Source organism: Marinospirillum minutulum DSM 6287 (assembly GCF_000422325.1).
GTDB classification, from domain to species: Bacteria; Pseudomonadota; Gammaproteobacteria; order Pseudomonadales; family Halomonadaceae; genus Marinospirillum; species Marinospirillum minutulum.
Window position 1 is genome coordinate 309945 of record NZ_KE383818.1, and the last position, 56084, is coordinate 366028.

Below are 56084 nucleotides of genomic sequence, written 5' to 3' on the forward strand. Positions count from 1 at the left end.
GTGTTAATTACTAAAGCCATGGTGAATCTCCTTAAAAATTATAGTAAACCTAGTACTACCTGAGATGAAGCATTCGCTTGACCTAGTGCAGCAACACCGGCCTGCTGTAGTACCTGCTGTTTCGCTAGGTTAGAAGTTTCAACTGCAAAGTCAGCATCTTGTACACGGCTACGTGCAGCTTGTAGGTTTTCAGAGTAAGTCTGGTTACCAGAAATTACTGCTTCAAAACGGTTCATGACCGCACCGAAGGTAGCGCGAATTGCAGAAATGCCATCAATAGCAGCACGAGTGTTACCGATAGATGCCTGTGCAGCAGATTGCTTGCTAATATTTATGGCATTACCACTACCAGCAATTCCGCTTTGCACTATTGCTTTAATTGCAATTGTTGCTGTTGTGCCTAGGTTATTAACTAAGCCAGATTTTAAGCCTGCTTCTACTTGGTAGCCTTCACCATTTTGGTTACCAACCTGCATGGTTAGTACTTTAGCACCACTATCAAGTAGTTTTTGGCCATTAAATTCAGTGGTATCAACAATACGTGCAATTTCTTGGGTTAGCTGGTTTACTTCTTTCTGCAAGCCATCGCGTGCCGCAGAGTTGTATGTACCGTTAGCAGATTGGATAGACAGTTCGTTAATGCGCTGTAGGTTGCTAGTGATTTGATCCAGTGCGCCTTCAGCGGTTTGCGCCATCGAAATACCGTCACCGGCATTACGTGTAGCCATATTCAAGCCACGAATATCTTTGGTTTGAGACTGGGCTAGGTACAAGCCAGCCGCATCATCTTTGGCTGAGTTAATACGTAAGCCCGTTGATAGGCGGTTGAAGGTTTGTGACTGTGCATCCTGTGTTTTAGCTAGGTTGCGAGCGCCGTTTAGGGCAGCATTGTTAGTGTTAATTACTAAAGCCATGGTGAACTCCTTAACTGAAAAGTATGTCCGGGGACATTAGGTGTATCGGTACATAAAACAGAAACTTTAGGTTTTTTGAGCTAATAAACCCAAAGTTTCTTCTAGCCAAGTAGAAAGCCGCTTATTACAGACTTCATTCTCTTGACTTGATTTTTTATCAATAATTAGCCTTTTATTTGTTTTTTGATTTAAACGAAAGAAAAGTTCTGGATCAGTAATCAAAAAGCCAGTTAAATTTTCCTCTATCTCTTCCCAGTCTTGGAGGTTTGTTTCACTATCTACTAAAGCCCACTGCTCAATGTTTGTATTGTTAGATAAGTCTTTAATAGTATTGGATAAAGCATTTGGTTTCCCGAGGTGAATACAGATATCAGGATTAAGGCGAGCTACTTCTAGAGAGTTTACGGCTGCAGTTTCACCAGCTGAAAGGTATCCATAACTTTGTGTTTGCACTTTTTCTTTTAACTCATTGCTGTCTAGTTCTTTAAACAAGCTTTTACCTAGCAGGGTTTGCTTAGGAGTAGGGTCTGAGGTAAGTATTAAAACACGAGGGCGCTGGTGATGAAGGTGATGCCACTTGCCTGCTAGCAGAAAATCAGCATCTAAACCTGAGCCACGTAAAGATAAATTAGGGTTAAAAGCAGGGTCGTTAGTTAGTAGGTTAAACCAGTCTTTTTTAAATAGTTGGTTATCTGCTTGACTTATTTGATAGTTTTTATCACCTATTAAAGCGACACTACTTAAAGGAGTCCACACAAGCTTGTTACCAGCCAAACAATTTCTAATTTGTAAGTCATTGACTGCAAGCAGACTAGTGTAATTTGTATTAAAGCCGCCTTGCTCCAAAAGTTTTAAACGTTTAACAGCTAAGCAAGCTGGGTTGAGCACATTAAAGTTCTGCTCACACCAAGCTCTTGGTAATCCCGTTATTTCCTGTTCTAAAAAGAAATTTTCGTATAAATCGCCCACCAAGCCATTTTTACCTAAAATTTGCCCAGCACTTAATATACTAGCATTTGCAGAAACTAATCGTGGTGCAGCCATGGCAACATCAGGTCTTTGTAGTTGATCTAGCAATGCATTTAGCCACCCAGCTTGTATAAAACGTAAGCGGCTGACTGCAAAAACTAGAGTTTCTGATACGGATATATCGACTAACTGGCTCCATGCTGCTAATTCGCCTTGCCACTTATTTAAACTTACAAAGACTGGATAACTTCCTTTAGGTTCAAAAACTAACTGTTGATCAATTAACCAAGCTGCAAACTCACTCTCATTAACGGGTGCAGCAAGGTAAAGTTGTGTTTTTTCAAGAGCATCACTTTTAATATAAGAGCTTAAACACTTATGTAAGCTGCTATCTAAAGTAGGTGTTGCAATGAGTAAGTCTGTTTTTTCAGTTGAGGCATCTAAATTGTATTGAGTATTATAAACACCTTGGTAAAGACCAGGTAATACTTTTGCATGCTCATAACCACAGCGCACTAGGTGTTGCAGGCGTATTGTTGCACCAAGACCTTCATAGTTTTCACTTTCAATTAGTCGTTTAGTGTAAGGTGAGCGATTAACTAAAATGTAAGGTACATGCCCTATTGCTGGTAAAGTCATACGCTCAGCTAGACGGAAAACTAAATCTTCATTTTGACGGTAGGCAAAAGCTTGATAGCCATCTAGTGCTTGCCAAGCATCTTTTCTGAAAGCAATACAGCGGTTAACATAATCAGTTGACCTAAGTAAGTCTAGGTTGAAGTCGGGTTTAAAAGCAGGCTCTTTAGGGTGACTAGTACCTAATCTAGACTCTTCATTTTGTAAATCCTCTTCAGTCAGTTTTACTAATACTTCATCACCATAAATTGCAAGCCAGTCTGGGTTTAAGTTTGCATAATCAGCAATATTAAACAGTGCTTGTGGGTGTAATTCATCACCAGGCCAAAGTTGCATTACCCAATCTGAATCTACTGTTTCAATAACTTCGTTAATCTTTTTGAAAGGTGAGTCTGTCTGAATCCATTGAATATTATACTGTTCTTCAAGGCCTTCAATAGGGCATTTGGCGGTACTTAAAACTGAGATACCATAATGCTTGTAGATTTGAAGTTCAAAGCTGTCTAACGTATCTGCTAAAGCAGTAAACGAAGAGGGATCTACAACTAAAAGTAAATGAAAGGTAGGGTGAGTACTCCAAGTATTATACCGCTCGCCCATAAGTTGACCAGTTAGCTCATCTGGCTGAGTTTTAGCTCGCCAAGTTTGGAAGGTGTCTTTAACAATAAAGCGTGCGTCTTGTGATTGGGTGTCTAACTCATCATAAAAGTTATCATTTTCTAAAACCTTATTAGCTAGGCTTGGTTTGTCAATAATTTCTAATATTTTTGCTGTCGCTAGCTGAGTAGCATTAAGGTTTATGGTTGGGTCTACAAAAGCGGTATTATTACTAGAAATTTCAACTAACTGGCCTCTTTTATCGTCATCTTCTACTAATTCCGATAAGGTTTTATATAGTCCTTTCTCATTACACTGGGCAACACCATCTGTGGCAGAAAAAACTAAACCACCTAAAAAAACCTGACGAGTAACTAGTTCAATTGTTGCGCAGCCCATAGCCATACTTTCTACAGCAATACTAGAGCCGGGTGAAATAGTTATATCAGAAATTAGAATTACATTTTCTGGGCGGTCAAAAATATAAGCAAAACAGTCTGCAATACCTAGTTTTTTTGCAAGGTGGTTAGCTCTTTCTTCACCAAAGCTGGTGCCAGAGGGACGGTCTTTAACAATAAAAAATACAGGTTTATTGCTTTCTTTTTTTATTCTTGCAGCAGTTTCTATAAAGCTATCTAATATTTTTTCGTAGGTTAAAGGGTCTGATGTAGCGCTTTCTCTCACTGCATAGGTAGTGAAAAAACTAATGATTAGCGCATCATCTGGAATTTTTAGTTTTTCTTTTAGTTTACTTATATCATTAAAATCAATATCTCTGTATGCATCCCAGTTAACTAGTCCTGTTTGGTGACGCTCACCTTTACCTGTATTCATGTCATCTAGCGTTTCATTACATCTCGATGAAGTTAAGGTTAGGTGATCAGATAAAAAATGACGGATAGAGCTTAAGTTTCTTGCTATATAAGGGCTATGACATAAGTGTATAGAGGGAATGTTATTGTGTTTAGCCCATTGAATTAGAGATGCCTCATGAATCATATACTCTTGATTGACTAATAAGGCTTTAATATTATATTTCTCTTTTAGCTTATCTAAACCAAGATAAAGTTTGCAAATTTTTTCTGTACGATTCTTTGCACTATTAATTATTGGTTCAGCTAAGTTGTTGGGACAGTCATTTTCTTTAGAGTAATCCCTTAGTTTCTCCATACCTTCATCTAGTAATTTGTTAATGTTTTTTGACTCTGCTACTAGATGCTTAATCTCATCTTCACTTAGCTCATCTTCAATAGATACACATCCAACCTGGTTTTTTTTGGCAATTATTAGATGGTTATCAAGAAATAGTTTTGGGGTGATTATTTCTAGAGGATACTGTCTTAGTACAGAATCAAGAGTTGCTGACTGCCTGTCTAATAAAGTTGATATTATAGCATCTTTTTTGTTAGACATAATTAACGAATCCTTTTTCTGTTTTCATTAGAAATCTGGCTAATTGTTTGAAATATCTCAGATGTTATACATTCAAAAATAGGCGTATTATTGAATTTTATATTTTCTTTCTTGTAAGGTTCTAGCCAATTGTCAGCTATTTTTGCTTTTAAGTGGTCTGCTTTACTATCAAGGTACCAGTAGTAAAGGACTTCTTGTTGTTTCTTGTTTAATGAAGTTAATAGCCAAGTTCTTAGATCTGTACTAGCTATTTGAAATAGCCTTAAAATAAACTGAGAAGGGTAAAGTTCTTCAAAAAACTCTTCTAGTAAACCACTAATATCAGGTTGCTCTTCAGTTGATGAGTTTTCTTGATGGTAGTAGGGTGCTATTTTTTCTATCCAGACAGTTAAAAACTGCTGAAAATTTTCATCAACATCAAGCCAGCTCATTAAACGTAACCAAGCGTTTTTACCACAAAAAGTATGTGCTGCAACTATGTCAGCAAACTCTTCTGAGGAATAGTTAGGTATATTCATTATTCACCATCATATATTTTAAAATTAATTCTGCTTTTTGAAAATCTTCTAAAGTGTCTATATCCGTTGATTTTTTAGTATCCATTACGTAAGCATAAGTACCTTTGCTATAAATATCAGTTAACTTATCAATATATCCCTTTTCAAAAAGATAAATCGCACCATTTAGTCGATAATAGGGTTCTAACTCTTGCGTTCTTTTTAGGTTTTCAGGTTTGATAAAACCGTCCATTGAGCCGTCTGTGCCTAGGGTGTTGCAGAATTGGATTGGGTATTCTACTTTACATACTGAAACCACTGCTTTTGCTGACTTTTCTTCCATTAGCTGCATGGCTTCTTTTATATGCTGTGCGTTTCTTAAGGGAGAGGTAGGTTGAAAAATGGCTAGGGTGGAAACTTGCTGGTTGAATTCACTCTCAAACCAATCAACTAGATGAGTGATAACATCGTTGGTAGTTGCTTCATCTGAGGCAAGTTCTGCGGGGCGTAAAAAAGGTACTTTTGCACCTGCTGTTTTAGCAACTTCTGCTATTTTTTCATCGTCGGTGCTAACAAATACGTAATCAAACACTTGGCTTTCTAAAGCTGCTTCAATAGTCCAAGCAATCATTGGTTTGCCAGCTAGGTCTTTAATATTTTTGCCTGGCAGTCTTTTGCTCCCGCCTCGTGCTGGGATAATTGCGATTTTCATTTAAACAACCTTTCTATATCTTGCTGTGCTTTTTGATAGTCTTTCATCTGTCCTATATCAAGCCAGTAATCGTAGCTGGTATAAGTTCCGATGCGTTTGCCCGCTTGCTTGCCCTGTTCTAGTAGTGCTGGCATGTCGATGCGCTGATTGATTTTAACCTGAGCGATAATTTCTGGGTTTAGAACGTAAATTCCGGTGTTGATTTTATAGCGGTAGGTGGGCTTTTCTACCATATTGGTAATTAATTGCTGTTCTGTTTCTATTACACCAAAAGGAATGCGGTGTTCATCTTCACGCACACACATGGTTGCATCAAATTTCTGTGATAGATGGTGTTCAAGTAGTTTGGTGAAATCTACTTGAGTAAGCACATCACCATTCATCATAATTAGTGGCAGCTTTGGTAGGTTTTTAGGTAGTAAACCCAAAGCACCACCTGTGCCTAGTGGGTTTTGTTCGTGAATATAGGTAATGCTCACACCCCAGTTGCTACCATCACCAAAATGGCTGTGAATTAATTCAGGCATAAAGTGGGTTGAAATGTAGAAGTGATGGAAACCTTGTTTAATAAACTGATTAATCAGGTGTTCCAGCATTGGCTTGTCGCCAACACGCAGCATGGGTTTAGGGCAGTGGTCGGTTAAGGGCTGTAGCCGTGTGCCGAAGCCACCCGCCATAATAAATACAGGGTTATCACGTTTGGTGGGTTGCAATGCTTGGTGGAGTGTTTCTAAACCTGCTAGGTAGCCTGCTTCATCGAGCAAGGGCAAAGCAAGTAAATGATGCTTATCCATCAGCTTTAGGCGCTGTTCACGAGTGCTGGTTAATTCCGCCGTGATGGGTTTTTTATTCATCACCCTTGCAACGGAATCTTGCATTTCACAATTAACTAGCAAACCACGGCGAATATCACCATCGGTTACCGTGCCTAACAGTTTGTTTTGCTCATCGCATATTAAGCCTATACGCAGTGCTGCTTGGTCGATAACCCGCATGGCATCACGAATGGTGGCATCCGAGTTAATTACAACGCTTTTCCAGTCTTTCATGTATTGCTCTTGACTTCAGGGCTGTTAAGTAGTTGAGCATGTAAGTCTAGGGTAGGTAGGTTAAATGCACCCCAAGCGCTTCTGCCAGTTAGTGTCAGCACCTGCTCACGGATTGATGAGTATAAGATTGATGCGCCATTTATTTCTAAAATTCTTGGCTTATCTTTAATAAAGTTTGAGTTTGCCTCAAACAAACCAATCATTTCTATATTTATTGCATAGGGCAAAGGCTGATCGGCTTCTAGGTCAACTAGCTTAAATATTATTTGGTATTTTGCTTCATCATGGTTGTGGCGAAAAAGCTCAATCTTATATTGCACGCTTATTTCTAAATCAGTCGCAGTAGTAGGTTGATAATCGGTGTTCACTTCTACATTTAATTTAGTGAAAAAACTTTTAGTAAGCTTTAAATTGCACATGCAGTTAACTCGTTGGTTTGCTCATCAATTTTGGTGTAGCAACTGGGGTTATAGTCTGGTGAGTTAGTTTGATTTTCATACACATCAAACCATCTAACATCGCTATCTTTAGGTGCAAGGTGGACATGGAGTTGCATATCGAGGCTGTTGGCAATTTTGACCATGGATTCAACGGTAAAATTAGTGTTACCGCGCATGACTTTGGTTATATAAGCGGGAGAAGTTTCTAATTTATCAGCTAAATCTTTTTTAGTTATGTGTTTTTGTTGCATGATCTGGCTTACTTCTTCTGTGAAGTCTTGGCTGATTTTTGCAACCCAGTAATCATTGCCATTTTTTGCTTGTTCTAGCAGTTTAGAAAATCGACTATTCATTTCTATACTCTCCTCTCAAAGAGTTTTTGTTAAGCGACCAGCCGCTTTTGCTTTTATGTAAGCTTCACGAATTTGCTGTGCTTTTTGTTTATCAGCGTTGGAAATTTTATTACTGCGCTTGATAATGCCATGTGTGCAGATGATTATTTGGCCTTTATCGTAGAACCAAAAAACACGCAACCGACCCTTGATAAACTCCCATATTTCGCCATCAATTTGGTGTGAAATATCTGTGTTACGGCTAGGCCCATGTGCTGCAGTTCTTTCTAATAGCTGCAGCATTCCGTCACGGTTCTTGTGTAAATTAGCACCTAGGCCTTCAAAAAAGTCTAGCAACTCATTTTGTCTTTGATTGTTCAGTACCGAATAAAGCCTAAACTTTCCTTCGCAGAGTAATTCTATTTCCATCAACTTAACCTACAGGTTAACTTTAGCAGTTATTCAGCATTGCTAGCAAGCACATTGGTTGTCTGCCATGTCTAGTTTTTAAGTACGCGACTTGCCGCTGGAATAATTGTTTGCTTGGCTGGCACATTTCTCACAAGGGTTGTTCCTGCACCTATCACGGCTTGTTCGCCTATTTGAATGTTTTGTATCACACTTGCGCCTGTGCCGATATGCACTTGGTTGCCGGTAATTACGCCACCGCTTAGAGTAACGCCTGGGGCGATATGATTGTGAGCGCCTATTTTGCAGTCGTGTTCTACAACTGCACCGGTATTAATAATGCTATTTTTGCCAATGCTGGCATTGGTTTGTACTTGTGCACCCATCATTATTTGCACGCCTTCAGCTAATTCTAGGTAGTTAGATAAGTTAGCTTTGGGTGATATTACGCTGGCAAAGCGATAGCCCTTTGCGGAAAAAAACTCAAACAGTTTCCAGCGTAGGTTGTTGCCGGGTATAGAGCCAAGCCCATTGACCAACTCAACTTCTTCGGGTGAATAAGTGCTTAGCAATTGCTCGTCACTGGCAATAGGCTTCAAGCCAGCTAAAGGGCTGTTGGCTGGAATGGAGTCAGGTGCGACCACCGCAATTAGTGGTTGTTTTTGTTCCAGCAGAATTTCTGCCAGTACCGCAGCATGTCCACCCGCACCTAACATAACCAAAGGCTTAGCCATGAATTAGCTCGCCTTCTGCATAGTTTTGTGGGGCTGGCTTGCCTAATAGCGACCAATACTGGTAAGGCGATAAACCATCACCTGGGCGTTTGGTGGTTAGGTTTTCTTCTGTAAATACTTTACCTGCTTGAATACTTTTAGCAGCGACTAAGCTTTTACGGGCAATGACTTTATTTTTTATTTCTGAAGGCTGGGGGCTTTTAATGCCACTACCTAACGCAAGCTTAACATCACGTATGGCTTGCACCATAGCTTTTAGTTCATCGGGTTCCAGCGAGGCTTGATGGTCAGGGCCGGGCAGGGTTTTATCTAGGGTAAAGTGCTTTTCAATTAAACTTGCACCCATAGCCGTGGCGGCAATAGGAATGCTTATGCCTGCTGTGTGGTCTGAATAACCAACGGTTAAACCAAAAGCGCTGGCTAGGGTTTTCATGGCTTTTAAGTTAACTTCTGCTAAGGGTGCTGGGTATTCGGTGGTGCAATGTAAAAGCGTTACTTTGGCCTTAAGTGCTGTTTGCCCTGCTTCGCTAGCATAGGCTTGAGCAAAAGCTTCTTCGCTGGGTGGCGTGCTAAGCGGCTGGGTTAAACCAAAAGCGATAACCCCTAAAGCCGCTTCTACCTCTGCCAAGCTTGCCATGCCAGTCGAGACAATTAAATCGCAGCCGGTGAGTGCGTGTTGCAAAACAAAGGGCGCATTGGTTAATTCACCCGATGGAATCTTTAGGGTTTTAAGCCCTAGGTCTTTAACTAAAAACTCTAGGCTTTCTTGGTCAAAGGCGGTGGATAAAAATTCTATACCTAGCTTTTGGCAATAAGCCACTAACTCATGATGGGTTGCATAATCCAACTCCAAGCGGCTAAGCATGGCAAACTGAGATTCTGCAACGCCTGTATTACGGGTTTGGTATTCCGCTTGCTTAGCATCTTGGGTGACTAGGTTTTTAGCTTTAAAGGTTTGGAACTTAACTATGTCCGCACCGGCAGCATGGGCAGCATCCACCAATTTAAAGGCTAGCTCTTTGCTGCCGTTATGGTTAACACCGGCTTCGGCAATGATTTTAACGGTCATTAAGTGCTCTCTTGTAAATCATAAAAAGTTTTAACGACCGACAAATCGGCTGTTTTTAGCTGTTCTAAAATGGCTTCACTGGCCTTGCCTTTACCATAAGGATTCACCACTTGGCTTAGGTCACTTTTTAATGCTAGTTGCAAGGTTTCTATTATGGCGGCTGTATTTGAAGGACAAGAAAACACACTTTTAGCCGCTAGACGGCCCCGCTGGCGTTCACCTAAATTGACAGTCGGTACTTTAAAAGAAGGCACTTCAATTATGCCACTCGAAGAATTACCCACTACCGCCGCTGCATGTTTTACTCCACTTAAATAACGTTGCTGACCTAAAGAGGGTATTGCTAAAACTCGGCTGGGTTGTTGTTTAGCATAGGCTTCTAGCAAGGGAATAATTTCACGTCCACCATCGTCGGCATTTGGGTAGGTCAAAATTATTTGGTGCTGTGGAAACGCATCTAAAGCCTTTAATAGGTTTTCAAAAGATGCTTTGGCAGGTTCGCTGGCTAGGGTAACAGGGTGGTAAGTCACTAAAAAATAAGGTTGTTCTAGCTTGAAATTTAATAACGTAGATAGCTCAGCTAATGAAAGCATTTTGCTACGCTGTAAATGGTCTAAACCTACCGCACCCACATTAAAAACACGGCTGGGGTGTTCGCCTAATTGAATAATCCGATTGCGGTGGGTTTCAGTTGAAGTGAAGTGCAATAAACTGAGCTTAGTAATGGCATGGCGAATAGCATCATCGTAAGCACCTTCGGTAATTTCGCCACCATGAATATGCGCAATAGGAATGCGTAAAATCATGGCTGCTTGAGTAACCGCTAAGGCTTCAAAACGGTCACCTAACACAACCAATACATCTGGTTTCATTCGCTCTAAAGCATCGGCAAAACCTAACACACCTAAACCAATACTCTTGGCAGTACCAACGGCTGAATCGGAAGATAAAAGCATTTCTACTTTTTCTGTAATGGTAAAACCATCGGCTTCTATCTGCTGGTAAGTCATACCAAACTCAGGTGATAGGTGCATAGCTGAAACAAGCAGCTGCAACTCAACCTTAGGGTCTTGTTGTAAGTCTTTTAGTAGCCAATACAACAAACCGTATTCAGCTCGTGTACCTGTAAAAACAGCGATTTTTCTCATAACCTATTTTTGGCTTAATTCTATAAAGGGATAAGCATTAGTTGTACTTGAACTGCAAAGCACTGAATACAAGCGCATATCATTGGTAAGAACTCGGTAGCCTTTAACAAGCCGGACGAGTGATGCATCTGCAAGCCCGAAATAGACAAACTCTTTGCTTGCTGAATCTTTAGTTATAGTGGTATCAATCTCTTCAAACTGCTTAAAAAACTCTCTAGCTAGTAGCATCGCCCTTTCTTTTAACTCGCCATAAAAATCAATAAGATTAGATGTTTCAGTAGCTAGGTAGGGGGTGATATATATTTTATACTTATTAATAAAGCTAACCAGTAAATCATAATCGTCGAGTGTATAACTATTTAGCCTTTTAGATTTTCGGATATGCACACCATCATCTAAAGAGCCAATAATAAGTAAGAGCAATAAGTTAGTATCAATAATTAGTTTAGGATTAGCCATAATTAAGCCATTTCGTAATTTTTTAACCCTTTAAAACTACCGTCTTTTTCATCAATTAGAAAAGTTTTATAAACTTTACGGTTGCTCATCAAAAAAGCTAACTCTGTTAACCCTTCACCCGCCTGGAGTTTTGAGCTGTCTCTTTTTAAAAAGTAGCTAAAGGTAATGGCATAATGACCAGTATTTTCATCTAAAATTGCTTCTTCTAGCTGAATGTCTTCCGCACCTTTTTGAAGCTCACTCAATGCTTTTTTAGCTGACTCTATTGCATCTTTAAAATTAAGCATGGTTTTCTCCGAGCAGTTGAATCTATTTACGTTAAGACTAACAAAAATTATAGCGCTGGCGAGCTGGGCAAATTCACTAGCCTTGCTTCGGCTATTTCTGACTGGGTTTCAGCTGGTAGTAGGTTCCGCGGCCTTGGCTTTGGCGTTACAAAACGGATAAGCGATGCATTAATCCTTATGGTTGAACAACCACTCAAAAACACCTTGTTCACGCATACGCTCAATTTCATTTTGGTTGCAGTTTAGGTGTTGGTTCTGCCACTCTTGCACTACAAGGCTTGGGCAATTTTCTAATAAAATTTTGCTAATTTGTTCGTTGTTGCTTTGCTTAAGTGTTCTTTTAAGGTTTTAGCTTTCTTTAGCGTCTATTCACTGCCATCTTCGAGTTCTCCATTCTCATAGGCTTCTATAAGGGTTGGGCTTAGGTATGTTTTTTCGCTTAACAGTTCAACTCGTGAAGGATGGAAATGTGTTTTTCTGGATAAAAAATAGGTGTTGTGGCCCGAAAAGCTGTTGATTACACGCGAGTTATGACTGGTAACTATGAGTTGCGAACCTTTTTTTGAAGCTGTGAAGCGTTTACGGCATGCAGCTATAAACTGGCTAAGCTCAGGCAAAGAAACAAAGTTGTCTGGCTCATCCCATAGGCAGAGTCTTGGAATATCATTGTCTATGGCTGCCAGAACCGTTGCCGTTAAAAAGTAGATTTTTTCACCATCGGATAACTGGCTAAAATTTAGCTCTAATGATGATTTGCTAGCGGCGCTGCGAAATCTTACTAGCAGTTCTTTCTCGTCTTTGCCCGTTGCATCAAATTTGAACAAGTCGAAATCAGTCATTCTTTCTTGGATGAACTCTGAAATATCTTTATAAGAAGCAGGCGATTCAGCCAGCATATAACGTAGCCAATCGAGCAGGTTGTCGGCATTTTTGCGCAGGTATAACTCTTCGCCCTTACTAACGGCTTCAAACAGGGACGGCACTGGGGATAAGACGAGAATACTGGCTAGCCAAGTGCGTAATAATGCTATTGGCTCTTGTTCATTGCGGGTAGAAATTAAGGGAAGACCAATGTGATGCCAGTCTAGGGTGAACTCTGCTGCTTGACTGCCGTATTGATTAAGTTGGGTTTTGCCTTCATCACGGTTCAGCATGGTTTTACCATCTACTTTGAGCGTTTCTTGTCTAACCTTTGGTTGGCGAAAGTGCTCAGGCCAGTCTATTTCTAGCCGGTATTGGTAAGCCTGTTTTTCCAACTCTACTTGCAGCTCTAAAGTCATTGGCTTGCTGGTATCACCAAAAGCGAAATCTTCTTTAGTAATAAGATCTTTTAAGTTGACCGTGCCGAGACCTATTTTTTGAAAAAGCTCAACTGCTGCGAAAAAATTGGATTTGCCGGATCCGTTACCACCTAGAATTAGCGCAGTATCTAGTTCTTCAAAGCTGATATCAAAGTTCTGCAAGCAACGGAAATTGTTAATGTAAATTTTTTTTAGCATGGTCTTCTCATAAAGAAAGATTAGAACCTAATTATAGCGCTGGCGAGCTGGGCAAATTCACTAGCCTTGCTTCGGCTATTTCTGACTGGGTTAAATCGCCTCTTAGGGCATTGGCAAACATGGGTAGGCGGTGCATGAGTTGCCATACGGGGCGGGTCATTATGCCTTGGGCGTTGGTTTCTTTTAGTAGGGCGTTGCGTGTGTCTAAGTCTGGGCAGAGTACCGCATTAAGCCAGTAGTTGGATTGGGCGTAGTCAGGTTCTTTTACAAAACGGTAGTCGGTTGTGGCAAATAAGCTTTCGTAGCGCTCTGCAATTTTGCGCTTATTGGCAAGCAGGGCTTCTAGCTGTTCCATTTGTGCACAACCTAAGGCGGCATTCAGGTTGGGCATACGGTAGTTAAAACCAGGTTCGTCATGAAAAAACTCGTAAGCATGGGGCACTTTGGCGGTGGTGGTGACATGCTTAGCTCTAACACCCTCTTCTGCTTCACGGCAAAGCAACATACCGCCACCACCTGTGGTAATCACTTTGTTGCCATTAAAACTTAACACACCAAAACGCCCTAAAGTGCCAGTGTGCTGGCCTTTGTAGTAAGAACCTAAGCTTTCGGCGGCATCTTCAATTAGGGATAAATTCCATGCTTGGCAAAGAGTTAACAGTTCATCTAACTGCACTGGATGACCAAAGGTGTGCATGGGTAACAAGGCTTTAATCGCCGCACCGCTGGCTTTATGGCGGCACTGGCCTTGGTCATCCAGCTCGGCATTTTCGGCAAGCCAGTTAGAAGCCGCTTTTGGGCAAAGGCCAAAAGCATTAGGTTCAATATCTATAAATACCGGCTGTGCGCCCAGGTGGTGCAGGGCGTTGCAGGTGGCTACAAAAGTAAGTGCTTGGGTGAGCACTAAATCGCTTGCTTTAATATCAGCTAGGTGTAAGGCAGCATGCAGCGCAGCGGTACCATTAACGGTAGCCACGGCACGGGTGGTTTTAGTAAAACTTTCAATTTTTTGCTCGAACTCATCAACAAATTTACCCACGCTGGAAACAAAAGTACTGGTGATGGTTTCGGCTAAATAAGCCTGCTCGTTACCAGCAAAGGTTGGGGCGTGCAGCGGAATAAACTCATGGGTTGAGTAGATGTCACGAACCAGCTTAATTAATTGCGTTTGCATCTTGCCTCACATTTTTCCATCTAGGTATTTGCCGGTTTCTTTATGACCAAAATCGGGCAGCATTTTGAAAAATAGCTTCACTATGCTTTCTTTATCCCAAGCAAGGTTATTTTTCATAGCGGCAATGCTGGTTTCAAAAGTGGCTAACAGTTCTGGGTCAAATTCGGGTTGGTTTTTAATCACACCCAAGTTTTCAAAGCGTTGCATATCCAGTGTTTCTGCATCTGTGAAAAACTCTTCAAAATCTTTTTCACCAGTGGTGTCGCTGCTGGTAAATAAGCAAGGCCACTTACCTTCATCGGGTAGTGTTTTAGCTAGCTCTCGGGCTTCATCTTCGCTAGCGCATAAAATCGGTTCATAGCCTTTTTGTTGAAGGTATTTCACAGCTATATCGGCAAAGGTAATTAGGTGTAGGTTTTCGCTAAGTTTAGGGAAGAAAATATCGCGGTTTTTACCAAAGATGCAGGACATTAAACACAGTTCGCCCGATTCTTGCGGGGTGACAAAATAACGCTTGATATCATTGGGTGCCACGATAGGCTGGCGTTTTTCAAGGCGCTGGTTAAAGCCATGCAGTAAAGAGCCATCTGAAAAAGCCACATTAGCAAAGCGTGCAGTAGAAATTTCTATCTCAAGGCTGCGGCGCATTAAGAACATTTCCATAATGCGCTTACTAGCACCCATCATATTGACAGGGTTAGCGGCCTTGTCGGTAGACACGCAAAAGTACTTTTTTACACCGGCAGCAATGCATTGTTGCAACGTTTTATCAGTGTTAAAAACATTCACATCAATCATACGCATTAGGGTGTAAGGGTCTTTTTCACTACGCACATGCTTAAGCGCAGAAAGGTTAAGCACATAGTCATACTGACCATCGGCCTTAAAAAAAGCATCGTACTCAAGCGAGCCAATATCTAAAGCAAAGGTTTGAAAGTCACCCTTAATATAACCAAAGCTACTGCGGATATCACGCACCAACTCAACCAAGTTGTTTTCACTGATATCCACCACATGCAGCTTTAAAGGATTACGCTTAAAGATCTCTTTAACCACGGCTTGACCGATAGAGCCAGCGCCGCCCAAGACTAGAAAGCGAGAGGTGGAGACGGTTTTGTAAAGAGCTTTGGTGTTGTTTGTTATATCAGATAAAAATAATTTATTGCTTCTACCAATTAAATTTAATACCGGTGACATTTATTTTCCTAGATTTTGATTGTTTTATTATATTTTATTATTAACCTAGTGTTGAGGCATGATATATTGATAGTATTTCCTCAGCTCTATTTTGCCAAGTATGTTCTTTTTGAATAAGTTTTTGTAGTTTTATAGTGTTGTTGTAGGAGTTATCTATATTATCGAAGAAGTACTTAATATTTTTTAATGAAGCTGCTATATTATCACGGTCATAAAATATTGGTTTTGATTTTTCTTTTTGGAAAATTTCATTGTAATAAGTTGACTCGGCTGAAAGGCACTGTGCACCACTCCCTAAAGCATTAAATAGTCTTTCGTGTGCACCATCAATAAAGTTATTGTTATCATTAGCAACTAATTTGTATTTAAAGTATAGCTTGTTTAATTCATTGACTTCTATGGGGTTGTATCTAGTAATGTTTTTATTTTTCGATATTTCATTGTCCCACTCACTTTTACCATATAAGTCAACCTGGTATCCATTATCAGTAAGCGCCTCTATCATCTTTAATCGTGATATATTTTTTTCGTAAAAGTCAATTTGCTGGACTGTTATGCTAAAAACAATTCTATATAGCTTTTCATTTAATTCTAAATTTTTGCTATTCATTGTTTTTGTAATTGTTTCTTCAATAGTTTCTAGTCGTTTCCTGTTATCTTTAACATCGCTTATAAACTCTTTTAAGAATTTATTATTTAAATCCTCCCATGTTTTTTTTGATGGTTTACGAAAGCTGCCAGCAAAAAGAATCTTATTGCTTCTTTTTTTAAAATCGTTTAAGTTATCTGTTTTTTGTGTTTTTATACTGGCTGCAGCAAAAGTTGACTTTAAATAGAATTGATCTTTAGAAAAAATATTTTTAGTGAAATCTAAATGTGACTGACCATTTAGTAAGGGTATATATCTATTTATTTTATTGGATAGCCTATCTATGTGTAAATGAGGATGGTCACCAAAAGCTGTAATATACGGTACACCCAGTAAATCATAAATACTATCGCTACCAATTTTCAAGTCAGACATTATTGCATTAAAGCAGAAGAAAAAATTAACGCCTTTTTTTATTTCTGCATCAAGGTCATTAAAGAAATCACTTGATAATCCATCTAAGACTATAGGTTCCATACCTAGCTCTTTAAAGCCTATACTTATCTCATCAACACAGTGTCTTAAAACATCATATTGTGATTGACCCTTAAATAAGATTATTCTCATGAATATTTCCTTGTAAGTAATTTTAATATTGTTAGAGGTGGTTTTTTTGTTGTAAATATAAGATCACTTATGTTGTTTTAGTGAGCTCAAAAACTTACCTTCCATTTCAAGTAGATCTCGTTTTCTGTTTTTAATTTTCTTGGCGGGATTGCCAGCATAGATTGAGAATTCTTCACAGTTTTCTATAACTAAGCTCAAAGCTCCGATAGCAACGCCTTCATGTAGATTTACTCCTGGCAGTATTACTGATCCGCTTCCTATAATTACATGTCTACCAATAAAGACATCTGAATGATTTACATCAGCAAACTCTTTAGGGATCATTGGGTTTGTTAATGAGCTTCCTGAGTAATCATCGTTGCTTGAATAAATAGATACACGAGAAGACGCTCCACTAAAATCATTAAAAGTTATTTTTCCTGAACCTATAATAAGTGTATAAACTGCAATATGTACAAAATTACCAATTTCTATACCACCTTCACCTGCAGACAAAACACAAAAATCATCAACTCTTACATTGTTGCCTATAGAAATATTTTTACAATTATAATAAGAAGCTTTATTAGAAAGAAGAATGTTTTCTCCTAGCTGCTTAAACCCCATCGATTTTATTTCATCAGCCGTTAAATATGCCATAACTTTACCTATTAGCTTTTAAAATAATTGTTTGTTTTAATTATCTTTTTATGTTGATTGTTTTTTAAGTCTGGATAAATCGGCAAACAAAGTATTCTTCCTGCTATATATCTTGAGTTTTTACACTGTTGCTGGCTATTTAAGTATTCCAAAGTATCTAAACTGGGGTGGAAGTATCGCCTTGGTTGGATATTGTTTTCATTCAATTTAGCTTGGGCTTTTAATAGCTGTTCTTCTGTTTCAAATAATACGGGTGCGTAGGCGTGGTTGTTGTTGCCGTGGGGGTTCCATTCTTGGTAGCTTAAATAGCTGGGTAGTTGCTGCTGGTAGGTTTGCCAAATGGCTGCTCTACGTTCTTTTATGGTTTTTATTTCATCGAGTACACATAAGCCCATGGCTGCTTCAAATTCATTCATCTTGGCGTTGGTGCCTAAACCTTCAATACTGCTTGGCCCTGTAATGCCAAAATTAATCAGTAGGCGTATTTTTTTGGCTAGTTCGTCATCCTTGGTGATGATTGCACCACCTTCTATAGTGTGGAATAACTTGGTGGCATGAAAGCTTAGGGTGCTGATATCGCCATAGTTTAAGACGCTTTGGTTTTTGTATTCAGAGCCAAAGGCGTGGGCGGCATCGTAGATAACTTTAAGTTGGTGTTTATCGGCAATGGCTTGAATGGCTTCAACTTCGCAGGGGTTACCAAACACGTGAACGGGTAGGAGGGCGCTGGTGTTAGGAGTGATTTGTGCTTCTATTTGCTGGGGGTCGATATTAAAGGTGCGTGGGTTAATATCGGCAAATATAGGGGTTAGACCTTCCCATAATAAAGTATTAGTGGTGGCAACAAAGCTAAAGGGGGTGGTGATGACTTCACCCGTAAGGTTTAGGGCTTTGTAGGCAACTTGTAAGGCTAGGGAGCCATTGGCAACGAGTATTAAGTTTTTAACGCCTAAGTATTGAGTTAGGCGCTCTTCTAGCTTTCGCACCAAGCTACCGTTATTGGTTAGCCAACCGCTTTCATAAATTCTATCCACATAGGCTTGGTATTTAGCCTTGCTGGGTAGGTAAGGCTTGGTTACGGGGATCATGGTTTATTCCTAGGCACGCTACCGCCCCAGGATTTAAGTGCTTTCCTGAGGACTTGTATAAAATTAGGCCTAAATTGTATCGGCTTCAGGTTAAGAATATTAAGAGGCTTTGTATTAGTTTGGTTAGTAACTAGGGGTTTAGCGCTAGGCTAAAGGCTGCGGTGTTGTTTAGGTTGCGGCCTATAAGTTCGACTATTAGGGTGTTAAGTATTTTTGAGTGGCTTACACCTCGCCCAAAACGGTAGCTAATTCTTATTAGGTCTTGGGTGTCTAGTTTTTTCTGTTCTGCACCTATGGCACTGAGTAGGGTTCTTAGTAGTAGGTAACGTGCCATTAGGTTGGTCCAGCCATCCATCAGGTTTTCACTCTTCATGGGGAAGAGGCTGCCTAGTAACCAGTTAACGACTAGGTTTTCTAGTGCGTGGGGTTGTTTCTTTTCTAGGTTGGTTAGGTACTTTTTACGGGCTTTGTCTAGCTGGTTTAGGTGTTCTGTACCTAGGGGTATTTTGGCAGTAATGTTTAGGCCTTTTAATGCACGAGTTAGCTCTTCGTTAAAGGCTGTGTGTTGCTGTTGGTGTTCGCGTCTTAGGGTGTTGAGTATAACTAGACCTAGGCTGCCATCGCTTTTTTTGTTGAGTTCTATGGCTTGTTCTTCAAAATAACCTTCTTCTACCAAGCTGTAAAAAAGCCCTAGGGTTTCTTCTAGTTTGTCTTCTTGGTTTGCTTCTATGAGTGGCTGTACTTTTTGGATTAATAGCCCACATATAAATAAACGCATTTCTAGGCTTTGTTCGCGGTGGCGAAGTAGGGTTATTAAGCCTTGCAGCAATTGGTAGCGGGCATTAAAAGCATTGGGTACATCTACACCGGATGCGTAGGGGTTGGGTGGAATGGCTACGGGTGCAAAGTCTAGTTCTAGGGCATCGGGCTGGGTAATGAGTGATTTGGCGGCTACTGGGCAGGAATCGCTTAGGGTAATTAGTAGGTCTTCGCCTAGTTGCTGAATGCTGCGTGGGTAGGTGGTGCAGGTTTGGCAAAGGGCATTGGGACCAAAGTTTTTAACCAGTTGGCAAAGACCGCTGGTATCTTGCAGGCTACAGCGGTTGGTTTTTGGGTCCATCTTGAAGTAGCCAGGTATTGTGTCTTTTGTGGTTAGGTCGCGATTTTCAGCTATTTTGTCTTCTACTAAGGGTATAACTGCTGGGTTGGTGCGGTAGCCGCGGTAGGTTTCTGCATCTATTGCGACTTGCCAAGTGTGGCAACAGTTGTCTGGGCACTTGCTTCCTGTGCAGCTAAAGTTTCTTACGTAGCGTGGGGCAAGGGCATCGTGTTGCATGGGTTCTTCCTTAAAGTAGAGAGTTGCTGAATTCTAGCAGTTAAGGCGGGTTAAGGGCAAAAGCTTAGCTATGGATTGCACGAAGGGGCGACCTGCGGGAGCATTCTACGTTTGAAGCCACGGATTGCACAGATAAGCATGGAAGCAGTTTCTAAGGTTGCGGCTTTAGCCCAACTTGTCGGCCTGAAGGGATGACCTGTGCTTTATTAGCCACGGATTGCACGGATAAACACAGATGGCGTTGGTGATAAAGCAGCCTTATTGGCTGCTTTATTGCTTATTAATCACTGCGTAGTTGGCTTATTTTTTCTAGGGGTAGGTTTAGCACTTCAGCTATTTGCTCATCGTTAAGTACACCGAGTGATAACAGTTGGCGAGCAGAAGCGAGTTTTTCTTGTAAAGCACGTTCTTCTGCTTCTTGACGGCCTTCTTGACGACCTTCTTGAAGTCCTTCTTGAAGTCCTTCTTGTCGGCCATGTTGGATTGCTAAACGGTCGAATGTATTAATATAAGGCATTTTCTTCTCCTCTTGGATTTGATCCACCAAGGTTTTAAACTCTAACTCGAGTGGTGCTGGCAGTTTTATCATCCAATCTAAGATGTTAAATAATTCTACAACTTGTTCTTTGCTATAACCACGTTCAAAAAGGCTGCGGATTAGACCTACTTTACTGCTTAATAATAGCTCACTGTCTTTGACACGTTTGGCTTTAATTTGTGCCATAACCACATGGGAAAAAATATTATCACTGGTTTCTAGGGCTTGCCAGTTGGCTTCCCAGTCAATTAGCTTGGCTACTGGGTAAGAAAATACTAGTTTAAGCCCCCAGTGTTGGAAGTTAAAGGTATCTGGCCAGTAATTGCGGTTGGTATCGGCTAACACGGCTAGGCTTAAAACTTTCATTTTGTGGCGGTCTTTAATGCGTGACCAATAAGTGTGCATTCGTTCGGCAAATGCTTTTTCGGTGCTGCCTTGCACTTCAATGTGAATTAGCACCCATTCTTCACTGCCGTCTTTGGCATAAACCTTGATGAGTTGGTCGGCATAACGGCGGCCTACTTGGGCATCGGCGGTAATTTGTTGGAGTTCTTTATCTAAAAAGCTGTGCTCTTTAGTCCAGTCTATTTTGTCGTGAATGTCGGTAAATAATAGCTGTAGAAATTCTTTAAAATATTTTTGTAAAGCTACTTTCCAAGGGCTATCTTGGTCGGTTCTAGTGGCTTGCTGTTGGCTTGGGTTGTTGTCGTTCATTAAGGCTCCCTCCCAGTGTTTTGTGTTAGTTAAACTTAGCAGCTGGGTGGGGTTTTCGCTAGGAAGAAGAAAAGCTAAGCCACGGTTTGCATGGATAAGCACGGAGGTAGTTTTGTAGGTCAGTCTTTAAGCTGACGGGTTTTGCTAAATAAACTTTAGGTCTAGTTGGAAGTTTTTAATAATTTTGACGTTTAGGCAACTGCGTAAAAAACTATTCATTGCGGCCATATTGTTTGATAAATAGAAGTCGAGCATTAGGGTGTTGAATTCTTGTTGACGTTTGGCTTGAACATTAACAATAGGATAGCCCGCTGCTAGCAAAATACCATTCATCATAAAACGGCCTGTACGCTTGTTAACATCCCAAAAAAACTGGGAGCGTGCCATTTGCAAGAAGGCTGTAATGGCTTGGTCATAGATATCTTTGGTGCTTTCAACTTGCCGCTCCACCTCAATCCATCTGATATCTAGTTCGTCAGGTGCTGGTGGCTCGTATTCGGAGCCAGCGATAGAAACATAGCCTGAACGAAACTTGCCCCACTCTAAAGCTTCTTCTTGTCCTGCAATAGCATGAATTTTTAATGCAGTTTCTTTATTGAATTGAAACTTACCTTGTTCTACTAGGCTGAAAATAAACTCCCAAGCTTTGCCTTGGTTCAGTGCCATATTTTGATCACTAAGCCTGTGTCCACCCACCGTAATTCCATCAAGTAGTGTCTGAACTTCTGGCAAAGTCATAGCTACACCTTCAAGGTTAACGGCATCATAAACCAAGGCGGGAATATCCCTTTTAGCAAGCTGTAGTGCTAAAGGTATATTCGGCTTCATTTGCCACTGGGTTTCTGTTGCTGCTGTCATGGCTATCTTCTTGAAAGTGTGATGAAATTACTGATATTCGGCTGGTTACTGAGGTACGTATTAGGCTCCTAGTTTTTCACCTAGTACATTTTCTACCCACTTATTCATACTCAAGCCACTTTCTTTTGCTGACTTGGCAACGGCAGCGTGTAGTTTTGGCGCGATTCTTAGCATTAAGCGGCCACTTGCTGGGTTTTCAGGTTTTTGATTTAGCTGAGCACAGGCTTCTAAGTAGTCTTCTATAGATTGGTGAAAGTTGTGTTCAAACTCTTCTATTGATACGGCGTGAAAAACGATAGTGTCAGTGATATTTAATACTTTACCTACAATAATTTTGTCATCAGCATCAAACTCCATGCTGGCGGTAAAGCCTTTGTATATCATTTGGTTGTTCAAGGCTTAACTCCTATTGAAATTAGAAACTCTTTAACTGCTTTAACTCGGTATTTTAAGGATTCTTTTTGTGGGTGAGGTCTATGAAAATAGGCTCGTTTGCCTTCTAGTTCAAAGGTAACAGATGAACCTGAACCTTCGATTACTCTACACCCTAAACTTCTTAATAAACTTTCGATATCTGACCAAACAAGGTTTCCATTTATTGGGTTTTTAAAGATAGCTAACAAGGTTTTTTTCTGTTTAGTGTTCATCTACAAATGATAGCAAGCTTTTCTGCTTGTGCAATCATGCGTTGTTAGTTGGTTATTCTTTTATTAAATCTAACAAGTATTGCCCGTAGCTGTTTTTGCTTAATTGTTGGCCTTGTTCTTTTAGCTGTTCTTTGCTTAACCATCGGTTGTGGTAGGCGATTTCTTCTAGGCAGGCTATTTTGTAGCCTTGGCGTTTTTCTATGGTTTCTACAAACTGGCTGGCTTCTAGCAGGCTTTCATGGGTACCGGTATCTAGCCAGGCAAAGCCTCTACCTAGTTGTTCTACCTGCAGTTGGCCTTGCTCTAAGTAGGCTTCGTTGATGCTGGTGATTTCTAGTTCGCCGCGGTGAGAAGGTTTTACTTGTTTGGCAATTTCTATCACTTGGTTGTCGTAGAAGTAGAGGCCGGTTACAGCAAAGTTAGATTTAGGTTTTGCGGGCTTTTCTTCTATTGAAATGGCGTTCATTTGCTTGTCGAACTCGACTACACCAAAGCGTTCGGGGTCTTTTACTTGGTAACCAAAAACGGTGGCTCCAGTGGGGCGTTGAATGGCTGCTTTTAGTTTGGGTGTAAAGCCTTGGCCGTAGAAGATGTTATCGCCAAGTACTAGGCAAACATTGCTGTTGCCAATAAATTCTTCACCAATAATAAAGGCTTGAGCTAGGCCGTCGGGGCTGGGTTGTTCGGCGTAGCAAAGTTGAATACCAAAGTCGCTGCCATCACCGAGTAGTTTTTCAAAGTTGGGTAGGTCTTCAGGGGTTGAGATTATTAACACTTCACGAATACCAGCCAGCATCAGTACCGATAGTGGGTAGTAAATCATCGGCTTGTCGTAGATGGGTAGCAGTTGTTTGGAAACACCTTTAGTGATGGGGTGTAAGCGAGTACCGGTGCCGCCTGCTAGGATAATGCCTTTGGTCTTGTGGCTCATTTTGCTACTCCTAAGCGTTCACGCTGGTAACTGCCATCTTGCACGTTTTTGCACCATTGTTGGTTATTTAAATACCATTGCACGGTTTTGCGTAGGCCGGTTTCAAAGGTTTCTTTGGGCTTCCAACCGAGTTCTTTTTCTATTTTTCTGGCATCTATGGCGTAGCGACGGTCATGGCCTGGGCGGTCGGTGACATAAGTGATTAGGGATTTATAACTTTGTAAATCTTGTAGGTCGGCTTTTAGGCTGTCTTGTCTGGCTGAAGCCCGACCTACATCTTCTATGTTTGCCCGACCTACAGATGGGGCATCATTGTTTAACGGACGGAGTTCGTCGAGGATTTCGCAGATGGTTTCAACAACTTCGATATTTTGTTTTTCGTTGTGGCCGCCAATATTATAGGTTTCGCCAATTTTACCTTGGGTAGCCACTAAATAAAGGGCTTGGGCGTGGTCGTCTACATAAAGCCAATCACGAATTTGGTCGCCTTTACCGTAGATGGGTAGCGCTTTGCCTTCTAGGGCGTTAAGTATGACTAGTGGAATAAGTTTTTCTGGGAAGTGGTAAGGGCCGTAGTTGTTGGAGCAGTTGGTTATTAGTGTAGGGAAGCCGTAGGTACGTAACCAAGCTCTTACTAGGTGGTCTGAACTGGCTTTACTGGCAGAGTAAGGGCTGCTGGGTTCGTAAGCGGTTTGTTCAGTGAATAGCGGTAGCTTTTCATTTTGTAGGTCGGTCTTTAGGCTAGCTTGTCGGGCTGAAGCCCGACCTACAGTGTCAATATCATCATCAGGGTGAGGTAAGTCACCATAAACTTCATCGGTTGAAATGTGGTGGAAACGAAAAGCTTGTTTGCATTTTTCTGATAGGTTGTTCCAATAGCTGCGGGTGGCTTCTAATAGGGTGTAAGTACCGACTATATTGGTTTGTATAAATTCTGCAGGGCCATCAATAGAACGGTCTACATGACTTTCAGCGGCTAGGTGCATTACCGCATTGGGTTGGTGTTGTTTTAAAACGCGGTCTAATTCTTCTCGGTTGCAGATATCGACCTGTTCGAAAGCGTAGCGGGGGTTGTCGCTAACTTCTAGTAGGTTTTCTAAATTGCCTGCATAGGTGAGCTTATCTAGGTTCACAACACTATCTTGGGTGTTGTTTATAATATGACGAATAACCGCAGAGCCAATAAAACCAGCGCCGCCGGTAACAAGAATTTTCATGGAGTTCTCTAGAGTAATTTAAAAGCAAGCCACGGATGACACAGATTAAACACGGATAAGAGCAAAAGTAAAAGCGGAATGGGTAAATGGGTACTTCTGCTAAGTCATTTCTTTAAAATAATTTTATTCTAGCGCTGTTTGAATCTAGCTGCTATACTCCGCACTCAAATTTCGACACGCTGTGTGCGTGTTCCCTGCATTGGCTGACGTTGCCCCTTCTGTTGTGTATCGGGCCCACGCCCGCCCCTGCGTTTCTTAAGTACCACAGGTATTATTAATGTCTAATGACGTGACTTTACCAGCTTTTAGTGAGCTGGGTCTTCCTGATTTTCTTCTTTCTGCAGTTGAATATCCTACTCCTTCACCTATCCAAGCACAGACTATTCCTTTGTTGCTAGATGGGCATGACATGATCGGTCAGGCGCAAACGGGTACCGGTAAAACCGCTGCTTTTGCTCTACCGCTTCTAGCTCGTTTAAATTTATCTGCCAAATTGCCTCAGGTTTTGGTTTTAGCACCTACGCGTGAATTGGCGATGCAGGTCGCTGAATCTGTTGAAAAATATGGCGCCAACATGAAGGGCGTTAAGGTTGCTAATTTGTATGGCGGTGCTGAATACCGTGATCAAATTCGTGCACTACGTTCTGGCGCTCAGGTAGTTGTAGGTACGCCAGGCCGTGTTATGGATCACATGCGCCGTGGTAGCCTTGATATTTCTGCACTACAAACTTTGGTTTTAGATGAAGCAGATGAAATGCTTCGTATGGGCTTTATAGATGACGTTGAGTGGATTCTTGAACAGACTCCTGCTGAGCGCCAAGTGGTTTTATTTTCTGCCACTATGCCTGATGTGATTCGTCGCATTGCCCAGCGCCACTTGAAAAATCCTAAAGAAGTACGCATTGCTGCTAAAGCGCGTACTGCAGATACTGTAAGCCAGCGTGTTTGGATGGTTGCTGGTTTGCCTAAGCCTGAGGCTTTGGTTCGTATTCTTGAAGCTGAAGAAACCGATGGCGTAATTATTTTCACCCGTACTAAAGCAACCAGTGCTGATTTAGCAGACTTTTTAAATAAGCGTGGTTTGCGTGCTTGTGCTTTGCACGGCGATATGGCGCAAAATCAGCGTGAACAAGCGGTTGATCGCTTGAAAAAAGGCGGCCTAGATATTCTAGTTGCTACAGACGTTGCTGCTCGCGGCTTAGACGTAGAGCGTATTAGCCACGTTATTAACTATGACCCACCCCATGATAGTGAGTCTTATGTACACCGTATTGGTCGTACTGGTCGCGCTGGTCGTAGTGGTCAGGCTATTTTGTTTGTTGGTCACCGCGAAAAGCGTTTGTTATTCAACCTAGAGCGCAGCACTGGCCAGCGTATTGAGCCAATGGAATTGCCTAAGGCTGAAGTGATTAACGCCAAGCGTAGTGAGAAGTTTAAAGAGCAGGTTATTCACTCTTTACAAGCGCGTGATATTGAACAGTACGAAAAACTGTTACAAGAACTTCAGGCTGAAACTGAAGCAGATCCACTTCGTATTGCGGCTGCCTTGGCTAAAATGTTTCAAGGTAATACACCTTTATGGGTTGAAGATGTGAAAGTTCGTGCACCGCGTGAAGGTGGACGTGGCGAGCGTTCTGACTTTGGTGGTGATCGCCCGCGCCGTGAAGGCGGTGGTCGTGGTCGTTCACGCGAACTAGAAGCAGGCATGAAGCGCTACCGTATGCCAATTGGTCGTACGCACGGTGTTAAGCCAGCCAACATTGTTGGTGCTATAGCAAACGAAGCGAATATTTCTAGCCGTAATATTGGCCGTATTGATATTCAGCAAGACTTTAGCACGGTAGATTTACCTGAAAGCATGACTAAAGCAGTTTTCCAAGCTTTAGCGCGTGTGCGTGTTTGTGGTGTGCCCATGAACTTAACTAGCAGCAATGCACCTTCGGGTTCTTCTGCTAAGTCAGGTAATGATGAAGGTGGTCGCCGTCCTTTACGTCGTCGTGCCCCTGCTTCTGCTTAAGAGCTAAAGCTATTACAGTCTAAATACAGGCTGTAATTTATTAACCGCTAGTGTGTTATGCACTGGCGGTTTTTTATTGCCTGCAAATAGCAATGGTTCGCACTTGCATTCTTGCTAGCCCTAAGTTAATCTTGTTGAGAAGTGTTAGCATTCAATACTTGATTGAACTTAATTAAAGGGCTGCGGCTATGTTTGTGTGTATTTGCAAAGGCATTACTGAAAAACAAATTAAAGTTTCGGTTGCTGAAGGCGCATCTAGTGTAAGGGACTTGTACCGTGAACTAGAGCTAGGTAGCCAGTGTGGTAAATGTGTAGGTTTTGCACGCCAAGTTTTAACCAGTGAGCTGGCTGAGTGTACCTATTATGATGCTGCCGTAGTTGCTTAATTTTGCCTAATACCTTAAAGCAGTTTACTATTAAGCCTGAATTTGCAAGCCAGCCTTCTTCTGGGCAAGCCAGCTCCCAAGCAACTGCAACTATCTTCAGGGTGCTTTTCTTATGCAAGGTAACAGCCAAGTCTTAAGTCAGTTAAATAAGGTTTTAACCCTTGAACTGACTTCCATCAATCAGTATTTCCTTCATGCGCGTATGTGTCGTAATTGGGGTTTTGAGCTGCTGAACCATAAAGCTTATAAAAAATCCATTAAAGACATGAAACAGGCCGATGCATTAATCGAGCACATTCTTTTCTTAGAAGGCCTTCCTAACCTACAACACCTAGAGCGTTTACGTATAGGCGAGAACACGGCAGAAATGTTGGTGTGTGATGCCGAGCTACAGCAAACGCAATTAAAGCTTTTACGTGAAGCCATTGCTTTGTGTGAAACAGAGCAAGATTACATTAGCCGTCAGTTGCTAGAAGCGATTCTTGAATACGAAGAAGAGCATTTAGATTGGATAGGCACTCAGCAGCATTTAATTAAAGAAATTGGTATTGAAAAGTATTTGCAGACCACCATTCATACTGGTAATGGAGAATAAATTATGCAAGGTAATCAACGTGTTATTGCAGGCTTAAACAAACTTTTAGCTGGCGAGCTAACGGCTATGGATCAGTATTTTATTCACTCTGCCATGTACGAAGATTGGGGTTTGGGTAAGTTGCATGAGCGCATTGCGCATGAATTTGATGATGAAAAACAACACGCGAGCATGTTAATTCAGCGTATTTTATTTTTAGAAGGCACACCAGACATGGTAACGCGTGAGCCTATTAACGTAGGTAAAGACGTTAAAGCAATGCTTAGCAATGATTTACAGCTAGAGTATTCAGTAACTGCTTTGCTGAAAGAAATTATGGCGGTGTGTGAGGAAGAGCAAGATTATCAAACCCGTGAAATTCTACGCATTATGCTAGATGATACAGAAATGGATCATGCCTACTGGTTAGAAAAGCAGTTAGGTTTAATTGAGCGCATAGGTGTGCAGAATTATCAGCAAGCTATGATGTAAACTGCTTTCTAGTTGTTGGGTTTAAACCCTAGTTGTTTAGTGAAAGCTAAGCAACTAGGGTTTTTTATTGCTAATTAAAATGTAGTAGGAGTGGTGCTAATAAACTAAGTGAAATAGCTAGGCTGGTGAGTTGAAACCAAAGTTTGTCTAGCATGCTGGTCTCCTTTAAGTTGTACTGGCTAGGTTAACGAGCTAAAAACTTCACGTAACTTTAAGTTTTCTGCTTGCTGGTCTTCGCATGAGCCTTGAATTTGTACAACCAGCTCGCCTTCTGATCCAAAAATTTCTAGTGAGTTAATCCATCCGCAGCCATCATTACAAGGTATGCGGCTTATAAAGGCGTATTCAAACTGGCTTGGCTCTAGTTCGGCATGGCCTTCTTGCCAATCTAGGTGTAGGCAGTTCTTTTTAAAGTGGCTGGAAATAACGGCTTGATGCGTGGTGTGCTTGCTACCATTACTAAATAGGGTGAAGCTAAGTGGTAAGTTTAATGCTTTTGCTTTGCTAATCAGTTGGTTGAAGCTGTTTAAAGAAACAGAGCGTGCAAGCCTTGGGCTAAGCGAACAAAGGGCTGCAAAATAGGTGGTTTGGTGTTGGTTAAGCAAAATGGGTATTTGCTTAACGTGGGTAATGGCTAGCCATTCCTCTTCTAGCTTTTTAAGGTTTTTAGCTACCTTATGTTCTGCTTTTTGATCAAAAAGGGATGTGCCAAAAAGGGTGTTTTCGAAAAAACTATTTTCAAAAAAAGACCTAAGAAAGATTTCTTTTTCTTGCATATTAGCCAAAGCATTCATTTTTAACTCCTTGGAAGTTCCTGTAGGAAAAATGCGCTGGCTGGCTTAGGTTATTGCTTGGCTTGCTGTGCGCTTAATTGTTGAGCGATTATTACTTGGTCATTAGTTACTTGGTTAAAATGAGTTTCCCTCGGTTAGTAATGCGTAGGGTGTAGGTTTCCCCTTCGTGTTGAATAAAAACCTGTCGCTTTTCACCAAAGAGGGTTTCACTGGTTATGCAGGGGGTGTCGGGGGTGTTATTGGTTTTGCTCATAACCGGCTAGGCTTCTACTTTTTAATGGTTGTTAAGTTGAAGTTTAAGTCTAGTTGCAAATGATAATGATTGTCAAGTAAGTTTTTTTCTAGAGCCTTTCTAATACTTGTGGCCTTGCTTAGTGCTCACTCAGTCAGCCACCAATGCACCTCAAAAATTGAGGTGCTAAAAAAAAGCGACTCACTTTAAAATGAGTCGCTTTTAAGTTTCGAGCCTGTAAGAGATTCTTGCAAGTTGCTAGTATTTTATAGAGGTAGTAAAAAAACAAAAGGTTATTCAGTAAACGGTGCTTTAAGCGTTAGCGGTATTTTGTGCTTTAGCAATCATCTCTTTTTGATCTTTAATAGCTTCTTGAACTACTTTGGCATAAAACTGGTTTTTTTCATGAATTGAAGCAAAGCGAAAAAAGTCGGACAAGGATGTTGAGGTGATTTTTTTGCGTTTGGTATCGTTCACTGTATTTATCTCCAGTACTTAAAATCTGTTATTGCCTAGATTATATTAGTTAGGTGGTTATGGCTGATAGAAAATTGCATCTAGCATTGCAGCACGCCCCATCCAGACTTGTGAAGCTTCTTTGTTTTTTGGTTTAGGTGAGTTCCACCAAACTGAGTCCATTATTCTGCATATAACATCATCCCAGTAGATATCATAGTTTAGCCCTGATTGTGTAATACCAAAATCTTTGCATAACTGCACTTTGTTTTTTGAATCAAGACAAACAAATTGATCAGGCCTTTTTAAAGCTAATAAACGGCTAGCAGTACCAATACCGTCTCTTCCATTAGGAAATGCTTTGGTGAACTCTTCAATATAAGCATTATATTCATCACGAGAAACAAGACCCTGTAATGGAATATGATCTAAAGCGGCAGAAATATGAGGGTTGTTTTCATTTACTGCTTGGTGGTAGTAGCCAGCTCCGCTCATGCTACCGAACCATCCCCAGTCATCTACATTTAAATTATTTGGTAATCCCGCTATAGTTTTACGGACACCAAGTTCCATTTCGCTGAATGATTTGTGCTCTGAGAAATAGCTTCTAACTAAGCTAAGAATATCGCATCGTTTTTGAAAGCCATGAAAGGGGTCAGCCTTAACTCCTTCAAGAAAGTCTTGCCATGACATAACCATAATCTTAGTGTGAATGGGTGACTTACCAGTACTACTTATATTGTAAGTACCTGAAACACGCTTAAGTGCTGCTTGCTGCGCTTTCCATAGATCACGGTATTTGGAGACTTCGGTAGTAGCTACAACTTCACCTTGTTCCCAGTACTCAGAAATAATTTCTTCAGTTTGTAGTCGAAGATCTTCATCTGTATCGTTTGATGAAGCGTGAAGCATTAGTTCAGTATTTTTAGTGAAAGCACCTTTTGTTAAATTGGCACTTCCAATTAATAAATCCCATGAACAATTAGACCAAAAAAGAAAAACTTTGGGATGAAAAACGCCTTGAGGCTGTAAGATGAAGTGGCAGTTTTTAAAGCCTTTAAAAGCAGCAAGAACATCAGGATGTGTTTGATAGAAATGTGTACCAATAACAGCTTTTTTTATTTTTTTACGACCATCTGATAGTGCATTAAATGCATCTGTACCCGCGCTAGCCCAAGCAACTGCAAAAGATATGTTTTCATGTATTTCTGCAAGCTGTTCGATTTTCTTATTGAGCGTATTCCCACCTGTAACTAGCTTCATCATTATTTTCCTTTAATGTGGTTTTTTATATTAAATTATTTCCTAGATTAGCGATAAAAAAGAATTACCTGGATTCAACTCTCAAGTGCAACTCATTAAACTTTTTGATTGCATTTAACGCCTTTTTAATTTTCTTAGCTTCCTTAATGGCTTTATCTGTTATTTCTTGCACTTTTATATTACCCCCTAAGCTACAAGCTTCTGGCACAGGCCACGGCTGATGCCCAGGCCCATTGGAAGTTATAACCACCGAGCTGGCCGGTAACATCTAACACTTCGCCTATAAAGCGGATTTGTTCTAAACCTTTTACGGCAAAGCTTTGTGAGGAGATTTGCTGGGTGTTAATACCGCCGAGTGTTACTTCCGCAGTTCGGTAGCCTTCTGTACCTGCTGGTTTAAATGTCCAGTTTTCTAAGGCGTAAGCCAGTGCTTCCAACTGATTATTGCTGGCATCGGCATTGCGCTCGGGAAGTTTTATGCCTTGTGTTTCAAATAGGCTAATTAACACACTAGCTAGGCGCTTGGGTAGTTGTTCGGCTAACCAGCTGCTGAAATGAGCGCGTGGGTGGTTTTGGCGTAGCTGTAGCAGGGCTTCTACTAGGCTATTTTTTTGTAATGCATAGTGGGGTAGCCAGTTAAGGCTGAGTTCATCGCCTGCTTGCCAGTAGCTAGAAATTTGTAGCATGGCAGGACCTGAGAGCCCTCGATGGGTAATTAACATTGGCTCGGTAAAGGTTTGTCCGTTGCAACTAACGCTAACATCACAACTTAACCCTGAAAGGGGCGCAAGTTGGGCTTTAAGTTCTGGGTGGAGGGTGAAGGGCACTAAACCAGCTCGAGTAGGAAAGACTTCTAAGCCAAATTCTTTAGCTAGGTCGTAACCCCAGCCAGTGGCACCTAGGGTTGGAATGGATAAACCACCCGTAGCAACCACTAGAGCGCCTGCATCTATTTTACCTAGGCTGGTGGTTAGTTGAACGCTATCAGCAGTGGTGTTTACTTTTTGCACACTGGTTTTCATTTGCGGTTTAACGCCTGCCCAGTCGGCTTCGGTTAATAATAGCTGTTGAATGTCTTTACTGGAGTTGGCACAAAAAAGCTGCCCTGGGGCTTTTTCTACATAATCTATGCCGTGGCGTTCAACCAGTTCTAAAAAATCATGAGGGGTATAACGTTTAAGTGCGGAGATACAAAAATGGGGATTAGCCGACAAGAAGTTAGCGGGTGTAGTATTTAGATTGGTGAAATTACAGCGCCCACCGCCGGACATTAAAACCTTTTTGGCAGGTTTGTCGCTATGGTCTAGCAGTAAAACACTTTTGCCTTGGTAACCTGCCGTAGCTGCACACATTAAGCCAGCAGCGCCAGCGCCAATAATAACTACATCTGCTGTTTTGCTCATGTGCTTAAGTGTCTCTTATTGGTATTTATTAATCTTTAATATACAACGAAAAAACCCACCTTTCGGTGGGTCTTTTTAGCTTCTTAACAACCTAGGGTTGATTAGATAGCTTCAATTTTCGCAGCTTGCTTGCCTTTAGGGCCAGTAGTCACTTCGAAAGATACTTTCTGATTTTCTTGCAAAGACTTGAAGCCTGATGCTTGAATTTCAGAGAAGTGTGCAAAAAGATCGTCGCCGCCATCGTCTGGAGTGATGAAGCCGAAACCTTTAGTGTCGTTGAACCATTTAACGGTACCAGTTGCCATATCAAAAATTCCTATATTTCTGTTTAGTATTTTTGAGTCAATCTATCGAAAATTCGTCTAGGGTTTGACTCGGTGTTGCGGGAATCAAGATAGTACGAATGACGAACCTACTGTTACCGATATTTCGATTACAACTGCGTTACGACACTTCTTTCTTGCTACCTTGCTGCCTACGATTGTTAGACTGCGTTATATTTAGAACTTAGTCAAGTGCTTTTAGCTTTATCGCTGGTTTATAGTGGTTTAAGCTAGTTTTAAGGGGTCTAACTCACCGGCAATAAGCGCAAGCTTCTTATTTCTAGGCAGTTTTTTAATTTGGTATTCCAGTTTTAAAGCTTGGCTATGGTTAAGCACTGGGCAGGAAAAAACCAATTTAAGTGGTCCTTTTCCTCTTAGGCTACGTGCTGTTTTATGGTTATTTGCTTGGTGTTCAGCAAAGCGCCGCTCTACATCACGGGTAATACCTGTGTAGAGCGCACCTGAAGCTTGTTCAACTAAATAAAGATACCAGCTAGGTTCTTGTAAGCTAGGCATCTTGGTCTAAATCACGGTCTGAAAAGCCAATAAGGTAAAGAATGGCATCTAAACCTAGGGTAGAAAGTGCATGGCGAGCCGTTTGCCTAACCACTGGCTTGGCACGGAAGGCAATACCTAAACCGGCTAAGCCAAGCATAGGTAAATCGTTGGCACCATCACCCACGGCTATGGCTTGTTCTAGGTTGATACCTTCTTTATTGGCTATTTCTTGCAATAACTGTGCTTTACGTTCGCCATCTACTACCTGACCAACCACCCGCCCTGTTACCTTGCCATTTTCAATTTCTAGCTGGTTAGCATGAACTTCATCTATGCCTAGTTTTTGTTGCAGGTACTCACCAAAGTAGGTGAAGCCGCCAGAAAGTATGGCGGTACGGTAGCCAAGGCGTTTGAGGGTGGAGATTAGTTTTTCAGCGCCTTCAGTAACCGGTAGGCGTTCTGCAACCTTGGCTAGAACCGAGGCATCTAAGCCTTTTAACAAAGCCACGCGGGCACGGAAGCTTTCGCTGAAATCTAGCTCGCCACACATGGCGCGTTCAGTAATAGCAGCAACTTCAGCACCTACACCGGCTTCTATGGCTAGCTCATCTATCACTTCCGCTTCAATGAGGGTGGAGTCCATATCAAAAACCACTAGGCGGCGATTACGGCGGTAGATATTGTCTTCTTGTACGGCAATATCAACTTCTAACTCGCCAGCTAGGGCTAGAAAATGGCGACGCAGTTCAGCGGTATCTAGTGTGTCGCCACGTACAGAAAACTCAACACAGGCACGGCCCTGTTGTTCAATATGCGACATGCTAACTCGCCCAGATAGGCGGTGAATTCGGTCAATGTTTAAACCGTTTTCTGCCACGGTTCGGGTGACACGGGCAATTTGTTCAGCAGTAATGCGGCGGCCTAAGAGGGTAACTATATAACGGCCTTTACCCTGCCCACCTACCCAGTGTTCATAACTGGTTTCTGAAACGGGTGAAAAGCGAATTTGCATACCCCATTCGTGGGCTTTAAAGAGTAATTCTTGCAAAACAGGGGAGTTTTGCGCGGCAGGGGGCAGGTGAGCTAACAACCCAAGTGCAAGGGTGTCGTGAATAACTGCCTGGCCGATATCGAGGATATTCACGCCATAACTAGCAAGAATTTCACTAATTGCAGAGGTAATACCTGGGCGATCATGTCCGGAAAGGTTGATCAAAACAATGCTACGATCCTGGGTTTTCATCGAGTGCCTGTAAAATAGTTCTTAAATCACTAAGCAAAGTTGTTAAGACTTTCTATACTTAGCAGGAAATAGACTGAGTGGTGAATTGCTTAGGGCAATTATAGCGCTCCTTAGCCATAGCTTGCACCTTTGTAAAAGCTTATATACAACTGGGGACTCTAACTATGTCTTTTTACCCTAAACCTAACCTTGATAACTTAACGCCCCACCTTGGGCGTTTGTGTGCACCCAACTTTCATACTACGGCTAGTGAGTGTCAGCGTACATTTAGCGTACCTGTGGCGGCAGTGGGGTTGCGAGAAGGTCGCCATATACGGCTATTTTATTCAGGTGAAGCAAGTCAAAAGCTCTTAATTGATGATGCGCTTTGTGCCTTGCCCTTATGTGTACCAGGTGAGCAAATTTTGGTGCGTGATTTACATGAAATTGATGAAGCACTTTTACCACCCTTAGCCTTAGCTTTAGGAATGCGAAGCTATGTAGGAGTGCCTATTTTTGCGGCGCAACAACTAGTTGGCAGTCTAAGCCTAGCTGATCGTCAGCCAAGGGTGTTTAGCCATTTTGAGGTACAGCGTTTACAAGCCATGGCTGCTAAAACAGGGGCTTTGTTAGAACAGTATTTATAACTAGGTGTGTTAATATCTAAGGAATAATTTTTTAGCCACTCACTCGCAGGAAGTAATTGAGTATGACTGATGTTACACCGAATAACGAAGTAAAAAAGCCATCCAATTTAATTTGGATAGACTTAGAAATGACCGGCCTAGACCCAAACAAAGAACGCATTATAGAAATAGCCACCATTGTTACTGACTGTGATTTAAACATCATTGAAGAAGGTCCAGTTTTGGCTATTAATCAGCCAACAGCCTTGTTGGATGCGATGGATGAATGGTGCACTCGCACGCACGGTGCTTCGGGTTTAACTCAAAGGGTTAAAGACAGCAAAGTAACCATTGCTGAAGCTGAAGCAGCAACCCTAGCTTTCTTGCGCCGCCATATAGAAGAAGGCGCTAGCCCTATGTGTGGCAATAGTGTTCACCAAGATAGGCGTTTTATGGTGAATGAAATGCCAGAGCTAGAGGCTTTCTTCCATTACCGTAATTTAGACGTTTCTACCCTTAAAGAACTGGCAGTGCGCTGGCACCCAGAACTCCCTAAAAAGTTTAAAAAAGCGGGCACGCATTTGGCTTTAGATGATATTCGTGAATCCATTGCCGAGCTGCGCTTTTATCGGGATGAATTTATTCGTTTGCCAGAAAACCCCTCTGCATGAGTAGCCGTAAGCTGACCCGCCAGCAACAGTGGCGTATAGATAAAGTTCAAGAAGAGCGCAATGCGCGTGCCCTGCGAAAAGATGAGCGGCTAGATGCTAACCAACAAGAAGGCTTAGCGACAGAGGCTCAGCAGGGTTTAATAACCGCGCATTTTGGCCGTCAGGTTGAAGTTGAAGCGATAGACGGTGCTTTGAAAGGTCAGCGACAGCGTTGCCATGTAAGGGCAAATGTCGAAAACCTAGTCACTGGCGATTACGTAAGTTGGCGAGCAAATCAAAACCCTATCGAAGAAGGGGTTGTGGAGTCTCGCCAAGATCGCCGCAGTTTGTTAGCGCGTCCTGACATGCGTGGGGTAATGAAACCCATAGCTGCCAATGTCGATCAGCTATTACTGGTTATAGCACCCGAACCTGAACCCCATGCCAATTTAATTGATCGCTACCTAGTTGCAGCAGAACACACGGGTATAGAGCCTGTATTGGTGATTAATAAGTGGGATTTAATGGAGCAGGGCGTTTTAACGGCTGAGCGAGAGGCATTAATAAAGGACTTGCTAGCAACCTATCAACACTTGGGCTATCAAGTATTAATTAGCTCGGCTTACCAAGAAAAAGACTTGCAGCAACTACAGCAGCAGTTAAAAGATAGAATTAGTGTGTTTGTTGGTCAGTCAGGTGTAGGTAAGTCTTCACTGATTAACTACCTGTTACCGGGGGTGGATTTGCGTGTTGGCAGTCTTTCTGAAGATACCCGTAAAGGGCGGCATACCACCACCACAGCAAGGTTGTTTCATTTTCCTTTGAGTGGGCAGTTAATTGATTCACCAGGAATACGTGAGTTTTCTTTAGGCTATTTACAGCCAGAACAAATTGCTCAGGGTTTTACTGAGTTTCGTCCCTTCTTAGGCTTGTGCCGTTTTCGGGATTGTAAACATCAACAAGACCCAGGTTGTGCGTTAAAAGAAGCGGTGGCTGAGGGCAAAATAGCTGAAACACGCTTTGCTAGTTACCACCACCTAGTGCATAGCCTAGTCCATTAATTTACGCATTTCTTCATGTAGCCGGGCATCAAACAACAAGGGAGCCTGAGCTAGCCAGCGGTTAGTGGTCATTAGCTCTTTTAACAAGGCTACTGACAGCACTGGCCCACGCCAAGCAGCGCCCTTACTGCTATTTTTGTTGTGGGTGCTGGCCGAGAAGTTTTCTAGGTAGTCTTGCCAAAAACTAGGAATAAAACGGCGGACAGGACGCTGGCTAGCCAGTGCTAGGCGCTCTGCAATAACTAATCCTTGGTGGTCTAAATCACCAAAGTGCACATGGGGTACAAACTGGGGTAAAAAGCGTAAAAACTCACCAGCCAATTCAAGGCTTTCAGGTGCGACCCAAAGTGCTAATAGGTTAGCGGGTAGGTCAATGTCTAAAAACACACCTCGGTCTTCAATGGTCATAACTAGGTAGGGCAATTCGCCTTCTAGCTCTTTGATTTGGTGAAAATCCCTTTCGGGAAGTATGACTTCACTTAATTGTCGCCAAATTTTCTTTAGTTCTATGGGAGAACCATGCTTGCGTGTGAACTTTAAATCCATATTACCACGCAGGTGCAAACAACGGTCTTGGCTAAGTTCTACGCTGGGTAATTCATCTAAAAGGTGTTCAGGAAGTTCGGTAGTACGGCTTCCTAACAAGGCCAGTTGTAGGCTACTTTTATTTAAAACTCTAGGCAGGTCGGCTCTTAGCTGGTCTTTTAAATAACCCCAGCGTTGATCAAATGTTTCAGTTAGTAGTAGCCGATCACCTTCTAATACATCTTGCCAATCCCGCCAGTCGGGAAGGCGCAGATCCAGCAGTTCAACCAAACCAGCTCGGCCACGCGCACTCAGCATAAACCCATTTTCTGCTTCTTCTGGCAGTAGCCAATTGCCAGTGACGAGCTCATCAACTAGGGGAGCATTGGCAGGCTTGCGGTCTATGCGTTCATGCTTGTAGAGGGTCAGTGCAGCTTCGCGTATGGCGAGTGCTTGCCAGTTGATCTGAGCATCTAACATGGAGATTCCTTTTATCCACGCCCACGCGTGCGGTTTTTGTTGGGTCCGGCATGGCGAGCGATGTATTCAATAATTTGTCCAGCTATGTCTTTGCCTGTGGCGGCTTCTATGCCTTCTAATCCAGGAGAGGAGTTTACTTCCATAACAACTGGGCCGTGATTAGAGCGTAACAGATCGACACCACAAACGTTTAGCCCCATGGCTTTAGCCGCTCGCGTTGCTGTAGCACGTTCTTGTGGAGTAATTTTTATTAGCTCTGCACTACCGCCTCTGTGCAAGTTGGAACGAAACTCACCTGGGCTAGCTTGGCGCTTCATAGCCGCAACTACTTTATCACCTATCACAAAGCAGCGTATATCGGCACCACCAGCTTCTTCAATGTATTCTTGCACCATAATATTGGCTTTTAAACCCATAAAAGCTTGAATGACACTTTCTGCTGCTTTTTCTGTTTCAGCCAATACCACGCCTATGCCCTGAGTGCCCTCTAATAATTTTATAACCAAGGGCGCACCACCCACCATACGAATAAGGTCGGGAATATCATCGGGGGAATGAGCAAAGCCGGTAATAGGCAAACCTATACCCTTGCGTGATAACAACTGTAGTGAACGGAGCTTGTCACGCGAGCGGGTGATGGCAACGGATTCATTCAGGGTGTAAACCCCCATCATTTCAAACTGACGCAAAACAGCCGTACCGTAAAAGGTTACCGAAGCCCCGATGCGTGGAATGATGGCATCAAAGTTTTCTAGCTCTTCACCTCGGTAATGAATGGAGGGTTTGCTAGTGGTAACGTTCATATAGCAACGGAGCGTATCAACAACTCTTACGCTATGGCCTTGTTGTTCTGCCGCTTCAATTAGGCGACGGGTCGAGTAAAGATTAGCATTACGCGACAAGATGGCTAGGTGCATGGTTATTCCAAAGAGACAAAAAGGGAGGGGGAGCCTTGTAGGTAATTTTTGCCAGGTGCAACCAAATAGTGTTCTTCCATGGCGGTGCGTCCAAGCAACATAGGGTATTGCATTTTGGATCGGTCGGCCAAGGTTAACTCTATTTTGTGTGTTTGGTTGCCTAGCTTAATTTCTGTTTTTATTACATAACGCCAGTGAGCCTGGCCATTTGAACTTCTAACTTGGCGGTGATCATACACTGGAAATTCACAGGCGACACTGCCAGCTTTGCCCTTAGCTTCATTTAAGGTGATGAAACTGACCCACTGCTGTCCATTTTTTTCACTAATTTGTAAATTGGTGGCATGAAGCGAAGACGTTTTAGCGCCTGTATCTATTTTGGCACGTAGAACAAGGCCTAGCTGGGGAAAGTGAATGACCTCCCTATTACCAATAATAATTCTGTTGTTGGTTTTGATCATTATTTAACCAGAGTCCGGTGAGCTAGCATTCATCAACGACTAGCCAGTTTGTACTAAAGTTATCCACACCCCTATCCACCTAGGTTGTGAGTAAAGTTTTGCGACATCATAAATGCTTTTACGGATTAGGGAAGTGAATTAAACGGCTAGTAAAGTAACCCGTTGGTTTTAAACGAATAAGCCTTAAAGCTGCCTTGGCTTTAGGGCTAAGCGAGAAGTTGTCTGTGTTAGCTGTAAACTGAATTGACGTGGCAGGCGTGGCTAGGTTAAGGCTGTGGTATTTATAACAGCTAAAGGCTTGATGCACATGACCAAACACCACCAACTTGGCTTGGGGCTTATCTTTTAATAATTCCCAAAACGCTGCTGCATTTTCTAGTGCTAGCGCATCTTTCCACTCACTATTAACCTTTACGGGTGGGTGGTGTAGAGCTATTAGCAGGGGTTTAGGGTTGTTTAAAGCTTCTTTAAGCTTGTGTAGCTGCTGGCTAGCAAGCTTGCCTTGGGTTGCTTTGGGTAGATGACTGTTTAGCCCTAAAATTTGCCAAGCTGCGGTTTGTTGATAAAAGTCTGAGGGTTTAAGTTCATTCATTAACGCTGGTTGGTCATGATTACCCGGTAACCACTGCCAAGCTAACCCACTGGCTTCTAGCTGTTGATAAAGCCACTGGTAGGTTGCTGGTTGTTCGTCTTCAGCTAGGTCGCCAGTGAGTAGTAATAAGTCGGGTTTAAGGTGGCAAGCTAGCTTTAAAGCTTCTAAAAAACTGGTACGAGTAGCCTTGCCACGGTAAAGGGCTTGTGGGTCGGCTAAAAGGTGCAGGTCCGTCATTTGCACTAGGCGAAAAGTGTTTGTTGTCATCTTTAGTTAGCTTCTAGCCATTTAGTTTTTATTGCTAGGTGATTCATCGCTAACCATTGCAAGGCAATAATACTCATTGCGTTGGCGGCTCTGCCTTGAGTGGCTTCTGCTAGGGCTGCTTCTCTAGTGAATAGCCTAACGCGCAGGTCTTCATTTTCACTGGCTAAACCGCAAATACTACCCTGTTCTACTTGGCTGGAATCAACAATACCCAAATAAAGTAAAATTTGTTCATCACTACCGCCGGGGCTGGCGTAGTAGGTATAAAGGTGTTCTAGGTACAGAATATCTAAACCCGCTTCTTCTTGCGTTTCACGGTGAGCCACTGCTTCAGCTTCTTCACCTGTTTCAATAATACCGGCAATAATTTCAACTAGCCAAGGGCTGTTAGGGTCTTTTAGTGCACCCACCCGAAACTGTTCCACCATAACAACCTTATCTAACCAAGGGTCATAAGCTAACAGGCCAACAGCCTTGCCACGTTTAAAAAGTTCACGCTTTATGCTGGGTGTCCAGCCACCAGCAAATAACCGATGCTTAAGTTGTAGTTGGTTAAGTGAAAAAAAGCCTTGGTAAGCTGTCTGTTCTTCTAGCAGTGTATAATCAGCCTTAGTAAAAGCTGTGTTAGTCATAGCTAATCCTTATTTAATGAATATTTTTACCAAGCGGAATTGATTATGAAAGGACGAAATATGTCACGCTGGCGCGATCCTGCCACTGACCCTCGTGCTGAAGAAAAAACGAACTTAATTACCCCTGAAGGCCATGCCAAGTTGCAATCGACACGCGATTTTTTATGGCAGGTGCGTCACCCAGAACTGGCTATAAAAGTGCGCGAAGCAGCAGCGCAAGGTGATCGCTCTGAGAACGCTGATTATACCTACAACAAGCGAGAGTTGAATCGAACTTTATCACGCATTCGTTTTTTAGATCAGCGCTTAGATGTATTAAAGGTGGTTGATCGTCAGCCTGCAGACACTAATCGCGTGTTTTTTGGTGCTTGGGTAACCTTGGAAGACGAGGCAGGCGAAGAAGAGACTTTTCGTATTGTTGGCCCTGATGAATCGGATGCTTCCCGCCAGTTAATTAGCATTGATGCACCTAGAGCAAGACTGCTGTTGGGTAAAAGCTTAGATGATGAAGTTGACTTGCCTACCCCTGAGGGTTCTAAGCCCTTCATCATCACTGCCATACATTATAAGGTTTAAGCTAGCTACTGCTTTGTTTGTTAAGACTGAAAATAAAGTTAGCTGCCAATAAATGCAGGTTTCCTACTTGTTTATCGAGTTTATTGGATTGATCGGTTGCAGCATTGCCTGCCTCTACTGAGTGCCTTGCTAGTTCTGACAATTCAGTCACCTGCTGACTGGTTTGTTTGCTAAGTACTGACTGATGGTTGGTCATGCTGGCTACTTCAGCAGCTAGTTGGTTGATTTCAGCTACGGCTAATAGAATTTCTTCTAGTGAACTACGCATGGTTTCTGCTAGTTCAACCGTGTTTTGTGATGCTATAACGCCTCTGTCTATAGCTGCTACTGAGGCATGGGTATTTTCTCTAAGCTGTTCAATGATGCTGCGTACTTGTAGGGTTGAATCATGGGTACGTTGTGCTAAGCCGCGTACTTCATCGGCAACCACCGCAAACCCTCGCCCTGCTTCACCAGCGCGTGCAGCTTCTATAGCCGCGTTAAGGGCTAAAAGGTTGGTTTGTTCTGCGACATTGGTAATTACATCAATAACTGTGCCTATTTGTTCGCTGCTGGCAGCTAGGCTGGCAACCTGTTGCTTAGCTGCTTCTAATTCAGAGGACTGATGGGCTATGGCTTGGCTAACCTCTTCAATTTTTTGCTGCCCCATTTGGGTTGCAACTTGTGATTGGTTAGCGGCTGAAGCAGTGCGTTGCGTACTACCCAGCACTTGTTCAAGACTGGCTAACTGAGCCTGCATGGCTTGTTGAATTTCTTCAACACGACTGCCTTGGCGCTCTATGTAACCAAAAGCTTGCTCTAAGCATTCATCTGAACGCGCTTTACTGCGTTGTAGGTAGCCACTGTTATTAAATAGGCGAGCTACCACCGCACGTAGTTCAGAGCTGCGAGTGCGTAGGGCAAAAGAAATATTGCCTAGTTCATCTTGTCTACCTGTGTAGATATAAGTCATTACACGGTTATGGTTAATTTTACAGGCAGCGGTTTCTAATTGTTTTAACCCACAAAGTTGAACACGAGTAAGAGCCGTTGTAATTAAACCGGCAAGCAGGGGAGCTAAACTAATTAGCCAGCTAAAGTTAAGGGTGAATAAAACAAGACTGGTTAAACTGGCAGGTACTAACCCAGCAAGTATTAGTTTGTTCGTGAGTGATAAGGTGGGTCTTTGTAAAAAGCTGGGTAGCTTACCTTTTAACCACTGAGGGTAAATGCTATTTGCTCTGGAAATCGCTTCACGAGAGGCTAGGGTTCTTACCGACTGGTATTCAACAATTTTTCCTTCGCGCTGAATAGGTGTGACATAGGCATCTACCCAGTAGTGATCACCATTTTTACAGCGATTTTTTACTAGGCCTTTCCAAGACTTTTTGCTTTGTACTGTTTGCCAAAGGTTTTCAAAAGCGCCGGGTGGCATGTCTGGATGGCGGATAATATTATGATTCTGACCTATTAGCTCATTACGTTGGTAACCAGATATTTTTATAAAGTCTTCATTAGCAAAGGTAATCATGCCGCGTAGGTCGGTAACGGTAATGAGTTGCGTGCTGCTATCAAAGGTCTGTTCTTTTTGGGTCACGGGTTGGTTAATACGCATTTAGGTAGCTCCTTGAGTTTTAGTGTTTTCCTTAGCATTGACCCGACCAGTAAAACTGAAGGCTAGAAAGGGCTGACTCACATCAAATTTAAGCTTCTATTAACCTAAATACCATTGACCTAGATCAATTTAAATAAATAAAATGTCTGCTAATCATGCAGAAAAATGACACCTTTCAAGTTTAGTATTGATGACTTGAAAGGTGTGAATTGAGAACTAATGCTATTTAAAAGGCGGGGAAGGGTTTATTCAGAAGCGGGTAAAGTGCGTTTACGGAAGTGGTCTAGTACAGCTTGAGCTAGGTCGTCGGCATCAAACTTGGCAATAAAGTTGTCTGCGCCGACTCGTGTAACCATGCTTTTATTGAATACACCTGACAAAGAAGTGTGCAGTAAAATATAAATGTCTTTTAGGCTAGGGTCTTCTTTTACTTTACGGGTAAAGGTGTAGCCATCCATTTCTGGCATTTCTATATCTGAAATAACCATCAGGTATTCTTCACTTAATTTTTTGCCCTCTTTCACTAGTTCTTGTAAATGCTCTAAGGCTTGCTTGCCATCTTTAAGTAGGACGGATTCTAGTTTTACTTCAGCTAGGCAGCGTTTAATTTGATTACGTGCCACTACAGAATCGTCAACAACTAATACAGTGCGCGGTACAGTGGATTGGCTAAGTTCAGCAAAGTCATCTGATAGTTGGCTGCTCATTTGTTCTGATGAAGGCGTGACTTCAGAAATAACTTTTTCAACATCAATAATTTCGACTAGTTGGTTGTCTACCCGAGTAATGGATGTTAGGTAGTGACGGTGACCTATGCCTTTGGGCGGCAGTAGAATATCGCTCCATTGCATATTCACAATGCTTTCAATTTTATCGACTAAAAAACCTTGCTGGCGGCGGTTGTACTCACAAACAATCACGCTTTGTTTGCGTGGGTCGGTCACTCTGCCAGATTGAATGGCACTGAGTAGGTCTAAAATTGGTAGTGGGCCTTCGGCAGTATTGGCAACCCCTATCACATTGGGGTGATGGTGAGGCAATTGCGTAAGCGCTGGACAGGGAATGATTCTAGTCACTTTAAAAACGTTAATGCCATAAAGCTGACCATTTTGTAAGCGAAATAGTAGAAGCTCTAAGCGATTTTCACCCGCTAATTGGGTGCGTTGGTTTACGTTGTTCATCAAAGAGCTCATGGTCTTTCAGTCCTTTTTCTTAATAGCTAGTTTTAGTTTTTATTCATGCCAGCAATGGCTTCAGCGCACTCACTAATTAAGCTGGGTCCACGGTAAATAAACCCAGTATAAAGCTGAACTAGGCTGGCTCCAGCTTCTATGCGTTCAACAGCATCTTCCGCAGAAAAAATACCACCCACACCAATAATGGGTAGATCACCTTCTAAAGCATCGGCTAGCTGGCGCGTAATCTCGCAGGACTTTTCAGTTAAAGGGCGACCCGACAAACCACCGGCTTCTTCACCATAACGCAAACCTTCAACGGCTGATTTATCTAAGGTAGTGTTGGTGGCGATAACGCCATCTAGTTTTAGCTGGCGCAAAGTAGCGGCAAGGCTTTGTAATTCGTCTTCGTCCATATCTGGTGCGACTTTAACAACCAGTGGAACATGGCGCTGATGCTGGTCAGCCAAACGTGCTTGTGCTTCTTTTAAAGGCTGTAATAAGTCTTTTAAAGCTTCACCATATTGTAAGTTACGTAGCCCCGGTGTGTTAGGTGAAGAGATGTTTACTGTGACATAGTCGGCAAAATTATAAACAGCTTCTAAACCAACTAGGTAGTCATTAACCGCTTCTTCTACAGGCGTAGTCAGGTTTTTGCCAAGATTGATACCCAGCAAAGCATTCATTGATTGGTTTTGAACCTGGTTTACTAGGTGGTCTAGCCCTTTATTATTAAAGCCCATGCGGTTAATGATGGCTTCTTGTTCTGGAATACGAAATAAACGTGGCTTGGGATTACCAGGCTGGGGGCGAGGGGTAACCGTACCTACTTCAATAAACCCAAACCCTAGCTGATCTAGGCTGTTTAGGTGGTCAGCATTTTTATCTAGGCCTGCAGCTAGGCCTACGGCATTAGGAAACTCTAACCCCATGACTTTTACAGGTGCTTGTAATCTTTTAGCTACAAAAGGTTTGATTAAGCGTAATCTTGCTGCAGCATCAAGACTTTCTAAAGCAATTTGGTGTGCAGCTTCGCCTGAAAGGGTGAAAAGGAGTTTTCTTGCCAATGAATACATGAAGTGCCCCATGAAAAAGTAGTTATTCAGCTATCTATTGAGTGCTTAGACTATTCTATGCTGCGTTACCTAAAAATAGCAAAGTAGGCTTTTATTTTTTCTGTTGGCATTACTGGTCTTTGGCAACTATGATGAGTTGGATCAGCTTTTTGCTGAGTGTTTGCTTAAAACAAGTATAAGAGGTCAACACTATGATTTATATCCAACCTGGAAAAACTGGTTCAATGGTTGATGTACTGCCCCAATATAATAACTTTATTGGGGGAGAATGGGTTGCCCCTATAAAGGGTGAGTATTTTGATAACATTTCTCCTGTGACGGGTGAAGTGTTTTGCCAAGTGGCTCGTTCTTCTGCAGAAGATATTGAAGTCGCCTTAGATGCTGCTCATGCAGCTAAAGACGCTTGGGGTAAAACGTCTGTAACTGAGCGCTCTAAACTGCTTTTAAAAATAGCTGATCGCCTAGAACAAAACTTAGAAGTAATGGCGATAGCTGAAACTTGGGATAACGGTAAAGCAGTCAGGGAAACTTTAAATGCCGATGTGCCCTTAGCGGTGGATCACTTCCGTTATTTTGCGGGTGTTATTCGCGCTCAAGAAGGTTCGATTAGCGAAATAGACGGCAATACCGTGGCTTATCATTTCCAAGAGCCTTTAGGTGTAGTGGGGCAAATTATTCCTTGGAACTTCCCACTCTTAATGGCAGCTTGGAAGCTAGCCCCCGCTTTAGCAACGGGTAACTGCATTATTCTTAAACCGGCTGAGCAAACACCTTGGTCGATTCTAAAATTTATTGAAATTATTGAAGACCTTTTACCGCCCGGTGTTTTAAATGTGGTGAATGGTTTTGGTGCTGAAGCAGGCGAAGCTTTAGCCAGCAGCAAGCGCATTGCTAAAATTGCCTTTACCGGTTCTACCCCCGTTGGTTCACATATTATGCAACGTGCTGCGGAAAACATTATTCCTTCCACGGTTGAGCTGGGTGGCAAATCACCAAATATCTTCTTTAAAGATGTGATGGACTTTGAAGACGAATATTTAAGCAAGTGTGTGGAAGGGGTGGTGTTAGCCTTCTTTAACCAAGGTGAGGTGTGTACTTGTCCATCACGCTTGTTAATTCAAGAAGACATTTATGATGAGTTTATTGCCTTGGTGATCGAGCGTAGCCAGCAGATTAAACGCGGCAACCCTTTAGATACGGAGGTCATGGTCGGCGCTCAGGCATCGCAAGAGCAGTTCGACAAAATTATGGGCTACTTTGATATAGGTAAAGAAGAAGGTGCTGAAGTTCTGATGGGTGGCGGTAAAGCAGAGCTGGAAACTGAATTCAACAAGGGTTATTACATTCAGCCCACGTTGCTGAAAGGCGATAACAAAATGCGCGTCTTCCAAGAAGAAATTTTTGGGCCAGTTGTTGCAGTGACTACCTTTAAAGATGAAGCCGAGGCCTTGGCCATTGCCAATGATACCGAGTTTGGTTTAGGTGCAGGTTTATGGACGCGTGATATGAACCGCGCTTACCGTATGGGGCGTGGTATTCAAGCCGGTCGTGTATGGACTAACTGTTACCACCATTACCCAGCCCATGCGGCTTTTGGTGGTTACAAAAAGTCTGGCGTAGGTAGAGAAAACCATAAAATGATGTTAAGCCATTACCAGAATACTAAAAATATGCTGGTGAGCTACGACACTAATCCGATGGGCTTTTTTTAGGGCTGCACAAAAAAGCTTAATGGGCGTTTGCTTACCCTAAACTTAACCCTAGGCTTGTAATGAGTCTGGGGTTTTTGTTCACTGAATAAATCAGAATGCCTGCCAGTGCGCTAAAATCGTACGACATTTCCTACAAAAAGATGGTTTTAATACAAAAAGCCAAACAGCCATAAGGGGATTTTATTATCGAAACCCACCTCAATATCATCCGCTGCTATAAAACCTTTGCCACCTTGTAACTGAGCGCTGGTTTTACCTGCTCCACCTACTTCAAATGCCCAGGTGTCATCCACAACAAAATCACCACGATCATGGTAATGCACTTGATGGTTTAACCCCAATTGTGAAACAAAAAAGCTTTCACGCACAGAGCCTAAATTACTACCACCACACAGCACCTGAAACAAATTAGGGTTGTCTAATAAGAGTTTGTCGGGTTTATTAACCGCTCGCATTCCAACGCCACCACGCACAAGATGAATTAAACTGCCAGCATCCATTTGCTGCAAATACTTCTGCAAGGTTGGCCAAGAAACGCCTACTGCTGCACTTAATTTAGATACATTTAACTCATAAGGGTTTGTACTACACAGCATGTATAAGATTTTTTTAAGCTTATCCAGCTTAGTTGGATCAATACGGTAAATACGACTTAAATCAGAATCAATCGTCAAATTAACCACCTCCAGTAATTTAGAAGGATAATCCGCTAACGACTCTTGATAAAAGGGATAACAACCGTAGTCTAGGTATTTAGCAAACTGCTCAAGTGGTCGAAAATACTGCAAGAGTTGTGCAGCAACGTCTTCATGTGAGTCTAATAGTTGCGTTAAAGAAAAGCTGGGTAAAGTTTGCCCCAGCTCTAATTCACAAAACTCACGGAATGACAAAACACCTAACCGATGCACTACCGCCCGCCGTGATAAATCAGCAATGGCATGTTCAATTTGTAACGCACTTGAGCCGCTGAATATCAGCTGTAAATTAAACACATCATAGATGGCTTTAAGTGCTTGCGAGAAATTATCAGCTTTATGAATTTCATCCACCAATAACAACTGACCGCCACGCGCATAAAATGCCTCGGCTAAATCATACAGGCTAACCCCAATCATCGCAGGGTGGTCACAACTCACATACAAAACCTGGGTAGCAGTTAAATTAAGCGATTTAGCATACTGTAATAAAATCGTACTTTTCCCTGCGCCACGCGCACCCTTAATACCCAGTAAGCGAGCGTTAAAATCTATCTGGTGATAAAGATACCGTTTATACAAAGGCACATCACGGGCAAGAATTTGCGCAGAGATTTTTTGTAATGTAGCAAGATTTAGAGTAGCCATAGACCTATTGCTAAGTGTGGTTTATATTTATTTCAGTTTATTATAAAATTCAGTTCATAGCAAGATCAGCCATAGTGTTCGCTAAATCGCCAGCTATAGAGGTATTTGAAAGGCTGCTGATTTGTTGTGGATACTAGAGTATCTAAAACAGCCCTTTATTAAGCTATAATGGCTACTAGGGTATCTCTTTTTAACAGTTGAGCTTGGTTATGGCGCATTTTTTATTGCTGGATGATACGGATGTACAGCAAGCTTTTGCTGCGCATTTACGTGGTTTACGTGAAGAAGCTAAATTTTCGCGTGCTGCTTTAGCAGAACGTAGCTGTGTGCCTGCTTCGACTATTAAAAAGTTTGAATTAACAGGACAAATTTCTTTTCGGCAGTTATTGCTTCTTTGGCAAAGCCTAGATGACCTTAAACGCCTTTATGACTTAACTCAGAATCAACCGAAAAAACCGGTGCTTCCGACCTCTATTGAAGAGGTGTTAAAAGATGGATTTTAAACCAGTTCAAAAACTTAAGGTTCAGCGTACTTTGTCTACGGGTGAAACAGTATTTGTTGGAGTACTGGCACAAAATAGGCAAGGGGTGTTCTTTCAATACCAAGCTGATTATCTATCAGAGTTTGGCAACCTTTCACCTTTTTCCTTACAAGCAACCACCCGTTTACAAGCTGCACCTGCTGAACCTCATAATGGCCTACAGGGTGTTTTTGCTGATAGTTTACCCGATGGTTGGGGTTTGCTTTTACAAGATAGGGTTTTTCGTCAAGCGGGTGTTTTGCCTAACCAAGTCACTGCGATGGATCGTTTGGCTTTTGTTGGAACAAGAGGCATGGGAGCTTTGTCTTTTTCCCCAGTGAGTGACTTTAAAGTAAATACTGAAGATGAAGTGGACTTAGCCACTTTAGGTTTGCAAGCGCAAGCCACTTTTGACCAAGCAGTAACCGGTGAAGGTGAAGTTGATCAAGTAGTTGCTGCGCTAGTGGCTGCAGGCAGTTCCGGTGGTGCGCGGCCTAAAGCACAGGTTTATTTTTCACCGAATAATTTTAAGCAGTGCCGCACTCGGCCAAAAACAGGTGATGAGGCATGGTTAATAAAATTCACCTCACAGAATTTAGCCTTAGGGCATGAAGAAGGATTATGTGAAGCAGTTTATTTAGACTTAGCCAAACAAGCTGAGCTAGAACCACCTGAATGGAAGCTGTTAGAAGCACCTGCTAAAAGTGGTGCTAAAGCTTGGCTGGCAGTAAAGCGCTTTGATTGGCTAGAAAATACCGCTAGCGGTAAAACTGGGCGATTACATTTGCACAGCGCTTGTGGTTTGTTAGATGCAGATTACCGTACACCCAGTTTAGATTATGCTGATTTAATAAAAGCGAGTCGCCAGCTATGTAAGTCGCCTGCTGTTGGGCAGTTACACTTTAAGCGGGCAATGTTTAACTTATTTTCCTGTAATCAAGACGATCACAGTAAAAACTGGGCTTTTTTACAGAAAGATAAAGGCGATTGGCAGCCAGCACCTTTTTATGATGTAACCTTTAGCCCCCACCCCTTTAATGAACATGCTACTGCTTTTGTAGGGCATGGCAAAAAACCGCCTTTAGCTAGTATTCAAAAACTAGCGAGTATTGCAGGCTTCGCTAATTGGCAAGAAGCCCAGCAAGCAATTCAAGAAGTGGTTGAGCTTCTGGATGGATTTAGAGCTAAAGCCTTAGCTTTGGGTGTTAAAAAAAGTACCGTGATAGCGATTGAAAAAGCACTGGCTAGGCAGCGTGAAGAAAATAGCTTTTACAGGTAGACAGTTCTGGCGCAGCCCAAATCCAACTAGCTTTTTGTTTAGGTTCGTTTTGGCTGTTCCATTACAGCTTTCTTAGAGAATCCCAGCCACTAAGCCCTTAAACAAAATAAATACTAGGGTTTACACGTAACCACTAAGCCCTCAAACAACCCCAGCCACTTAACTAGCCACCCTTTCTATAGAAACAAACTGCCCAGTGTCTGAATAAGTCATTCTATACAAGCCTTTAATGCCTGCATGCCCCACCATGTTTTTTATAACACGCCGTGGAAAGACAACGCTTCGTCCATCCACAGTATAGGCTTTTACATTGGGTGCTTGGCTGTTGTAAAAATCCAAGCACTCAGCTGCAGAAATATTCAAACGCAAATACACACTGGGCATGTTTCTTTTCTAAAGTAATGACTCGTTGCTGGCTTGAATCTTACGCAAAGCAGCTTCAAGCGGGTTAATTCCTGCTAGGTTTTGCAAGGCTTCTTTATCTTCAGGGCTAAGGTTTTTAATGCTTTGTTCCGCATTTTTAGTTAACCCCTTGGCCACTAGCGAGCCTATAGACTTTTCCACGCTCGCGGCTAGCTGCTGCATTAGTTCAAGCTGCAAACTGGCATCTACTTGATAGTCTAGGTCATTAATGGCTTGCCAAGTGGCCTCTAGGTTAAAGATGTCACGGCTAGCGGCATAACCACGAATAATATCACTAATGCTCAAGTCGCTGGTAGCTTGCAAATGGTGCACAAAAGTAATGCCTAAATGATCGACCAACTGATTAACCAACATGGTTGCAACTAACTCACGTTTTAAGCGGTGATTAGCCAGCTCTGTTGGATAACGCTCAACTAATACTTCAGGGAAGGCTCGCTTCATTGCCTTAGCCAACCAAGGGTCTTCAGGCAGGTCTGAATCTAGAATTTGCTTTTTAACATCGGCTTTTGCATAGGCTAAAACAATGGCTAGTTCAGGGCGGGTTAAGCCTGTTTTATTCGCCGCTCTTTCTTCTAATTCAAGGCTGCTTGGCAGGTATTCTAGTTCACGATTTAACTTACCTTCGGCTTCTAACTGGTTAATTAGGTTTTCAAAAGGTGCTAAGTCTTTGCGGCTAGCCATTTCAGCAATCGCTAAGGCTTGGCTTTGAGTGTAGTTATCACGCAACACTAACCGTGAAATGTCATCGGTCATTTCAACTAAAAGCTCGTTACGCTGCTTTAAGGTTAGATCACCTGCCTGCATCACTTCTTGTAGAAGAATTTTAATATTCACTTCATGGTCAGAACAGTTAACACCACCGGCATTGTCGATAAAGTCAGCATTAATACGCACACCGGCTAGGGCGGCATCTATACGACCCAGTTGAGTAAAGCCTAGGTTACCGCCTTCACCCACTACACGGCAGCGCAGTTGGCCACCATCAATACGCAGTGAATCGTTAGCCTTGTCACCCACTTGGGCATGACTTTCTTCGCTACCTTTAACGTAGGTGCCTATGCCACCATTCCAAATTAAATCGACAGGGGATTTGAGTAGGGCAGAAATTAATTCTGTTGGGGCTAGCTTGTCTTGGGTGATAGCAAAACGGGCTTGCATTTCTGGGCTAATATTAATGCTTTTGGCATCACGCGAGAAAATGCCACCCCCTTTAGAAATAAGCTCGGTATTGTAGTCAGCCCAGCTTGAACGTGGCAGGTTGAATAAGCGCTGGCGCTCATTAAAGCTAGCAACTGAGTCGGCTGGGTTGGGGTCTACAAAAATATGCAGGTGATTAAAGGCCGCGGTTAGCAGAATTTTATCGGATTGCAACATGCCATTACCAAACACATCGCCACCCATATCGCCTATGCCTACCACGCTAAAGGTTTCTTCTTGCACATTAATGCCTAGCTCACGGAAATGACGCTGCACATTCACCCAAGCGCCACTGGCGGTAATCCCCATTTTTTTATGGTCGTAACCGGCACTACCACCCGAGGCAAAAGCATCGCCCAGCCAGAAGTTGTAGTCAGCGGCTATACCATTGGCAATGTCAGAAAAGGTGGCTGTGCCTTTGTCGGCGGCTACCACTAGGTAGGTATCATCACCGTCTTGGCGCACTAAACGCTGGGGAGGAACCACTTCGCCATTTATCAGGTTGTCGGTGACATCTAGCAGGCTACTAATAAAGGTTTTATAGCAGGCAATGCCTTCGGCCATAAAGGCTTCTCTGTCTGGGTTGGTTGGCATTTGTTTGCAGATAAACCCACCTTTTGCTCCCACTGGCACAATAACGGCATTTTTAACCTGCTGTGCTTTCACTAGGCCAAGCACTTCGGTACGGAAATCTTCTTGGCGATCTGACCAACGCAAACCACCCCTTGCAGCCTGACCATAACGCAGGTGAACACCTTCCACACGAGGCGAGCTAACAAAAATTTCAAACATGGGTGCAGGCTGTGGAATGTTGCTAATAGCGCTGGGTTTAAGCTTGTAGCTAATGGCAGCTTTGGGGTTGCCCGCTTCATCTTGCTGGTAGAAGTTGGTTCTTAGCGTGGCCTGAATTAACTCAAGGTAACGGCGCAGAATTTGGTCTTCGTTAAGGCTGGTAACCTTTTCAAGCTCTGCTTCAATATTGGCTAGGCAAGCAACAGAGGCGTTTTTATCGGGTGTTAAATCGGGGTTAAAGCGCAGTTCAAAGAGTTCGATTAGCTGGCGAGTAATGGCCGCTTGGTTAACTAGGGTTGCAGCAATAAAGTCTTGTGCATAGCTAGTGCCAATTTGTTTCATATAACGCGCATAACCACGCAACAGGGCTACTTGGCGCCAATCTAACTGCGCCGCCAAAATAAGGGTGTTGAAGGAGTCGCTTTCAGACTTGCCTAACCAAGCTTGTAAAAAAGCCGTTTGGAAGTTTTGTTTAACGGCTTCTAAGTCTACAACTGAGCTTTCTTCTAGCGCTAGGTCTAAAGAAAAGTCGTGAATCCAGCTAACTTTTTCACTGCTGGTAACTTTGTAAGGGTCTTCACCTAATACTTTAAGGCCTAGGTTTTCTAACACAGGCAGCATGTCAGATAACCATAACCTTTGGTTTAGATGATAGATTTTAAAGCCTAGCTGTTCAATATTATCGGCACGGCGGTAAAGGTTCATAGCCAAAGGCTGTTCATCATTCAGCGCTTCTAAAAAGGCAAGGTCTTTAACCGCATGTTGTGGGGTGAAGTCTTCGCTATAGGCAGCGGAAAAGCCTTGGTGATAGCGGCGCATCAGTTGTGAGGCCGAAGCTTCACCCTGATCTTCACTCAAGGCTGAGTGCAGTGAGTCTTCCCAAGAAGAAGCCACATTAATAACCTGCTGTTCAATGGCTGCTTGGTCGTATTCAGGGGGTGTTGCTTGCTCGTAGTGGAAAATAAACTGCATACGGCAAAGTGCTGAAGCAGAAAAATGCACAAAAAATTCAACAAACTCTGCTTCTAAAACTTCACTAAGCAGCTTTTGTGTTTTTAGCTGTAGGCTGGTTGTAAAAGTATCTTTAGGCAGGTAAACCAATACGGAATAGAGTTTGCTTAGCTGATCTTGGCGAATAAAAACGCGGGTTTTGCGTCTTTCTCGTAGATTAAAAATACCCAGTGCCGTAGAGGTTAGTTCTTCTAGCCCTATTTGGAAAAGATCATCCCTTGGGTAGCTATCTAAAATTTGCAGCAGTTGGCGGCCATTGTGGCTACGCGGTTGCATTCCTATACTTTTAACGACCCTGGTTACTTTTTTGCGTAGTACTGGAATATCTTGAGGAATTTTGTTGTAAACAGCCGAGGTGTACAAACCGACAAAGCGTTTTTCTCCTGTTACTTTACCTGTGGCATCAAAGGTCTGAACAATGATTTCATCTGGAAAAGCCGCACGGTGCACACGAGCAAGCCTAGATGCTTTGGCAAAGGTGAGTAGATCCGTTGTAATACTGCTTAGAGGTGCGCAGGGGCTGGTTAGGCTGTCATCGAGTTTTAATAAACCTAATTCTGAACCCGCTAGTTTACAGAGGTATTGTTGCTGGTCTTTTTCTTCTAGGCGGTATTCATCATAACCTAGAAAAATAAAGTGTTTGTCCGCTATCCAACTAAAAAAGTCACTGGCTTCGTTTAGGCTAACTAGCTCATCGCCTAGTTGAACTTGGGCTTCTGCTGCTGCTTTTAGTTGCTTACTTATAGCCAGGGCTTGGTTTTGCATGGCTGTAAAATCGGTGACAGCTAGGCGAACTTCATCTAGTGCAGCAAGGAGTTCTTCTTGAATTTGATTTCTTTCTTGCTCATCGGTAATGGCATCTACTTCAATTAAAATCAGTGATTCAGTTTTTTGGCTAGTTTCTTCACTCGCGGCTGTGAGTCGTTCTAGCTCACCTTCGCTAGAGCGCTGTACAGCAAAAATTGCATTGTGTAGCGAGTGAAGCGTTAAATGGCGGCGGTTAATCAGTAGACGTAATGAGTCCACTAAAAGTGGCATGTCGGTATTTAATATTTGAATAAAAGTGCGCGGTGACTGCCAGCCATCTAGGTTTATATCTGGGTTGAATAGCCTTATTTTTGGGGTGTTGCTATTAAAGTTTTGTAAAAATTTCCAAGTAGACAGAGTAGCACCATAAAAAGCGTCTTCTGACCAGTTAGTAAGCTCTTCAAGCGCAGCAAATTTATAAAAATGCTCTGCAAAATGCATAACATCTTTGGGGGCTTGTAAGCGGTTAACAACTTCCTTTAGTGCTGTTTGTTGAGTTAGCATTCTTACTCCTAAAACTTGTTTTTTGTGCTATTGATGCCAGCTGTTACACTGAAGCGAATTTATTTTTTGTTTAACAATTAAAAGGATAGGCTAGCGCTAATGACTGTTCATGCCAGTTTTTTACAATTACACCAGCAGTTAAGCCGTGCTGTTATAGGGCAGCAGCTACTGGTTGAGCGTTTACTAGTGGCACTTTTAGCTGATGGTCACCTTTTAGTTGAAGGAGCGCCAGGTTTAGCTAAAACACGGGCGATCCAATCTTTGGCTGAACAGTTAGATGTGTCATTTCAGCGTATACAATTTACCCCAGATTTGCTACCTGCCGATTTAACTGGCTCTGAAGTATTTAATGCCCAAACCAGTAAATTTGCTTTCAGACCAGGTCCGGTTTTTAGCCATTTTGTCTTGGCTGATGAAATTAACCGCGCCCCCGCTAAGGTACAGTCGGCTCTTTTAGAAGCCATGGCTGAGCGTCAAGTGAGTGTGGGTGGCAAAACCCGCCCACTACCTGAAATCTTTATGGTTATGGCAACTCAAAACCCACTGGAACAAGAAGGTACCTATGCTTTGCCCGAGGCACAATTAGACCGCTTCTTGCTACATACTTGGGTGAGCTACCCTAATGCTGCCGACGAGCTAGCTATTATGCGCCTAGTGAGGGGTGAAAAGTCGACGGGTACAAATAAAATCGCCTTGCAGCTTCCGCAAAGCAGTATTTTAGAAGCGCGAAAAGCCGTACAAAAAGTACACCTTGCAGAGCCTTTAGAAAAATACATCGTTGATTTGGTTCAGGCGACACGCCAAGCAGGGCGCTACGATGAGCAGCTAGGGCGCTATATTCGTATGGGGGCAAGTCCTCGTGCTTCGCTTGCCCTAGATAGTTGTTCACGTGCTTTAGCTTGGTTAAAAGGCAGGGCAGAAGTATTGCCTGAAGATATTCAGCAATTAGCCCCTGATGTATTACGCCATAGGTTGCTGCTAAGTTACGAGGCTGATGCAGAAGGCGTTAGAGTTGATGCCGTTATTCAGCGCTTGCTTACTTTGGTGGCCTTGGCGTGACCGCTGAAATTCAATTAAGTATTTCCTTAGCAGAACTACAAGGTTTGCGAAGCTTTGCTACTGCGCTGCATTTAAATAAGCTAGTCAGCAAAAGCCGTTTAATGCTGGGTGAACGCAGTGGAGCAACACTAGGTCGAGGATTAGAATTTAGTGAAGTGCGTAGCTATCAAATGGGTGATGATTTACGCCATTTAGATTGGAAAGTAACGGCAAGGCGGGGGCAGCCTTTTACGCGAGTTTACCAAGAAGAGCAGCAGCGCCCGGTGATGTTATTTGTAGACTTGGCCTCCCAGTTACAATTTGGCCTGGCAGGCAGTAAGGCAGTTTTAGCCGCTAAGCTGGCCGCTGTTTTGAGTTGGTCAGCTTTGCAAGATAAAGACTTGGTGGGTGGCTGGATAGAAACCGATCAACAAAGTTATTGGCAGC

At 42.5% G+C, this 56084-nt stretch carries 58 protein-coding genes (1 of these 58 only partly in view); 13 read left to right on the forward strand and 45 right to left on the reverse strand.

Translation table 11 applies throughout. The annotated features are described in order from the left end of the window. Positions 1 to 38 precede the first annotated feature (38 nt). From H571_RS0111025 to H571_RS0111155, 26 genes are all read right to left on the reverse strand, one after another. Positions 39 to 914: a flagellin N-terminal helical domain-containing protein gene (locus H571_RS0111025; RefSeq protein WP_027849360.1), complete on the reverse strand. Its 876-nt coding sequence runs from the start codon at positions 912 to 914 to the stop codon at positions 39 to 41. 66 nt (positions 915 to 980) lie between these two features. Continuing rightward, complete coding sequence (locus tag H571_RS0111030; protein WP_027849361.1) at positions 981 to 4529, reverse strand: hypothetical protein; 3549 nt, start codon at positions 4527 to 4529, stop codon at positions 981 to 983. A gap of 2 nt (positions 4530 to 4531) precedes the next feature. Continuing rightward, positions 4532 to 5047 (reverse strand): hypothetical protein, encoded by a 516-nt coding sequence (locus tag H571_RS0111035; protein WP_027849362.1) that lies wholly within the window; start codon positions 5045 to 5047, stop codon positions 4532 to 4534. Further along, positions 5034 to 5738, reverse strand: coding sequence for a pseudaminic acid cytidylyltransferase (gene pseF, locus H571_RS0111040; protein ID WP_027849363.1), 705 nt, complete (start codon positions 5736 to 5738; stop codon positions 5034 to 5036). The genes H571_RS0111035 and pseF overlap by 14 nt, the downstream gene beginning before the upstream one ends. Continuing rightward, positions 5735 to 6787, reverse strand: a complete 1053-nt coding sequence (locus H571_RS0111045; RefSeq protein ID WP_027849364.1) for a nucleotidyltransferase family protein — start codon at positions 6785 to 6787, stop codon at positions 5735 to 5737. The genes pseF and H571_RS0111045 overlap by 4 nt, the downstream gene beginning before the upstream one ends. After that, positions 6784 to 7107 (reverse strand): hypothetical protein, encoded by a 324-nt coding sequence (locus H571_RS0111050; RefSeq protein ID WP_245562345.1) that lies wholly within the window; start codon positions 7105 to 7107, stop codon positions 6784 to 6786. Before H571_RS0111050 ends, H571_RS0111045 begins: the two co-directional genes overlap by 4 nt. An 86-nt stretch (positions 7108 to 7193) precedes the next feature. Further along, positions 7194 to 7580: a helix-turn-helix domain-containing protein gene (locus H571_RS14975; protein ID WP_036218154.1), complete on the reverse strand. Its 387-nt coding sequence runs from the start codon at positions 7578 to 7580 to the stop codon at positions 7194 to 7196. Between the two features lie 15 nt (positions 7581 to 7595). Further along, a complete protein-coding gene (locus tag H571_RS0111060; protein ID WP_027849366.1) occupies positions 7596 to 7988 on the reverse strand; it encodes a type II toxin-antitoxin system RelE/ParE family toxin in 393 nt (130 codons plus the stop codon). A 71-nt stretch (positions 7989 to 8059) separates the two neighbouring features. Beyond that, a complete protein-coding gene (locus H571_RS0111065) occupies positions 8060 to 8701 on the reverse strand; it encodes an acetyltransferase (protein ID WP_027849367.1) in 642 nt (213 codons plus the stop codon). Then, the gene (gene neuB / locus H571_RS0111070) at positions 8694 to 9770 is read right to left on the reverse strand and encodes an N-acetylneuraminate synthase (protein WP_027849368.1); all 1077 of its coding nucleotides are present in this window, start codon (positions 9768 to 9770) and stop codon (positions 8694 to 8696) included. The genes H571_RS0111065 and neuB overlap by 8 nt, the downstream gene beginning before the upstream one ends. Further along, complete coding sequence (gene neuC / locus H571_RS0111075) at positions 9770 to 10918, reverse strand: UDP-N-acetylglucosamine 2-epimerase (protein WP_027849369.1); 1149 nt, start codon at positions 10916 to 10918, stop codon at positions 9770 to 9772. Before neuC ends, neuB begins: the two co-directional genes overlap by 1 nt. Positions 10919 to 10921: 3 nt before the next feature. Next, positions 10922 to 11377 carry a PIN domain-containing protein gene (locus H571_RS14980; RefSeq protein WP_051168296.1) on the reverse strand — a complete coding sequence of 152 codons (456 nt, stop codon included), beginning with the start codon at positions 11375 to 11377 and terminating at the stop codon, positions 10922 to 10924. Between the two features lie 2 nt (positions 11378 to 11379). After that, complete coding sequence (locus H571_RS0111085) at positions 11380 to 11664, reverse strand: hypothetical protein (RefSeq protein ID WP_027849370.1); 285 nt, start codon at positions 11662 to 11664, stop codon at positions 11380 to 11382. A gap of 365 nt (positions 11665 to 12029) precedes the next feature. Further along, the gene (locus H571_RS14985) at positions 12030 to 13163 is read right to left on the reverse strand and encodes an AAA family ATPase (RefSeq protein ID WP_051168297.1); all 1134 of its coding nucleotides are present in this window, start codon (positions 13161 to 13163) and stop codon (positions 12030 to 12032) included. A gap of 31 nt (positions 13164 to 13194) precedes the next feature. Next, positions 13195 to 14337 (reverse strand): LegC family aminotransferase, encoded by a 1143-nt coding sequence (locus tag H571_RS0111100; protein ID WP_027849371.1) that lies wholly within the window; start codon positions 14335 to 14337, stop codon positions 13195 to 13197. Between the two features lie 6 nt (positions 14338 to 14343). After that, positions 14344 to 15534 (reverse strand): UDP-N-acetylglucosamine 4,6-dehydratase, encoded by a 1191-nt coding sequence (locus H571_RS0111105; protein ID WP_027849372.1) that lies wholly within the window; start codon positions 15532 to 15534, stop codon positions 14344 to 14346. A 40-nt stretch (positions 15535 to 15574) separates the two neighbouring features. Continuing rightward, entirely contained in the window at positions 15575 to 16750 is a 1176-nt protein-coding gene (locus H571_RS0111110; protein WP_027849373.1) for a glycosyltransferase family protein, read from the reverse strand. Positions 16751 to 16813: 63 nt separating this feature from the next. Next, positions 16814 to 17389 carry an acyltransferase gene (locus H571_RS0111115; protein ID WP_027849374.1) on the reverse strand — a complete coding sequence of 192 codons (576 nt, stop codon included), beginning with the start codon at positions 17387 to 17389 and terminating at the stop codon, positions 16814 to 16816. 11 nt (positions 17390 to 17400) lie between these two features. Then, a complete protein-coding gene (locus tag H571_RS0111120) occupies positions 17401 to 18477 on the reverse strand; it encodes a DegT/DnrJ/EryC1/StrS family aminotransferase (protein ID WP_027849375.1) in 1077 nt (358 codons plus the stop codon). A gap of 130 nt (positions 18478 to 18607) precedes the next feature. Then, entirely contained in the window at positions 18608 to 19813 is a 1206-nt protein-coding gene (gene fliB / locus H571_RS0111125; RefSeq protein WP_027849376.1) for a flagellin lysine-N-methylase, read from the reverse strand. 280 nt (positions 19814 to 20093) lie between these two features. Then, positions 20094 to 21065 (reverse strand): RpnC/YadD family protein, encoded by a 972-nt coding sequence (locus H571_RS16150; RefSeq protein WP_036218335.1) that lies wholly within the window; start codon positions 21063 to 21065, stop codon positions 20094 to 20096. Between the two features lie 144 nt (positions 21066 to 21209). Next, entirely contained in the window at positions 21210 to 21923 is a 714-nt protein-coding gene (locus H571_RS0111135; RefSeq protein ID WP_027849378.1) for a Fic family protein, read from the reverse strand. A gap of 60 nt (positions 21924 to 21983) precedes the next feature. Then, positions 21984 to 22319, reverse strand: coding sequence for a type II toxin-antitoxin system HicB family antitoxin (locus tag H571_RS0111140; RefSeq protein WP_027849379.1), 336 nt, complete (start codon positions 22317 to 22319; stop codon positions 21984 to 21986). Then, entirely contained in the window at positions 22316 to 22546 is a 231-nt protein-coding gene (locus H571_RS0111145; RefSeq protein ID WP_211219790.1) for a type II toxin-antitoxin system HicA family toxin, read from the reverse strand. The genes H571_RS0111140 and H571_RS0111145 overlap by 4 nt, the downstream gene beginning before the upstream one ends. Before the next feature lie 76 nt (positions 22547 to 22622). Further along, positions 22623 to 23501 (reverse strand): glucose-1-phosphate thymidylyltransferase RfbA, encoded by an 879-nt coding sequence (gene rfbA / locus H571_RS0111150; protein ID WP_027849381.1) that lies wholly within the window; start codon positions 23499 to 23501, stop codon positions 22623 to 22625. Then, entirely contained in the window at positions 23498 to 24718 is a 1221-nt protein-coding gene (locus H571_RS0111155) for a GDP-mannose 4,6-dehydratase (RefSeq protein WP_027849382.1), read from the reverse strand. Before H571_RS0111155 ends, rfbA begins: the two co-directional genes overlap by 4 nt. 277 nt (positions 24719 to 24995) lie before the next feature. Here H571_RS0111155 and H571_RS0111160 point away from each other — a divergent pair, with 277 nt between their 5' ends. The 4 genes from H571_RS0111160 to bfr (H571_RS0111175) all read left to right on the forward strand — a co-directional run bounded on the left by H571_RS0111160 (position 24996) and on the right by bfr (H571_RS0111175) (position 28187). Next, a complete protein-coding gene (locus tag H571_RS0111160) occupies positions 24996 to 26735 on the forward strand; it encodes a DEAD/DEAH box helicase (RefSeq protein ID WP_027849383.1) in 1740 nt (579 codons plus the stop codon). A gap of 188 nt (positions 26736 to 26923) precedes the next feature. Next, complete coding sequence (locus H571_RS0111165) at positions 26924 to 27121, forward strand: bacterioferritin-associated ferredoxin (RefSeq protein ID WP_027849384.1); 198 nt, start codon at positions 26924 to 26926, stop codon at positions 27119 to 27121. Positions 27122 to 27233: 112 nt separating this feature from the next. Further along, on the forward strand, positions 27234 to 27716 hold the full coding sequence (gene bfr / locus H571_RS0111170) for a bacterioferritin (protein WP_027849385.1): 483 nt from the start codon (positions 27234 to 27236) through the stop codon (positions 27714 to 27716). A gap of 3 nt (positions 27717 to 27719) precedes the next feature. Further along, on the forward strand, positions 27720 to 28187 hold the full coding sequence (gene bfr / locus H571_RS0111175; RefSeq protein WP_027849386.1) for a bacterioferritin: 468 nt from the start codon (positions 27720 to 27722) through the stop codon (positions 28185 to 28187). Positions 28188 to 28366: 179 nt separating this feature from the next. Here bfr (H571_RS0111175) and H571_RS0111185 read toward each other — a convergent pair whose 3' ends face one another. The 8 genes from H571_RS0111185 to serB all read right to left on the reverse strand — a co-directional run bounded on the left by H571_RS0111185 (position 28367) and on the right by serB (position 34399). Beyond that, the gene (locus tag H571_RS0111185; protein ID WP_027849387.1) at positions 28367 to 28981 is read right to left on the reverse strand and encodes a hypothetical protein; all 615 of its coding nucleotides are present in this window, start codon (positions 28979 to 28981) and stop codon (positions 28367 to 28369) included. Between the two features lie 106 nt (positions 28982 to 29087). After that, positions 29088 to 29234 (reverse strand): hemin uptake protein HemP, encoded by a 147-nt coding sequence (gene hemP / locus H571_RS15860; RefSeq protein WP_084482802.1) that lies wholly within the window; start codon positions 29232 to 29234, stop codon positions 29088 to 29090. Positions 29235 to 29525: 291 nt separating this feature from the next. Continuing rightward, positions 29526 to 29690, reverse strand: coding sequence for a hypothetical protein (locus H571_RS15960; protein ID WP_169445776.1), 165 nt, complete (start codon positions 29688 to 29690; stop codon positions 29526 to 29528). A gap of 57 nt (positions 29691 to 29747) precedes the next feature. Next, positions 29748 to 30932 carry a phospholipase D family protein gene (locus H571_RS0111200; RefSeq protein ID WP_027849389.1) on the reverse strand — a complete coding sequence of 395 codons (1185 nt, stop codon included), beginning with the start codon at positions 30930 to 30932 and terminating at the stop codon, positions 29748 to 29750. Positions 30933 to 31123: 191 nt separating this feature from the next. Continuing rightward, positions 31124 to 32335: a BaiN/RdsA family NAD(P)/FAD-dependent oxidoreductase gene (locus H571_RS0111210; RefSeq protein WP_027849390.1), complete on the reverse strand. Its 1212-nt coding sequence runs from the start codon at positions 32333 to 32335 to the stop codon at positions 31124 to 31126. A 101-nt stretch (positions 32336 to 32436) separates the two neighbouring features. Then, the gene (locus H571_RS0111215; RefSeq protein WP_027849391.1) at positions 32437 to 32640 is read right to left on the reverse strand and encodes a cold-shock protein; all 204 of its coding nucleotides are present in this window, start codon (positions 32638 to 32640) and stop codon (positions 32437 to 32439) included. A gap of 243 nt (positions 32641 to 32883) precedes the next feature. After that, positions 32884 to 33174 carry a GIY-YIG nuclease family protein gene (locus tag H571_RS0111220; RefSeq protein WP_027849392.1) on the reverse strand — a complete coding sequence of 97 codons (291 nt, stop codon included), beginning with the start codon at positions 33172 to 33174 and terminating at the stop codon, positions 32884 to 32886. Next, positions 33167 to 34399 (reverse strand): phosphoserine phosphatase SerB, encoded by a 1233-nt coding sequence (gene serB / locus H571_RS0111225; RefSeq protein WP_027849393.1) that lies wholly within the window; start codon positions 34397 to 34399, stop codon positions 33167 to 33169. The genes H571_RS0111220 and serB overlap by 8 nt, the downstream gene beginning before the upstream one ends. Before the next feature lie 164 nt (positions 34400 to 34563). Here serB and H571_RS0111230 point away from each other — a divergent pair, with 164 nt between their 5' ends. The 3 genes from H571_RS0111230 to rsgA all read left to right on the forward strand — a co-directional run bounded on the left by H571_RS0111230 (position 34564) and on the right by rsgA (position 36715). Further along, a complete protein-coding gene (locus H571_RS0111230; protein WP_027849394.1) occupies positions 34564 to 35025 on the forward strand; it encodes a GAF domain-containing protein in 462 nt (153 codons plus the stop codon). Between the two features lie 62 nt (positions 35026 to 35087). Then, positions 35088 to 35675: an oligoribonuclease gene (orn, locus tag H571_RS0111235; RefSeq protein ID WP_036218159.1), complete on the forward strand. Its 588-nt coding sequence runs from the start codon at positions 35088 to 35090 to the stop codon at positions 35673 to 35675. Next, on the forward strand, positions 35672 to 36715 hold the full coding sequence (gene rsgA, locus H571_RS0111240) for a small ribosomal subunit biogenesis GTPase RsgA (RefSeq protein WP_027849396.1): 1044 nt from the start codon (positions 35672 to 35674) through the stop codon (positions 36713 to 36715). Before orn ends, rsgA begins: the two co-directional genes overlap by 4 nt. On the opposite strand, the gene H571_RS0111245 is transcribed toward rsgA, so the two are convergent. The 5 genes from H571_RS0111245 to H571_RS0111265 form a co-directional block, all read right to left on the reverse strand. After that, complete coding sequence (locus H571_RS0111245; RefSeq protein WP_027849397.1) at positions 36704 to 37720, reverse strand: hypothetical protein; 1017 nt, start codon at positions 37718 to 37720, stop codon at positions 36704 to 36706. The two genes, rsgA and H571_RS0111245, sit on opposite strands and share 12 nt — an antisense overlap. A gap of 11 nt (positions 37721 to 37731) precedes the next feature. Beyond that, entirely contained in the window at positions 37732 to 38637 is a 906-nt protein-coding gene (rimK, locus tag H571_RS0111250) for a 30S ribosomal protein S6--L-glutamate ligase (RefSeq protein ID WP_027849398.1), read from the reverse strand. A gap of 2 nt (positions 38638 to 38639) precedes the next feature. Next, a complete protein-coding gene (locus H571_RS0111255; RefSeq protein WP_027849399.1) occupies positions 38640 to 39098 on the reverse strand; it encodes an ATP-dependent zinc protease family protein in 459 nt (152 codons plus the stop codon). 118 nt (positions 39099 to 39216) lie between these two features. Next, positions 39217 to 39957, reverse strand: coding sequence for a metallophosphoesterase (locus H571_RS14995; protein ID WP_051168298.1), 741 nt, complete (start codon positions 39955 to 39957; stop codon positions 39217 to 39219). 2 nt (positions 39958 to 39959) lie between these two features. Continuing rightward, on the reverse strand, positions 39960 to 40589 hold the full coding sequence (locus H571_RS0111265; RefSeq protein ID WP_027849400.1) for an NUDIX domain-containing protein: 630 nt from the start codon (positions 40587 to 40589) through the stop codon (positions 39960 to 39962). A 45-nt stretch (positions 40590 to 40634) separates the two neighbouring features. Here H571_RS0111265 and greB point away from each other — a divergent pair, with 45 nt between their 5' ends. After that, positions 40635 to 41165: a transcription elongation factor GreB gene (gene greB, locus H571_RS0111270; protein ID WP_084482804.1), complete on the forward strand. Its 531-nt coding sequence runs from the start codon at positions 40635 to 40637 to the stop codon at positions 41163 to 41165. Position 41166: 1 nt separating this feature from the next. Here greB and H571_RS0111275 read toward each other — a convergent pair whose 3' ends face one another. The 3 genes from H571_RS0111275 to H571_RS0111285 all read right to left on the reverse strand — a co-directional run bounded on the left by H571_RS0111275 (position 41167) and on the right by H571_RS0111285 (position 45010). Beyond that, positions 41167 to 42759: a methyl-accepting chemotaxis protein gene (locus H571_RS0111275; RefSeq protein ID WP_027849402.1), complete on the reverse strand. Its 1593-nt coding sequence runs from the start codon at positions 42757 to 42759 to the stop codon at positions 41167 to 41169. A gap of 245 nt (positions 42760 to 43004) precedes the next feature. Further along, positions 43005 to 43940 (reverse strand): chemotaxis protein CheV, encoded by a 936-nt coding sequence (locus tag H571_RS15000; RefSeq protein WP_245562346.1) that lies wholly within the window; start codon positions 43938 to 43940, stop codon positions 43005 to 43007. 44 nt (positions 43941 to 43984) lie between these two features. Continuing rightward, entirely contained in the window at positions 43985 to 45010 is a 1026-nt protein-coding gene (locus H571_RS0111285) for a quinone-dependent dihydroorotate dehydrogenase (protein WP_027849403.1), read from the reverse strand. Positions 45011 to 45201: 191 nt separating this feature from the next. On the opposite strand from H571_RS0111285, the gene exaC reads away from it, so the two are divergent. Continuing rightward, complete coding sequence (gene exaC, locus H571_RS0111290; protein ID WP_027849404.1) at positions 45202 to 46722, forward strand: acetaldehyde dehydrogenase ExaC; 1521 nt, start codon at positions 45202 to 45204, stop codon at positions 46720 to 46722. A gap of 146 nt (positions 46723 to 46868) precedes the next feature. Here the strand turns inward: exaC and H571_RS0111295 are convergent, their stop codons facing one another. After that, positions 46869 to 48065, reverse strand: a complete 1197-nt coding sequence (locus tag H571_RS0111295; RefSeq protein ID WP_027849405.1) for an ATP-binding protein — start codon at positions 48063 to 48065, stop codon at positions 46869 to 46871. A gap of 209 nt (positions 48066 to 48274) precedes the next feature. Between H571_RS0111295 and H571_RS0111300 the strand changes: the two genes are divergently transcribed. Both H571_RS0111300 and H571_RS0111305 read left to right on the forward strand, forming a co-directional pair. Next, a complete protein-coding gene (locus H571_RS0111300) occupies positions 48275 to 48568 on the forward strand; it encodes a helix-turn-helix domain-containing protein (protein WP_027849406.1) in 294 nt (97 codons plus the stop codon). Beyond that, on the forward strand, positions 48558 to 49865 hold the full coding sequence (locus H571_RS0111305; RefSeq protein WP_027849407.1) for a type II toxin-antitoxin system HipA family toxin: 1308 nt from the start codon (positions 48558 to 48560) through the stop codon (positions 49863 to 49865). Before H571_RS0111300 ends, H571_RS0111305 begins: the two co-directional genes overlap by 11 nt. A 159-nt stretch (positions 49866 to 50024) precedes the next feature. On the opposite strand, the gene H571_RS0111310 is transcribed toward H571_RS0111305, so the two are convergent. Further along, a complete protein-coding gene (locus H571_RS0111310; RefSeq protein ID WP_027849408.1) occupies positions 50025 to 50249 on the reverse strand; it encodes a DUF2835 family protein in 225 nt (74 codons plus the stop codon). 9 nt (positions 50250 to 50258) lie between these two features. Further along, positions 50259 to 54599 (reverse strand): NAD-glutamate dehydrogenase, encoded by a 4341-nt coding sequence (locus H571_RS15005; protein ID WP_051168299.1) that lies wholly within the window; start codon positions 54597 to 54599, stop codon positions 50259 to 50261. Positions 54600 to 54698: 99 nt separating this feature from the next. Between H571_RS15005 and H571_RS0111320 the strand changes: the two genes are divergently transcribed. Both H571_RS0111320 and H571_RS0111325 read left to right on the forward strand, forming a co-directional pair. Further along, complete coding sequence (locus H571_RS0111320) at positions 54699 to 55658, forward strand: AAA family ATPase (protein ID WP_027849409.1); 960 nt, start codon at positions 54699 to 54701, stop codon at positions 55656 to 55658. Next, positions 55655 to 56084 carry the 5' end (the start) of a DUF58 domain-containing protein gene (locus H571_RS0111325; RefSeq protein ID WP_027849410.1) on the forward strand. It continues 488 nt past the right edge of the window, so only the first 430 of its 918 coding nucleotides appear in the window; the start codon lies at positions 55655 to 55657; its stop codon lies off the right edge, out of view. The genes H571_RS0111320 and H571_RS0111325 overlap by 4 nt, the downstream gene beginning before the upstream one ends.

What these genes read in the sequence shown, in the direction of transcription:
- bfr (WP_027849386.1), top strand. Translation starts at nt 27,720, where the DNA reads ATGCAAGGTAATCAACGTGTTATTGCAGGCTTAAACAAACTTTTAGCT.
- rimK (WP_027849398.1), bottom strand. Translation starts at nt 38,637, where the DNA reads ATGCACCTAGCCATCTTGTCGCGTAATGCTAATCTTTACTCGACCCGT.
- H571_RS14995 (WP_051168298.1), bottom strand. Translation starts at nt 39,957, where the DNA reads ATGACAACAAACACTTTTCGCCTAGTGCAAATGACGGACCTGCACCTT.
- H571_RS0111215 (WP_027849391.1), bottom strand. Translation starts at nt 32,640, where the DNA reads ATGGCAACTGGTACCGTTAAATGGTTCAACGACACTAAAGGTTTCGGC.
- H571_RS0111135 (WP_027849378.1), bottom strand. Translation starts at nt 21,923, where the DNA reads ATGACAGCAGCAACAGAAACCCAGTGGCAAATGAAGCCGAATATACCT.
- H571_RS0111310 (WP_027849408.1), bottom strand. Translation starts at nt 50,249, where the DNA reads ATGCCCAGTGTGTATTTGCGTTTGAATATTTCTGCAGCTGAGTGCTTG.
- H571_RS0111275 (WP_027849402.1), bottom strand. Translation starts at nt 42,759, where the DNA reads ATGCGTATTAACCAACCCGTGACCCAAAAAGAACAGACCTTTGATAGC.
- H571_RS0111100 (WP_027849371.1), bottom strand. Translation starts at nt 14,337, where the DNA reads ATGCAAACGCAATTAATTAAGCTGGTTCGTGACATCTACTCAACCCAT.
- H571_RS0111220 (WP_027849392.1), bottom strand. Translation starts at nt 33,174, where the DNA reads ATGCCTAGCTTACAAGAACCTAGCTGGTATCTTTATTTAGTTGAACAA.
- pseF (WP_027849363.1), bottom strand. Translation starts at nt 5,738, where the DNA reads ATGAAAATCGCAATTATCCCAGCACGAGGCGGGAGCAAAAGACTGCCA.
- neuC (WP_027849369.1), bottom strand. Translation starts at nt 10,918, where the DNA reads ATGAGAAAAATCGCTGTTTTTACAGGTACACGAGCTGAATACGGTTTG.
- H571_RS0111210 (WP_027849390.1), bottom strand. Translation starts at nt 32,335, where the DNA reads ATGAGCAAAACAGCAGATGTAGTTATTATTGGCGCTGGCGCTGCTGGC.
- H571_RS0111305 (WP_027849407.1), top strand. Translation starts at nt 48,558, where the DNA reads ATGGATTTTAAACCAGTTCAAAAACTTAAGGTTCAGCGTACTTTGTCT.
- H571_RS14985 (WP_051168297.1), bottom strand. Translation starts at nt 13,163, where the DNA reads ATGCTAAAAAAAATTTACATTAACAATTTCCGTTGCTTGCAGAACTTT.
- H571_RS0111120 (WP_027849375.1), bottom strand. Translation starts at nt 18,477, where the DNA reads ATGATCCCCGTAACCAAGCCTTACCTACCCAGCAAGGCTAAATACCAA.
- H571_RS0111300 (WP_027849406.1), top strand. Translation starts at nt 48,275, where the DNA reads ATGGCGCATTTTTTATTGCTGGATGATACGGATGTACAGCAAGCTTTT.
- serB (WP_027849393.1), bottom strand. Translation starts at nt 34,399, where the DNA reads ATGAAAACCCAGGATCGTAGCATTGTTTTGATCAACCTTTCCGGACAT.
- H571_RS15005 (WP_051168299.1), bottom strand. Translation starts at nt 54,599, where the DNA reads ATGCTAACTCAACAAACAGCACTAAAGGAAGTTGTTAACCGCTTACAA.
- orn (WP_036218159.1), top strand. Translation starts at nt 35,088, where the DNA reads ATGACTGATGTTACACCGAATAACGAAGTAAAAAAGCCATCCAATTTA.
- H571_RS0111200 (WP_027849389.1), bottom strand. Translation starts at nt 30,932, where the DNA reads ATGAAGCTAGTTACAGGTGGGAATACGCTCAATAAGAAAATCGAACAG.
- H571_RS0111255 (WP_027849399.1), bottom strand. Translation starts at nt 39,098, where the DNA reads ATGATCAAAACCAACAACAGAATTATTATTGGTAATAGGGAGGTCATT.
- H571_RS0111060 (WP_027849366.1), bottom strand. Translation starts at nt 7,988, where the DNA reads ATGGAAATAGAATTACTCTGCGAAGGAAAGTTTAGGCTTTATTCGGTA.
- H571_RS0111115 (WP_027849374.1), bottom strand. Translation starts at nt 17,389, where the DNA reads ATGGCATATTTAACGGCTGATGAAATAAAATCGATGGGGTTTAAGCAG.
- H571_RS0111245 (WP_027849397.1), bottom strand. Translation starts at nt 37,720, where the DNA reads ATGTTAGATGCTCAGATCAACTGGCAAGCACTCGCCATACGCGAAGCT.
- H571_RS0111295 (WP_027849405.1), bottom strand. Translation starts at nt 48,065, where the DNA reads ATGGCTACTCTAAATCTTGCTACATTACAAAAAATCTCTGCGCAAATT.
- bfr (WP_027849385.1), top strand. Translation starts at nt 27,234, where the DNA reads ATGCAAGGTAACAGCCAAGTCTTAAGTCAGTTAAATAAGGTTTTAACC.
- hemP (WP_084482802.1), bottom strand. Translation starts at nt 29,234, where the DNA reads ATGAGCAAAACCAATAACACCCCCGACACCCCCTGCATAACCAGTGAA.
- H571_RS0111265 (WP_027849400.1), bottom strand. Translation starts at nt 40,589, where the DNA reads ATGACTAACACAGCTTTTACTAAGGCTGATTATACACTGCTAGAAGAA.
- H571_RS0111320 (WP_027849409.1), top strand. Translation starts at nt 54,699, where the DNA reads ATGACTGTTCATGCCAGTTTTTTACAATTACACCAGCAGTTAAGCCGT.
- H571_RS15000 (WP_245562346.1), bottom strand. Translation starts at nt 43,940, where the DNA reads ATGAACAACGTAAACCAACGCACCCAATTAGCGGGTGAAAATCGCTTA.
- H571_RS0111105 (WP_027849372.1), bottom strand. Translation starts at nt 15,534, where the DNA reads ATGTCACCGGTATTAAATTTAATTGGTAGAAGCAATAAATTATTTTTA.
- H571_RS0111110 (WP_027849373.1), bottom strand. Translation starts at nt 16,750, where the DNA reads ATGAGAATAATCTTATTTAAGGGTCAATCACAATATGATGTTTTAAGA.
- H571_RS0111285 (WP_027849403.1), bottom strand. Translation starts at nt 45,010, where the DNA reads ATGTATTCATTGGCAAGAAAACTCCTTTTCACCCTTTCAGGCGAAGCT.
- H571_RS0111030 (WP_027849361.1), bottom strand. Translation starts at nt 4,529, where the DNA reads ATGTCTAACAAAAAAGATGCTATAATATCAACTTTATTAGACAGGCAG.
- fliB (WP_027849376.1), bottom strand. Translation starts at nt 19,813, where the DNA reads ATGCAACACGATGCCCTTGCCCCACGCTACGTAAGAAACTTTAGCTGC.
- neuB (WP_027849368.1), bottom strand. Translation starts at nt 9,770, where the DNA reads ATGACCGTTAAAATCATTGCCGAAGCCGGTGTTAACCATAACGGCAGC.
- H571_RS0111185 (WP_027849387.1), bottom strand. Translation starts at nt 28,981, where the DNA reads ATGAATGCTTTGGCTAATATGCAAGAAAAAGAAATCTTTCTTAGGTCT.
- H571_RS0111165 (WP_027849384.1), top strand. Translation starts at nt 26,924, where the DNA reads ATGTTTGTGTGTATTTGCAAAGGCATTACTGAAAAACAAATTAAAGTT.
- H571_RS0111045 (WP_027849364.1), bottom strand. Translation starts at nt 6,787, where the DNA reads ATGAAAGACTGGAAAAGCGTTGTAATTAACTCGGATGCCACCATTCGT.
- H571_RS14980 (WP_051168296.1), bottom strand. Translation starts at nt 11,377, where the DNA reads ATGGCTAATCCTAAACTAATTATTGATACTAACTTATTGCTCTTACTT.
- H571_RS14975 (WP_036218154.1), bottom strand. Translation starts at nt 7,580, where the DNA reads ATGAATAGTCGATTTTCTAAACTGCTAGAACAAGCAAAAAATGGCAAT.
- H571_RS0111155 (WP_027849382.1), bottom strand. Translation starts at nt 24,718, where the DNA reads ATGAAAATTCTTGTTACCGGCGGCGCTGGTTTTATTGGCTCTGCGGTT.
- H571_RS0111025 (WP_027849360.1), bottom strand. Translation starts at nt 914, where the DNA reads ATGGCTTTAGTAATTAACACTAACAATGCTGCCCTAAACGGCGCTCGC.
- rfbA (WP_027849381.1), bottom strand. Translation starts at nt 23,501, where the DNA reads ATGAGCCACAAGACCAAAGGCATTATCCTAGCAGGCGGCACCGGTACT.
- H571_RS0111160 (WP_027849383.1), top strand. Translation starts at nt 24,996, where the DNA reads ATGTCTAATGACGTGACTTTACCAGCTTTTAGTGAGCTGGGTCTTCCT.
- H571_RS16150 (WP_036218335.1), bottom strand. Translation starts at nt 21,065, where the DNA reads ATGAACGACAACAACCCAAGCCAACAGCAAGCCACTAGAACCGACCAA.
- H571_RS0111065 (WP_027849367.1), bottom strand. Translation starts at nt 8,701, where the DNA reads ATGGCTAAGCCTTTGGTTATGTTAGGTGCGGGTGGACATGCTGCGGTA.
- exaC (WP_027849404.1), top strand. Translation starts at nt 45,202, where the DNA reads ATGATTTATATCCAACCTGGAAAAACTGGTTCAATGGTTGATGTACTG.
- greB (WP_084482804.1), top strand. Translation starts at nt 40,635, where the DNA reads ATGAAAGGACGAAATATGTCACGCTGGCGCGATCCTGCCACTGACCCT.
- H571_RS0111035 (WP_027849362.1), bottom strand. Translation starts at nt 5,047, where the DNA reads ATGAATATACCTAACTATTCCTCAGAAGAGTTTGCTGACATAGTTGCA.
- H571_RS0111085 (WP_027849370.1), bottom strand. Translation starts at nt 11,664, where the DNA reads ATGCTTAATTTTAAAGATGCAATAGAGTCAGCTAAAAAAGCATTGAGT.
- H571_RS0111230 (WP_027849394.1), top strand. Translation starts at nt 34,564, where the DNA reads ATGTCTTTTTACCCTAAACCTAACCTTGATAACTTAACGCCCCACCTT.
- rsgA (WP_027849396.1), top strand. Translation starts at nt 35,672, where the DNA reads ATGAGTAGCCGTAAGCTGACCCGCCAGCAACAGTGGCGTATAGATAAA.